Origin of the sequence: Lysobacter sp. CFH 32150 (genome assembly GCF_022758295.1) — a bacterium.
GTDB lineage: Bacteria > Pseudomonadota > Gammaproteobacteria > Xanthomonadales > Xanthomonadaceae > CFH-32150.
Genome location: NZ_JALDWJ010000001.1, coordinates 115344 through 172515, shown reverse-complemented (window position 1 = coordinate 172515; position 57172 = coordinate 115344). Strand labels below are relative to the sequence as shown.

At 64.0% G+C, this 57172-nt stretch carries 52 protein-coding genes, 1 tRNA gene and 1 pseudogene (1 of these 54 running past the window's edge); 28 read left to right on the top strand and 26 right to left on the bottom strand.

Annotated elements, in window-relative coordinates; all coding sequences use genetic code 11:
- The first annotated feature begins 322 nt into the window (after positions 1–322).
- Complete coding sequence (locus tag MO486_RS00725) at positions 323–2362, top strand: SDR family oxidoreductase (protein ID WP_242903717.1); 2040 nt, start codon at positions 323–325, stop codon at positions 2360–2362.
- Positions 2363–2409: 47 nt separating this feature from the next.
- On the opposite strand, the gene MO486_RS00720 is transcribed toward MO486_RS00725, so the two are convergent.
- From MO486_RS00720 to MO486_RS00710, 3 genes are all read right to left on the bottom strand, one after another.
- Positions 2410–3384 carry a restriction endonuclease gene (locus MO486_RS00720; RefSeq protein WP_242903714.1) on the bottom strand — a complete coding sequence of 325 codons (975 nt, stop codon included), beginning with the start codon at positions 3382–3384 and terminating at the stop codon, positions 2410–2412.
- A gap of 189 nt (positions 3385–3573) precedes the next feature.
- The gene (locus MO486_RS00715; protein WP_242903712.1) at positions 3574–4095 is read right to left on the bottom strand and encodes a phasin family protein; all 522 of its coding nucleotides are present in this window, start codon (positions 4093–4095) and stop codon (positions 3574–3576) included.
- 111 nt (positions 4096–4206) lie between these two features.
- The gene (locus tag MO486_RS00710; protein ID WP_242903710.1) at positions 4207–5451 is read right to left on the bottom strand and encodes a patatin-like phospholipase family protein; all 1245 of its coding nucleotides are present in this window, start codon (positions 5449–5451) and stop codon (positions 4207–4209) included.
- A 150-nt stretch (positions 5452–5601) separates the two neighbouring features.
- Between MO486_RS00710 and MO486_RS00705 the strand changes: the two genes are divergently transcribed.
- Positions 5602–6342: a hypothetical protein gene (locus MO486_RS00705; RefSeq protein WP_242903708.1), complete on the top strand. Its 741-nt coding sequence runs from the start codon at positions 5602–5604 to the stop codon at positions 6340–6342.
- Here the strand turns inward: MO486_RS00705 and MO486_RS00700 are convergent.
- Positions 6318–6593, bottom strand: a complete 276-nt coding sequence (locus MO486_RS00700) for a polyhydroxyalkanoic acid system family protein (RefSeq protein WP_242903706.1) — start codon at positions 6591–6593, stop codon at positions 6318–6320. The two genes, MO486_RS00705 and MO486_RS00700, sit on opposite strands and share 25 nt — an antisense overlap.
- A gap of 86 nt (positions 6594–6679) precedes the next feature.
- On the opposite strand from MO486_RS00700, the gene MO486_RS00695 reads away from it, so the two are divergent.
- Positions 6680–7495, top strand: a complete 816-nt coding sequence (locus MO486_RS00695) for an FHA domain-containing protein (RefSeq protein ID WP_242903704.1) — start codon at positions 6680–6682, stop codon at positions 7493–7495.
- Here MO486_RS00695 and msrQ read toward each other — a convergent pair.
- Positions 7461–8102 carry a protein-methionine-sulfoxide reductase heme-binding subunit MsrQ gene (msrQ, locus tag MO486_RS00690; protein WP_242903702.1) on the bottom strand — a complete coding sequence of 214 codons (642 nt, stop codon included), beginning with the start codon at positions 8100–8102 and terminating at the stop codon, positions 7461–7463. The two genes, MO486_RS00695 and msrQ, sit on opposite strands and share 35 nt — an antisense overlap.
- 191 nt (positions 8103–8293) lie before the next feature.
- On the bottom strand, positions 8294–9262 hold the full coding sequence (msrP, locus tag MO486_RS00685) for a protein-methionine-sulfoxide reductase catalytic subunit MsrP (protein WP_242903700.1): 969 nt from the start codon (positions 9260–9262) through the stop codon (positions 8294–8296).
- Between the two features lie 255 nt (positions 9263–9517).
- Between msrP and serC the strand changes: the two genes are divergently transcribed.
- From serC to aroA, 4 genes are read left to right on the top strand one after another with little or no spacing between them, the layout of a single operon-like run.
- Positions 9518–10603 carry a 3-phosphoserine/phosphohydroxythreonine transaminase gene (gene serC, locus MO486_RS00680; protein ID WP_242903698.1) on the top strand — a complete coding sequence of 362 codons (1086 nt, stop codon included), beginning with the start codon at positions 9518–9520 and terminating at the stop codon, positions 10601–10603.
- Between the two features lie 18 nt (positions 10604–10621).
- Positions 10622–11806, top strand: a complete 1185-nt coding sequence (gene pheA / locus MO486_RS00675; RefSeq protein ID WP_242903694.1) for a prephenate dehydratase — start codon at positions 10622–10624, stop codon at positions 11804–11806.
- Positions 11803–12972, top strand: a complete 1170-nt coding sequence (gene hisC / locus MO486_RS00670) for a histidinol-phosphate transaminase (protein WP_242903690.1) — start codon at positions 11803–11805, stop codon at positions 12970–12972. The genes pheA and hisC overlap by 4 nt, the downstream gene beginning before the upstream one ends.
- Positions 12973–12979: 7 nt before the next feature.
- Positions 12980–14287: a 3-phosphoshikimate 1-carboxyvinyltransferase gene (gene aroA / locus MO486_RS00665; RefSeq protein WP_242903687.1), complete on the top strand. Its 1308-nt coding sequence runs from the start codon at positions 12980–12982 to the stop codon at positions 14285–14287.
- Here the strand turns inward: aroA and MO486_RS00660 are convergent.
- Both MO486_RS00660 and MO486_RS00655 read right to left on the bottom strand, forming a co-directional pair.
- Positions 14284–14853 (bottom strand): energy transducer TonB, encoded by a 570-nt coding sequence (locus MO486_RS00660; RefSeq protein ID WP_242903684.1) that lies wholly within the window; start codon positions 14851–14853, stop codon positions 14284–14286. The two genes, aroA and MO486_RS00660, sit on opposite strands and share 4 nt — an antisense overlap.
- Positions 14854–14964: 111 nt before the next feature.
- Positions 14965–15591: an energy transducer TonB gene (locus MO486_RS00655; protein WP_242903681.1), complete on the bottom strand. Its 627-nt coding sequence runs from the start codon at positions 15589–15591 to the stop codon at positions 14965–14967.
- Between the two features lie 133 nt (positions 15592–15724).
- On the opposite strand from MO486_RS00655, the gene serS reads away from it, so the two are divergent.
- On the top strand, positions 15725–17014 hold the full coding sequence (gene serS, locus MO486_RS00650) for a serine--tRNA ligase (protein WP_242903679.1): 1290 nt from the start codon (positions 15725–15727) through the stop codon (positions 17012–17014).
- Positions 17015–17082: 68 nt separating this feature from the next.
- Here the strand turns inward: serS and MO486_RS00645 are convergent, their stop codons facing one another.
- A complete protein-coding gene (locus tag MO486_RS00645) occupies positions 17083–17661 on the bottom strand; it encodes an NAD(P)H-dependent oxidoreductase (RefSeq protein WP_242903677.1) in 579 nt (192 codons plus the stop codon).
- A gap of 126 nt (positions 17662–17787) precedes the next feature.
- Here MO486_RS00645 and MO486_RS00640 point away from each other — a divergent pair.
- Together MO486_RS00640 and MO486_RS00635 are read left to right on the top strand one after the other, a co-directional pair.
- Positions 17788–18699, top strand: a pseudogene (locus tag MO486_RS00640) (LysR family transcriptional regulator); the annotation flags it as partial.
- A gap of 100 nt (positions 18700–18799) precedes the next feature.
- A tRNA-Ser gene (locus MO486_RS00635) sits at positions 18800–18889 on the top strand.
- A gap of 34 nt (positions 18890–18923) precedes the next feature.
- On the opposite strand, the gene MO486_RS00630 is transcribed toward MO486_RS00635, so the two are convergent.
- A complete protein-coding gene (locus tag MO486_RS00630; RefSeq protein WP_242903675.1) occupies positions 18924–19829 on the bottom strand; it encodes a M28 family metallopeptidase in 906 nt (301 codons plus the stop codon).
- 133 nt (positions 19830–19962) lie between these two features.
- Here MO486_RS00630 and MO486_RS00625 point away from each other — a divergent pair, with 133 nt between their 5' ends.
- Positions 19963–20610: a response regulator gene (locus MO486_RS00625; protein WP_242903673.1), complete on the top strand. Its 648-nt coding sequence runs from the start codon at positions 19963–19965 to the stop codon at positions 20608–20610.
- 27 nt (positions 20611–20637) lie between these two features.
- Here the strand turns inward: MO486_RS00625 and MO486_RS00620 are convergent, their stop codons facing one another.
- On the bottom strand, positions 20638–23745 hold the full coding sequence (locus MO486_RS00620) for an Rne/Rng family ribonuclease (protein ID WP_242903670.1): 3108 nt from the start codon (positions 23743–23745) through the stop codon (positions 20638–20640).
- 399 nt (positions 23746–24144) lie between these two features.
- On the opposite strand from MO486_RS00620, the gene MO486_RS00615 reads away from it, so the two are divergent.
- The gene (locus MO486_RS00615; RefSeq protein WP_242903667.1) at positions 24145–25107 is read left to right on the top strand and encodes an RluA family pseudouridine synthase; all 963 of its coding nucleotides are present in this window, start codon (positions 24145–24147) and stop codon (positions 25105–25107) included.
- 90 nt (positions 25108–25197) lie between these two features.
- Here MO486_RS00615 and MO486_RS00610 read toward each other — a convergent pair whose 3' ends face one another.
- Positions 25198–25539, bottom strand: coding sequence for a 4a-hydroxytetrahydrobiopterin dehydratase (locus MO486_RS00610; RefSeq protein ID WP_242903665.1), 342 nt, complete (start codon positions 25537–25539; stop codon positions 25198–25200).
- A gap of 100 nt (positions 25540–25639) precedes the next feature.
- Between MO486_RS00610 and MO486_RS00605 the strand changes: the two genes are divergently transcribed.
- Positions 25640–26233 carry an NfuA family Fe-S biogenesis protein gene (locus MO486_RS00605; protein WP_242903663.1) on the top strand — a complete coding sequence of 198 codons (594 nt, stop codon included), beginning with the start codon at positions 25640–25642 and terminating at the stop codon, positions 26231–26233.
- Positions 26234–26264: 31 nt separating this feature from the next.
- A complete protein-coding gene (locus MO486_RS00600) occupies positions 26265–27938 on the top strand; it encodes a hypothetical protein (RefSeq protein WP_242903661.1) in 1674 nt (557 codons plus the stop codon).
- A 78-nt stretch (positions 27939–28016) separates the two neighbouring features.
- Here MO486_RS00600 and MO486_RS00595 read toward each other — a convergent pair whose 3' ends face one another.
- Both MO486_RS00595 and MO486_RS00590 read right to left on the bottom strand, forming a co-directional pair.
- Complete coding sequence (locus MO486_RS00595; protein ID WP_242903659.1) at positions 28017–28466, bottom strand: cytochrome c; 450 nt, start codon at positions 28464–28466, stop codon at positions 28017–28019.
- An 11-nt stretch (positions 28467–28477) separates the two neighbouring features.
- A complete protein-coding gene (locus MO486_RS00590; RefSeq protein ID WP_242903657.1) occupies positions 28478–28813 on the bottom strand; it encodes a cytochrome c in 336 nt (111 codons plus the stop codon).
- 395 nt (positions 28814–29208) lie between these two features.
- Here MO486_RS00590 and MO486_RS00585 point away from each other — a divergent pair, with 395 nt between their 5' ends.
- Genes MO486_RS00585 through MO486_RS00565 form a run of 5 tightly spaced genes read left to right on the top strand, consistent with a single transcriptional unit; the run spans position 29209 to position 38376 of the window.
- Positions 29209–30285, top strand: a complete 1077-nt coding sequence (locus tag MO486_RS00585) for an efflux RND transporter periplasmic adaptor subunit (RefSeq protein ID WP_242904580.1) — start codon at positions 29209–29211, stop codon at positions 30283–30285.
- Between the two features lie 18 nt (positions 30286–30303).
- Complete coding sequence (locus tag MO486_RS00580; RefSeq protein ID WP_242903655.1) at positions 30304–33771, top strand: efflux RND transporter permease subunit; 3468 nt, start codon at positions 30304–30306, stop codon at positions 33769–33771.
- Positions 33768–36869 carry an efflux RND transporter permease subunit gene (locus tag MO486_RS00575; RefSeq protein WP_242903653.1) on the top strand — a complete coding sequence of 1034 codons (3102 nt, stop codon included), beginning with the start codon at positions 33768–33770 and terminating at the stop codon, positions 36867–36869. The genes MO486_RS00580 and MO486_RS00575 overlap by 4 nt, the downstream gene beginning before the upstream one ends.
- Before the next feature lie 33 nt (positions 36870–36902).
- Positions 36903–37433: a hypothetical protein gene (locus MO486_RS00570; RefSeq protein ID WP_242903651.1), complete on the top strand. Its 531-nt coding sequence runs from the start codon at positions 36903–36905 to the stop codon at positions 37431–37433.
- Between the two features lie 49 nt (positions 37434–37482).
- Complete coding sequence (locus MO486_RS00565) at positions 37483–38376, top strand: DUF2306 domain-containing protein (RefSeq protein ID WP_242903648.1); 894 nt, start codon at positions 37483–37485, stop codon at positions 38374–38376.
- A 27-nt stretch (positions 38377–38403) separates the two neighbouring features.
- Here the strand turns inward: MO486_RS00565 and MO486_RS00560 are convergent, their stop codons facing one another.
- From MO486_RS00560 to ykgO, 8 genes are all read right to left on the bottom strand, one after another.
- The gene (locus MO486_RS00560) at positions 38404–39633 is read right to left on the bottom strand and encodes a TraB/GumN family protein (RefSeq protein WP_242903646.1); all 1230 of its coding nucleotides are present in this window, start codon (positions 39631–39633) and stop codon (positions 38404–38406) included.
- Between the two features lie 90 nt (positions 39634–39723).
- Entirely contained in the window at positions 39724–40608 is an 885-nt protein-coding gene (locus MO486_RS00555) for an alpha/beta hydrolase (RefSeq protein WP_242903644.1), read from the bottom strand.
- A 61-nt stretch (positions 40609–40669) separates the two neighbouring features.
- Positions 40670–41281, bottom strand: coding sequence for a TetR/AcrR family transcriptional regulator (locus tag MO486_RS00550; RefSeq protein WP_242903642.1), 612 nt, complete (start codon positions 41279–41281; stop codon positions 40670–40672).
- A 78-nt stretch (positions 41282–41359) separates the two neighbouring features.
- Entirely contained in the window at positions 41360–41881 is a 522-nt protein-coding gene (locus tag MO486_RS00545; protein WP_242903640.1) for a GNAT family N-acetyltransferase, read from the bottom strand.
- Between the two features lie 4 nt (positions 41882–41885).
- Positions 41886–42788: a carbon-nitrogen hydrolase gene (locus MO486_RS00540; RefSeq protein ID WP_242903638.1), complete on the bottom strand. Its 903-nt coding sequence runs from the start codon at positions 42786–42788 to the stop codon at positions 41886–41888.
- Positions 42789–42883: 95 nt separating this feature from the next.
- Positions 42884–43912 (bottom strand): agmatine deiminase family protein, encoded by a 1029-nt coding sequence (locus tag MO486_RS00535; protein ID WP_242903636.1) that lies wholly within the window; start codon positions 43910–43912, stop codon positions 42884–42886.
- Between the two features lie 2 nt (positions 43913–43914).
- The gene (locus tag MO486_RS00530) at positions 43915–44244 is read right to left on the bottom strand and encodes a hypothetical protein (RefSeq protein WP_242903634.1); all 330 of its coding nucleotides are present in this window, start codon (positions 44242–44244) and stop codon (positions 43915–43917) included.
- 154 nt (positions 44245–44398) lie between these two features.
- A complete protein-coding gene (gene ykgO, locus MO486_RS00525) occupies positions 44399–44524 on the bottom strand; it encodes a type B 50S ribosomal protein L36 (RefSeq protein WP_010342887.1) in 126 nt (41 codons plus the stop codon).
- A gap of 138 nt (positions 44525–44662) precedes the next feature.
- On the opposite strand from ykgO, the gene cmk reads away from it, so the two are divergent.
- From cmk to galU, 8 genes are all read left to right on the top strand, one after another.
- Positions 44663–45346 (top strand): (d)CMP kinase, encoded by a 684-nt coding sequence (gene cmk, locus MO486_RS00520; protein WP_242904578.1) that lies wholly within the window; start codon positions 44663–44665, stop codon positions 45344–45346.
- A 170-nt stretch (positions 45347–45516) separates the two neighbouring features.
- Positions 45517–47202, top strand: a complete 1686-nt coding sequence (gene rpsA / locus MO486_RS00515) for a 30S ribosomal protein S1 (protein ID WP_242904576.1) — start codon at positions 45517–45519, stop codon at positions 47200–47202.
- A 96-nt stretch (positions 47203–47298) separates the two neighbouring features.
- Positions 47299–47601 carry an integration host factor subunit beta gene (locus MO486_RS00510; protein WP_242903632.1) on the top strand — a complete coding sequence of 101 codons (303 nt, stop codon included), beginning with the start codon at positions 47299–47301 and terminating at the stop codon, positions 47599–47601.
- 66 nt (positions 47602–47667) lie between these two features.
- A complete protein-coding gene (locus MO486_RS00505) occupies positions 47668–47913 on the top strand; it encodes a LapA family protein (RefSeq protein ID WP_242903630.1) in 246 nt (81 codons plus the stop codon).
- Positions 47914–47916: 3 nt separating this feature from the next.
- Positions 47917–49095 carry a lipopolysaccharide assembly protein LapB gene (gene lapB / locus MO486_RS00500; RefSeq protein ID WP_242903628.1) on the top strand — a complete coding sequence of 393 codons (1179 nt, stop codon included), beginning with the start codon at positions 47917–47919 and terminating at the stop codon, positions 49093–49095.
- 3 nt (positions 49096–49098) lie between these two features.
- Positions 49099–50082 (top strand): glycosyltransferase family 4 protein, encoded by a 984-nt coding sequence (locus tag MO486_RS00495; protein WP_242903626.1) that lies wholly within the window; start codon positions 49099–49101, stop codon positions 50080–50082.
- Positions 50079–51986 (top strand): nucleoside-diphosphate sugar epimerase/dehydratase, encoded by a 1908-nt coding sequence (locus tag MO486_RS00490; protein WP_242903624.1) that lies wholly within the window; start codon positions 50079–50081, stop codon positions 51984–51986. The genes MO486_RS00495 and MO486_RS00490 overlap by 4 nt, the downstream gene beginning before the upstream one ends.
- Positions 51983–52882: a UTP--glucose-1-phosphate uridylyltransferase GalU gene (galU, locus tag MO486_RS00485; protein ID WP_242903622.1), complete on the top strand. Its 900-nt coding sequence runs from the start codon at positions 51983–51985 to the stop codon at positions 52880–52882. Before MO486_RS00490 ends, galU begins: the two co-directional genes overlap by 4 nt.
- Positions 52883–52935: 53 nt before the next feature.
- Here the strand turns inward: galU and MO486_RS00480 are convergent, their stop codons facing one another.
- On the bottom strand, positions 52936–53364 hold the full coding sequence (locus tag MO486_RS00480) for a hypothetical protein (RefSeq protein WP_242903620.1): 429 nt from the start codon (positions 53362–53364) through the stop codon (positions 52936–52938).
- A gap of 46 nt (positions 53365–53410) precedes the next feature.
- Between MO486_RS00480 and MO486_RS00475 the strand changes: the two genes are divergently transcribed.
- Complete coding sequence (locus tag MO486_RS00475) at positions 53411–54709, top strand: FAD-binding oxidoreductase (RefSeq protein ID WP_242903618.1); 1299 nt, start codon at positions 53411–53413, stop codon at positions 54707–54709.
- A gap of 87 nt (positions 54710–54796) precedes the next feature.
- On the opposite strand, the gene MO486_RS00470 is transcribed toward MO486_RS00475, so the two are convergent.
- The 3 genes from MO486_RS00470 to MO486_RS00460 form a co-directional block, all read right to left on the bottom strand.
- Complete coding sequence (locus tag MO486_RS00470) at positions 54797–55459, bottom strand: hypothetical protein (RefSeq protein WP_242903616.1); 663 nt, start codon at positions 55457–55459, stop codon at positions 54797–54799.
- Positions 55460–55544: 85 nt separating this feature from the next.
- A complete protein-coding gene (locus MO486_RS00465) occupies positions 55545–56090 on the bottom strand; it encodes a hypothetical protein (protein WP_242903614.1) in 546 nt (181 codons plus the stop codon).
- A 190-nt stretch (positions 56091–56280) separates the two neighbouring features.
- Positions 56281–57172, bottom strand: partial view of an acetyl-CoA C-acyltransferase gene (locus MO486_RS00460; protein ID WP_242903612.1) — the 3' portion only. It continues 314 nt past the right edge of the window; only the last 892 of its 1206 coding nucleotides appear in the window; its start codon lies off the right edge, out of view; it ends in the stop codon at positions 56281–56283.

Here is a 57172-nt window from a genome sequence, read left to right as displayed (position 1 = left end):
GAGAGCGGTCAATAAGGGTCTGCTGGCGTATGCGGAGCAGGTCGCGTTGCTCCTCAGTGGCCGTCAGGTGGTGTTGCGCGACACAGCGCCTTGCTGCTTGCAAGGTCAAGGCGCGCGGCGCCGCATGGCGGCCACAGAGGAGCAACCCGAAGGGCCGGGCTTGAGGGCGCACGATGCCGCGTCATCGCTCAGTTGCGTATCGACATACGCGCCCTCGCTCTTCCTTGCCTCGCACGCCCTCAAACCCGGCGCGACCTGCTCCGCATACGCCAACAGACCCACGGGAATTGTGGTGTCACGCCGGCTCTGGCAACGTAGGCGCGTGACCGGCGTCACCACCGCCTCGCCGACCGACCAGGGAATGCAGCGCATGAGCTATTTCGTCACCGGAGCCACCGGTTTCATCGGTCGCCACCTCGTCAGCAACCTTCTCAAGCGCAAGGGCACGATCCATGTGCTGGTGCGAAAGGACTCGCTGAAGAAGCTCGACGCCATCGGCAAGAAGATGGGTTGGGACATGAAGCGGCTCGTGGTCGTCAACGGTGACATGACATCGCCCAAGTGCGGCGTCAGCGCCGCACAGGTCAAGGCACTGAACGGCAAGGTCAAGCACTTCTTCCACCTTGCTGCGATCTACGACCTCACTGCCAGTGCCGATGCACAGCAGGATTCCAATATCGGCGGCACCAAGCATGCGCTGGACCTGGCCGCCGCGATCGGCGCCGGTTGCTTCCATCACGCAAGCTCGATCGCGGCAGCCGGGCTGTATCCGGGAGTGTTCCGCGAAGACATGTTCGAGGAAGCCGAAGGCCTCGATGATCCCTACCTGGCGACGAAGCACGAGTCCGAAGGCCTGGTGCGCAAAGAGCAACGCATTCCTTGGCGCATCTACCGCCCCGGCATGGTCGTGGGTCATTCGCAGACCGGCGAGATCGACAAGATCGACGGCCCGTACTACTTCTTCACCTTCATCAAGAAGCTGCGCGAGATGTTGCCCCCGTGGATGCCGACGCTGGGCATCGAGGGTGGCCGCATCAACGTCGTGCCGGTGGACTACGTCGTCGATGCGATGGACCACATCGCGCACAAGCCCAGGCTCGACGGACATTGCTTCCACCTGACCGACCCGGAACCCATGCGCGTGGGCGAAGTGCTCAACACCTTCGCCCGCGCCGGCCATGCACCGGAGATGACGATGCGCATCGACGCGCGCATGTTCGCCTTCGTGCCTGAAGGCGTGCGCGGGATGGTCGGCAACCTGCCGCCGGTGCGTCGCTTCATCGGGATGTTGCTGCGTGATTTCCGAATTCCCAAGGAAGTGATGAAGTTCATCACTTATCCGACCCGTTTCGACAATCGCGAGAGCGAGCGCGCGTTGAAGGGCAGCGGAATCACATTACCCCCGCTGGAATCGTACGCCTGGCGATTGTGGGATTACTGGGAGCGGCACCTCGATCCGGATCTGTTCATCGACCGCACGCTCAAGGGTACCGTGCGCAACAAAGTGGTGGTCATCACCGGCGGCTCTTCGGGTATCGGCCTGTCCACCGCGCAACGCGTGGCTGAAGCAGGCGCGATCACTGTCATCGTCGCGCGTGGCGAGAAGGAGTTGTTCGCGGCGCGCGATGAGATGAAGGCGAAGGGCGGCAAGGTGTTCGCTTATACCGCCGACCTGGCCGACATGGCCGATTGCGACCGGTTGGTGAAAGAAGTGATCGCCGCGCATGGTCACGTCGACGTCCTCATCAACAATGCCGGGCGCTCGATCCGGCGTTCGATCGAGGCCAGTTATGATCGCTTCCACGATTTCGAGCGGACCATGCAACTGAATTATTTTGGCAGCATCCGCTTGATCATGGGCTTCATGCCGACGATGACGCATCGACGGAAAGGCCACGTCATCAACATCAGTTCAATCGGCGTGCTGGCGAACTCGCCGCGGTTCTCCGCCTACGTCGCTTCGAAGGCCGCGCTGGATGCCTTCAGCCGTTGTGCGCAGGGCGAGTTGTCGGGCAAAGGCATCAGCTTCACGACGATCAACATGCCGTTGGTGAAGACACCGATGATCGCGCCGACCAAGATGTACGACAGCGTGCCGACGCTGACGCCGGAAGAAGCGGCCGACCTTGTGGTGAAAGGCATCATCGAAAGACCGAGCCGCATCGCGACGCGACTCGGCATTTTTGCGTCGGTGCTAAATGCGCTGGCGCCCAAGGCCTACGAGGTAGTGATGAATACCGCGTTCGAGCTGTTCCCGGACTCGGCCGCTGCCAGGGGCGACAAGAAGGCGCTTAGAGGCGACGTGCGGCCAAGCAATGAGCAGATCGCGTTTGCAACGTTGATGAGGGGCGTGCACTGGTAGGTGTGGTTTTATCGACCACCAATACCGCTACGTGATCAACCACTTGTTCAATTGGTTCGGCACTGCCGGAACCGCACAGCCTGCGTACTCCCCGGCGGCGGCTGCAACTGTACGCGGGACGTGCGCAGGTTGTCGTAGCGCTCCAGCACCGCACAGACCTCGGTAAGCATGTCGGATGTGCCATCGTCCAGGTTCACCAACAATGTGGACTTGGTCGACCACATGGCGCGGTCAATACCGGGTAGGGACGACAGCTTGCGGACGACGGCGACACGCTGCTGCTCTTCCTCTTCCGGTGAGTTGGCCGGAATGCCAGTCATCGGTACAGCGACGGGAGCTTCGGCGACAGGAGCTGCAGCGACGGGCAGAGCCGTCGGTGCGGGTGTGGCAGCGGCAGGTTTAGGACCAGGCTCGGGTTGCGAATCGCTGCTGCCACCAGTCAGTAGCGCGAGCGCAAAACCGACCACGATGGCTCCGGCCCAGGTCAGCCCGATTTGGCGTTTCGCACGTGCGTCGGCAGCGTGGCGTGATGCATCGCGGAGCGAGTGCGGAAGCAAGGGCGCGATCTCCGGCCAAAGCGTCTCGCCGTCGATCAGTGTGATCTTCGCTTCAGCCGCGGGCGCCCGCGCCTCGGGCTCAATCTGCCCCGGCGTGACCAGCAGACCGCCACTGACGCCCTGGAAGCGGATGTTGGCAGCAAGCTCGGCGACAGCTGGTGCGGCGAGTCGATACGCGGCACCGTGCTTGCAGCTCAGGAGGAAGCGCTGGCCGTTCTTTGACAGCATGAACTCGGTCTGTTGGCCGCGCTCCGCCTCGTCATCAGTAGTCAGCAAGTCGTAACCGCGATGACGCATGGCGTCGAGCACGAAGTGCGAGAACTCGCGCCAGCGCATTGCTGCGAGCGCGCGCGTGCCGGCGGTCGCCTCATCCTGGCGGCGACGCAGGTTCCAGAAGTAGAAAGTGCCGCCAGCGCCCAGCGCCAGCGCGACGATCAAGGCCAGTAGGAGGGAACTCACGGACATGCGTCAGGCGATTCCACAGCAGGGGACCTGCGGAATATACGCCAGCCGATGCGTAGTCGATGCTATCGAGAGCCCGAGCGGGGCCATAGAAAAGCCCGCCAATCCGGAACCGTAAGGGGAGGGGAGCTACGGTGTGTACGGACTGGCGGGCAGAAGCGGGTGGCGCGCATAACGCGCCACGTTGTCAGATCAGGCGGACTTCTTGGCGGCCTTCTTCACTGCTTTCTTGGCGGGTGCTTTGCGCGCGGCCGGCTTCGTCGGTGCGACGCCGAATTTGCGCAGCTCGGCATTCAGCGCATCGACGCGATCGACCAGGGCACCAAGATCGTCGCGGCTCGGCACACCGAGCTTGATCAGCGCGCGCTGCACGCGATCTTCGAACACCTTCTCGAGACGGTCCCAGGTGTCGGCGGCGCGTTCGCGTGCCGAGCCAACGCGGCTTTCGACCGCGTCACGGACCACCTCGGCCTGGCCACCGGCGAATTTGCGCGCCGTCTGCTCCAGGTTCAGGCCTTCCTTGACCAGCGCCTCGAACAATTTGGCACCTTCGGCTTGAGCACGACCGAACGCACCGACGCCAGCCAACCAAATCTGCTGCGCGGATTCGCTCAGGCCTCTGTGCAGGCGCTCCGCGTGGGCCTGGGCATTGGCATTGCCGGCAGCCCCGCCTTTGCCAGGCGATTTCTTAGCGCTCTTCTTCAGCTTGGCCATGCAGCCCTCCATGGGCGGTGAGTGATTGCGTAAGCAGGATCGCGCCCGCGTCTAGAGCAATCACACCACCCAACAGCCGCACCACCTGCGAAACGGGCCAGCTGAGTTTGATCAGCCTCGCTTGCGGCGCGTGGCGACCAGGTGGTCGACTTCGTCCAGCGCACGGCGCAGACGTGCGGTGGTTTCGGTGCTGCGCGGAGGCGGCGCCAAGCCATCGAGGATCGAACGATGCTCGTCATTGATCACGTCATCGCGTAGCGCGATGCCGTGGGCGGCCAGTACTGGCCGCAACGTGTCGGCATGCTTCCGCAGGTCGGCAAGGGTGTTGCGATAGGCCATCTCGCACACGCGGCGGCGCGCGGCGAAGCTGAAAACGTTGGTGAAGAACAACTCACCATCATCGCTGTTCGGCTCGAAGATCAGCTGGTCGATGTCCGGATACTGCTGCCGGTACTTCGCCAGCCCCACCTGCATGCGCGATTGCAACAAGGTGCGGAAGGTCTGCGACAACACCACCGGCAGGCCGCCTTCCGACAGGCGATGGTCGATGCCGTCGGGATTGCGCTTGGCGCGACTGGAATCGAAAGGCACCAGCGGGTTGATGCCGATCAGCAGGTCGATGCCCTGTTCCAGCACCACGGAGGCATGCATGGTGCGGCGCAGGGCGCCGTCCACGAAGTGGCGACCACGGATATCGACTGGCGCGTACAGACCGGGCAGGGCAGCACTGGCCTGCACCGCTTTGGAGATCGGTACGTCATCCCAGCCCGGACCACCGAAGCGAACGGCTTCGCCGCTGTCGAGGTCCACGCCGACCACGTACAGCGGTGCCGGGAGCTCGCGGAAATCGTTGCTGCGGCCACGGCGGGTGAACACGTCGCGGAGGAAGCGTTCGACTTCGCTGCTGTCGAACAGGCCGGTCGGGACCAACCCACCGAAGCGCGTGATCAGGTCCGACCAACGCGAATCGCTGGAGGCGAACAGCAGGTCGCGTGACCAGGCCATCGCCAGCCGCGGCAGGCTGGCAGCGCGGCGCAGATATTCGAAAAACGCAGGGCGCAGGAAGGCTTCCGGACGGAACTGCACGTCGTCGCTGGTGCCGGTGATGAAGATCCGGCACATCTCGGCCGTGCTCATGCGGTTGGCGAGACCGGCGGCGAGGAACGCGCCGGAGCTGACGCCGACATAGCAATCGAGGCGGGTCAGGTCGAGGCCATCGAGCGCCTCGTCCATCGCGCGCAGCGCGCCGAGCTCGTACATGCCGCCGATTGGTCCGCCACCGGCGACCGCCAGGCCGATCTTCGGCGGGGCATCGCTGGGCTTGGCCCGGTGGAGGGCCGGATGGAGTGACAGCATGGGCAGGGACTGCGAGGGGAGTCGAGCGAGTGTAGCGGGTTGCCGAGTCGGGTTCTGGGCTGTCGGTTCTAGGTTCTGGGCTGGTTCTGGGGCTGTACAACGGAGATGCCCACCCTTGCGACCCCCACCCGCGCAACAGATGATTCCCGCATGTCGCGCAGTCTCGACCTGTCCCGCCGCCTGCAGCGTCGCCTGGCCTGCCATCAGGCCCTGCACGACCCGCAACGCGAACCGCGCAACAAGCTGCGTTGGCTTGGCGAACTGCGCCGTTGGCAGGCGCAACGACTGGAGCGCAGTTTCCGGCGTCTGCTAGAGGATTCGCGGCAAGGCCCGGCGATCCGCTTTTTTCTGGCCGATGTCTACGGCGACCATGACTTCAGCCGTCGCGATGCCGACATCGCCCGCGTGATCCCGATGATGCAACGGCTGTTGCCAGCGTCTTTGCTGGAAACGGTGGCCTTCGGCATCGAACTCGGCGCGCTCGCCCAGGCCTTCGACCTGCGCATGGCTGCGGCATTGCAGCAGTTGGCGCCCGCACGCAAGCGTCTGGACGAAGCGCTGTACGCCGAGGCTTACCGCGCAGTCGGGCTGCCACACTTGCGCTCGCGTCAGATCGATCTGATTCGTGATGTCGGCAATGGCCTCGCCAGCGCGCTGCGACTGCCCGGCGTGGGGATACTGCTCAGGCTGTCCCGTGGCCCGGCCGAGGCTGCGGGGCTGGGCGAGTTGCAAGGCTTCCTCGAACGCGGCGTCGGTGCTTTCACCCGGCTCGGCGATGTGAGCGCCTTCCTCGACGAGATCGAACGCAGCGAACGTACCGTTTCACGCCGCCTGTTCGCCGGCGACCCGGATCCTTTCGCCGTTGCTCAGGAAAAGCGTTCGTCGAGATAACGCTTGATCTCCTGTTCGATCGGCCCCTTCAGCGCCGAGAGGAAGAAACCGAGCTTGGCGGTCACTTGCAGATGCTTCGGTCCGAGCGCGATGTGGCCATCGACTCCGGAACGATTGAAATTGAGGATGTCGCCGTCCCAGGCGTAGTCCATATCGAAACGGTCGGCCAGTTTCTTCGCAACCTCCTCGACTGCCTTGCGCGCCTGTTTGATCGGCAGCGAGTGATCGTGGCGAATGTCGATATGGGACATGCAAAGGGCTCCGGCGCGTGGACGGCGCCATTGTGCCGCCACGTGGCGCTGCGTGAAAGCGTGGGTGCGTGATAGATTTCCGCGCTGTGAACTCTCTGCGCCTGCGATTTGCGAACCATCCCCATCCCGACCTCGCGCTTGGTCCGGGCGTGCATGGCATTGGCCGCACGCCCGACGGCACGCTCGGCCTGGTGGGAGAACACGGCAACGCGCTGGTGCAGTTCTGCGTCGATCGTCGCGGCGTGTGGATGAAGCTCGACCCGAAGGCACGCGGCGTGCACATCAACGGCCGCCCGGTGCGATCGATGGCGATGCTGCGCGTCGGCGACGCGGTCTACGTCGATGGCATCGAGTTGTTGTTGCTGGCCGCACACACCCCGGCCATCGCCAAGTTGCCGCCGAATAACATTGCGGGGGCAGTGGAAGGAGACCAGCGCATCGTGCTGCGTGGCGTCGGCGGTCAATACCACGGTCGTAGCTTCACTCTCGACCGCTCGCGGCTGGTCGGTAGCGGCTCCGAATGCGACATCCGCATCGATGATCCGGCTTTTGCCGAACGCCATGCCCGTATCGAGCCGCACGGTGACCTGGTGTTGCTACGCGACCTCGGTGGTGGCGAGGGCAGCGTCGTCAACGGCGAACCTGTGCGGGATGCCGTGCTGCATGTCGGCGACCAGGTCGTGTTCGACGCGCACCAGCGTTTCACCATCGAGTCCCCCGGGCGCCCGGCCAGCGCCCGCGATGCATTGCCGCCGGCGGTCGAAGAAGGACCGGCAGCGGTCGTGCACCCGCGGCCTGCAACGTTGCCGCAGACGGCGCGCAGGTTGCCGTGGTTGTTGTTGGCGGCGTTGCTGATTGCAGCGGGGCTCAGCGCGTTGCTGCTCTTTGGCTCGTCGATCTAGTCCGTACCGCCCATTTCCACGCTCGCCAGCCGAGCAGCAGCGCCAGGATGGTTGCGTACAACGCCGGTTCGCGGATATCGGATTTCACCAGCCACCAGAAATGCAGGACGGCGAGGACGCCGGCGGCATAGACCAGCTTGTGCAGGCGTGTCCAGTTGCGTCCGAGACGACGGATCCAGCCGGTGGTCGAGGTGATGGCCAGCGGCAGCAGCAACAACCAGGCGCTGAAACCGACGGTGATGTAAGGGCGCTTGGCGATTTCCTCGAAGATCTGCGTCCAGTAGCCGCGTAAATCGAGCACCAGGTAGGCCGAGAAGTGGACGCAGGCGTAGAAGAACGCGTACAGGCCGAGCATGCGCCGGAAGCGGATGAGCACTGGCTGGCCAGTCAGCTGTCGCAGCGGTGTGATCGCCAGCGTTGCCATCAGCAGACGCAGCGCCCACAGGCCAAGACGGTGTTCGATCTCCGCCACCGGATCGGCGCCGAGGGCGTCGTTGCCAGTGCGATAGACCTCCCAGACCTGCGTCGCGAGGATCGCCATCGGGGTCAGTGCCGCGGCGTGGAGCAGGGTTTTCGCGACGATGATGCGTGTGGATGTGCGAGGCATGGAACATCCGAGTCGTCATTCCCGCGTAGGCGGGAATCCAGTGTCTTCAAGCTGTGAAAGCAACGGCAAGATCAGAAATCCCGGCTTTCGGCGGGATGACGGCAAGTGCAACGGCGAAGGCGGGATTCTGGCTTTCGCCGGAATGACGAACAAAAGCAAAGTCGCTGGATTCCCGCCTACGCGGGAATGACTCAGAACCACTTCTTCAGATCCATGCCCGCGTAGAGCGATGCCACCTGCTCGGCGTAGCCGTTGAACAGCTTCGTCGGGATGCGTTCGGCGAACAGCTTGCTCGCGCTGCCGGCGATGCGGCGCTCTGACTTCTGGCTCCAACGCGGGTGATCGACGGTCGGATTGACGTTGGAGAAGAAGCCATATTCGCTCGGCTGCGATTGGTGCCAGGCGGTTTCCGGCATCTTCTCGACGAAATCGATGGCGACGATCGATTTGATGCCCTTGAAGCCGTATTTCCATGGCACCAGCAGGCGCAGTGGGGCGCCATTCTGCTGCGGCAGAGCTTTGCCGTACAGGCCGGTGGCAAGGAAGGCGAGCGGATGCATGGCCTCGTCGATGCGCAGGCCTTCGCGATACGGCCAGTCCAGCACCGGGTAACGGATGCCCGGCATCTGTTGCGGATCGCCGAGGGTAGTGAAGGCGACGTATTTCGCCTTTGAAGTCGGCTGGAAACGTTTGAGCACGTCGCCGAGTGGCACGCCGAGCCATGGGATCACCATCGACCAGCCTTCGACGCAGCGCAGCCGATAGATGCGTTCTTCCGGTTTGAAGCCCTTGAGCAGATCCTCGAGCGCGATCCGACCAGGCTTGGCACACTCGCCGCCTACTGCGACGGACCAGGGGCTGGTCCGCAACGTCTTAGCCGCGCGTGAGGGATCGACCTTGCCGGTGCCGAATTCGTAGAAATTGTTGTAGCTGGTGACGTCCTGGTAGCGGGTGAGCTCTTCGGCAGTGCGGAAGCCGGATTTCGCCTGTGCGGGCGTGATCGTGACCTTGGCCGCAGGCGGTGGCTCGGCGTCGGCGCAGCCGGCCAAGGTCAGTGCGGGTGTCGCCGCGAAGGCAGCGAGCAGGCGGCGGCGGTCATGGTAGACAGCTTCGTCGGTGATGGCGGCGGAAGGAATCCGCAGGGCGTCTCGCAGGGACATCGGTTCGCTCCGGGAATAGTTGGTTTCCTCGGGAAGCTACGTCTTTTCCGACCCGTCGGATGCGGGAAAGTTGCGAGGGCAACAATCGCGCCATCGTGTATTGCGCTGCGGCATACTAGCTCTGCTGCACAACCCCCGCCTGGCCTGCCGTCCCTCGCCTTGCCGACCCAAGTTTGCGCCGTTTCCGGCTTTCTGCCGGACCTCCGCGCAAGCGTGTGCCGCAAGCCACTTTTCGTCGAGTCGAGGACCTCATTCATGTCACGAGCACACAATTTCAGCGCCGGCCCCGCCGCCCTTCCCGAAACCGTCCTGCAGCAAGCCCAGGCGGAAATGCTGGAGTGGCATGGCGCGGGCGCGTCGATCGTCGAGTTGAGCCATCGCGGGCCGGAATTCATCCAGGTCGCCGCTGAAGCCGAAGCCGACCTGCGCAAGCTGTTGTCGATCCCCGACAGCTACGCCGTGCTGTTCCTCGGCGGCGGCGCGACCACCGTGCAGGCCCTCCTGCCGCTGAACTTCGCCGCGCCGGGCCAGGCCGCCGACTATGTCGTCACCGGCCACTGGGGCAAGACCGCGCTGAAGCAGGTCAAGCCCTACGTCGCCGCGAATGTCGCCGCCAGCAGCGAGGCCGAAGGTTTCCGCGACATCCCCGCGCGTGACACCTGGGGGCTGTCGAAGGACGCGGCCTACGTCCACTACACCGCCAATGAAACCATCCATGGCGTCGAATTCCGCGACATTCCAGATGTGGGCGACATCCCGTTGTTTGGTGACTTCAGCTCGAGCATCGCTTCCGAACCGTTGGACGTGTCGAAGTTCGGCGTGATCTACGCCGGCGCGCAGAAGAACCTGGGTCCGGTCGGCATCACCGTCGTCATCATCCGCCGTGATCTGTTGGAGCGCGCAGGCCAGCCGCGCGCAGAGATCCTCGACTACCGTGCGCATGCGAAGGGCGAATCCATGCTCAACACGCCGCCGAGCTGGAACTGGTACCTGCTCGGCCTGACCGTGAAGTGGATGCTGGCCGAAGGTGGCGTCGAGGAATTCGCCCGTCGCAGCGCGCGCAAATCGACGCTGCTGTACGACGTGATCGACAACTCCGGCGGCTTCTATCGCAACGAAGTCGCCAAGGCGGCGCGTTCGCGCATGAACGTGCCGTTCTTCCTGCACGACGAGGCACTGGACAAGCCCTTCCTCAAGGAAGCAGGCGCGGCCGGGCTGATCTCGCTCAAGGGTCACCGTGCGCTCGGCGGCATGCGCGCCTCGATCTACAACGCGATGCCGGAGGCGGGCGTGCAGGCGCTGGCCGACTTCATGCGCGACTTCCAACAGCGGAATGGTTGAAAAACGGCACGGATGACGATGGCCAACAAGCCAAAAACCCCGAAGAGCGCATCTTCGAAGAGCGGGTCTGCAAAGAACACGCCTGCGAAGAAGGCGGCGAAACGACAGGCCGAAGCGCCTGTCGTTTCGCCCGATCTTGCCGCGCTGCGCGAACGCATCGACGGCATCGACCGCAGCATCCAGGACCTGATCGTCGAACGCGCGCAGTTCGCCGGACAGGTCGGCCGTGCCAAGGGCAAGCTCGCGGCGGCGGTGGATTACTACCGGCCGGAGCGCGAGGCGCAGGTGCTGCGTCGCGTCGTCGACCGCAACCACGGCCCGCTCGCCGATGAAATGCTGGTGCGGCTGTTCCGCGAAATCATGTCCGCCTGCCTGGCGCAGCAGGAGCCGCTGAAGATCGGATTCCTCGGTCCCGAGGGCACGCATTCGCAGCAGGCGGTCTACAAGCATTTCGGCCACTCCATCCACGGCCTGCCGCTGGCGAGCATCGAGGAAGTGTTCCAGGAAGTCGAAGCCGGCCATGCCGACTTCGGTGTGGTACCGGTCGAGAATTCCACGCAGGGCACGATCCAGTCGACGCTGGACATGTTCCTCACCTCGAAGGTGAAGATCTGCGGCGAAGTCGAACTGCGCATCCACCAGCACCTGCTGTCGCGCAGCGGCCGCATCGAGGACATCGAGCGCGTCTATTCGCATCCGCAGTCGTTCGCGCAATGCAAGGCCTGGCTGCGCCAGTACTTGCCGAAGGCGGAAACGATCCCGGTGTCGAGCAATGCCGAAGCTGCACGTCGCGCGCGCAACGCCGACGATGCCGCGGCGATCGCGGGTGTCAGTGCGGGCACCGTGTATGGCTTGAAGAACGTCGCCGGGCCGATCGAGGATCGGCCCGACAACACCACGCGCTTCCTCGTGCTCGGCCGTGAGTTGTTCACGCCGTCGGGAAATGACCGCACTTCGCTGCTGGTCTTCATCAAGGACCAACCCGGCGCGCTGTACCACGTGCTGGCACCGTTCGCGAAGCACGGCCTGAGCATGAACCGCATCGAATCGCGCCCAGGCCACACCGGACTGTGGCAATACGCGTTCTTCATCGACATCGAAGGTCACGCCCGCGAGGACGCCATGCATCGTGCGCTGGACGAATTGGCCGAGTACGCGCAGGAAGTGAAGGTGCTCGGTTCCTATCCCGTGGCGATCGCGTGAACACAGTGGCGGATGCAGTGACAACGGATGCTGTGACCACGGCACCACGCGACGAAGCCTTCTTTGCCGCCTTAGCGCAGCCGGGCGTGCAGCGGCTGCGCGCCTACGATCCAGGCCACGACCTGGTTGCATGGCGGCGACGTTTCCAGGATCGGATGCTGGTGGAGCTCGGCTCCAACGAAAACCCGTATGGCGCCTCTCCGGCGGCGCGTGCGGCCATGCTCGATGTCATGCACGAGCTGCATCGCTATCCCGATCCGCTTGGCGGCGATCTCAAACGAGCCTTGGCGACGAAGCATGGTGTCGATACCACGCAACTCCTGCTTGGCAATGGTTCGCACGAACTGCTGATGCAGTTCGCGCAGGTGTTCGCCGGGCCCGGCAGCGATGTCGTCGCATCGCAATACGGCTTCGCCGTCTATGCGCTTGCCGCGCAATGTGCTGGTGCGGCTCTGCGCCTTGCGCCCGCGCTCCCGCGTACGCACGCCATGGCGCGCGGCCATGACATCGATGCACTCGCCGCGGCGATCACGCCGGCGACTCGGCTGCTGTACGTAGCCAACCCCAATAACCCGACCGGTACATGGTTCGACGCCGATGCATTCGCGGCGTTCATGCAGCGGGTGCCCGGGGACGTCCTGGTCGTGGTCGACGAGGCTTACGCTGAGTTCGCCGATGCGCCGGATTACGCTTCGGCGCTGGCGCTGCTGGGGGCACACCCGAACCTGATCGTCACCCGCACGTTCAGCAAGGCTTACGCGCTCGCCGGACTGCGTGTCGGTTATGCGGTCGCGCACCCCGGCTTGATCGCCGTGATGGAGCGCGTGCGCGAGAGCTTCAACGTGAATATGGTCGGGTTGGCGGCTGCAGAGGCCGCACTCGACGATGACGCGCACCTGCAATGGTCGCTGGCCCGCAATGCCGAACAGCGAGCGGTTTTGGCGGAGGCGTTCCGCGCTCGCGGCTGGTTCGTGCATCCGGCGCAGACCAATTTTCTGCTGGTCGAATTTGGCCCGGACACGCCGCAGATCGAAGCTTCGTTGCTGCAGCAGGGCGTAGTCGTGCGGCCGATGGGAGGTTACGGTTTGCCGGAATGCCTGCGCATCACTGTCGGCGACGAAGGCGAGAACCGCCGGCTGCTGCAAGCGCTCGACGCGACCAGGTAAGCACGCTATGGGCCTTGATTGGATCGCGTCGCCCAGCACGTCTTTGCGCGGCACGCTTGATGTTCCCGGCGACAAGTCCGTATCGCATCGCGCGATCATGTTCGCGGCGCTTGCCGACGGTGTGTCGCGTATCGAGGGGTTCCTCGAAGGCGAGGACACCCGCGCCACCGCCGCAATCTTTCGCCAGCTAGGGGTGCGTATCGAAACGGCCAGCGACGGCGTGAGGATCGTGCACGGCGTCGGCATCGACGGGCTGCAGGCGTCCAACGCACCACTGGACTGCGGCAACGCCGGCACCGGCATGCGTTTGTTGACCGGCGTGCTGGCGGGACAGCGGTTCGATTGCGTGCTGATCGGTGACGAGTCGTTGTCGCGGCGTCCGATGCGTCGCGTGATCGATCCGCTAAGCCGCATGGGTGCCAGGATCGAGGCGAATGAAGGCGGCCTGCCTCCCTTGCGTGTTCATGGCAACCATGTATTGCAAGGAATTGATTACACAACTGAGGTTGCCAGCGCTCAGGTCAAGTCCGCGATCCTGCTTGCGGGGTTGTACGCGCATGGCGACACCACGGTGCGCGAACCCCATCCAACCCGCGACTACACCGAGCGCATGCTCGCCGCATTCGGCTGGCCGATTGAATTCGCGCCAGGTTTTGCCCGCCTGTCCGGCGGCCATCGTTTGCGCGCGACCGACGTGCACGTACCCGCGGACTTTTCCTCGGCGGCATTCTTCATCGTCGCCGCGACGTTGGTACCGGGTTCCGAGCTGCGCCTGCAACGCGTCGGCATGAATCCTCGCCGCACCGGGTTGTTGCATGTCTTGCGCGCGATGGGCGCGGATATCGTCGAACAGAACCCGAGCGAGCAGGGCGGCGAACCTGTCGCCGACCTCGTCATCCGGCATGCGGCGCTGCACGGGATCGAAGTGCCGGTCGAGCATGTGCCCGACATGATCGATGAATTCCCGGCGCTGTTCGTCGCCGCGACTTGTGCGCAAGGCGCGACCATCGTGCGAGGCGCGGCGGAATTGCGGGTCAAGGAATCCGACCGCATCGCGACGATGGCGACGGGGTTGCGTGCACTAGGCATCAGCGTCGACGAAACTCCGGATGGCGCGACCATCCATGGTGGTCGCGTGCACGGAGGCCGCATCGACAGCCACGGCGATCATCGCATCGCCATGGCATTCGCGATCGCAGCGCAACTCGCCGATGGCGAAGTGCGCATCGGCGATGTCTCCAACGTCGCAACTTCATTCCCGGGCTTCGACGCGCTCGCACGCGCGGCGGGGATGAACGTCAAGCCGTTCGACTAGAGCGAAGCCAACGTGGACGGCCGGAACTCGATCGGCACTTCAACCGTCGACGCCACCGGCTGGCCATTGCGCGTGGCCGGATTGAACTGCCACTTGCGCACGGCAGTGATGGCGGCGCGATCGAGCTCGCGTGAACCGCTGCGTTGTGCCACGTCGATATCGGTCGGCGTGCCATCGCTGCCAACGATGACGCGCAGCAACACCGTCCCGCCTTCGTTCCTGCGAAGGGCGGCAGCCGGATATTTCGGCACCGGATTGCTGGCGAACGGCCGTGCCGTCGTCGTAGACGGTATGCGCGGCTTCGGTTTGGTGGTTGCCTTCGGTGCCGTCGCTACAGCGCTGGGCTTGCTGGCCGGTGCAGGAACGATTTCATCCGGCCCAATCGTGACCGTCGGCGGATTGACCTCGCCACCGCTCGGCACTAATGGCTCGCGCAAATCGAACCACCACCAGGCGAATAACAATGCGGCGAGCAACACCAGTAGCAACGCCCGCAGGTTCGTTTGACGTTGGTTGCTCGGCTCCACCGCTGCTGCGGAGTTATCGACCGTCGTATTGCTCGCCATGACCGTTCTCCCGTCGCAATGGGACGAACGAGTTATGCACGCGAAGTTGTCGTCGCATCGTGAGCGCGGCATGAAAGCAGCGTTCACATCGCTGACCGGCGGAGCAATGAATCAGCGGTCGAGATTGAACTCGATCGGCACCACGACGCTGCCAACGGCCGGTTGACCATCGACCATCGCTGGGCGAAAACGCCAGCGCTTCACTGCATCCAACGCTGCCTTGTCGAGCGCACGCGACTGGCTGCTTTCCACGATGCTGGTCGCTGTCGGCACGCCGTCGGGACCCACTTCGATCCGCACCATGACTTTGCCGCTTTCGCGCCGCCGCAATGCGTCTTGTGGGTAGCGCGGCGAAGGCGAGGAAACCGGGACAGGATTGGCGCTGGCCACCGGCCGCGTCGTGGTGGGTGCAGGTGCTGGTGGCGGCGACGGTGCTTGCTCGATGAGTTGCGGGCGCTCGGCGAGCGCGTCTTCATCAGGTTCCTCGAGGCCACTGGCGCCGGCCGGCTGTCCGGTTGCCGGTAACGGGACCGGCAGCGGCGCGAACACCGGAGCGTCGCTGGTCGGTGCCACCGGGGCACGATAAAAATCCTGGTTGCTGCGCTGGGTCATCCATAGCACCAGGAACAGCAGCAGGCCGAGCACGAATGCGCCGCCGGCGATCAGCAGCGTGGTGCGCGAAGGGCGCCACAATGGCGGGCGGGGTGACCCGCCGATGTGCGAGGGGGAGGCGGACATCGGCACTTCCGGTTGTATGGGGGATTCAAGGGAGGCCAGGGCTTGGATTCTGGCACAGGCCAAGTAGCGGGTTCGGCGGCATTCGGTCTCGCAACACGCGATAATTCAGCTTCCGTTCGCTGTCGACTAACCCATGCTCGATCCTGCCCTGTTGCGCTCCCAGCCCGCCGAACTCGCCGCACGCCTAGCCGTACGCGGTTTCAAGCTCGACACCGCCGCCATCGAAACGCTGGAGGGCGAGCGCAAGCAAATCCAGATCCGCACCCAGGAACTGCAGAACCTGCGCAATACGCGCTCCAAGGCAATTGGCCAGGCCAAGGCCAAGGGCGAGGACGTAAGCGCGCTGATGACGGAGGTCGCCGGTTTCGGCGACGAGCTCAAGGCCAGCGAGACGCGGCTTGAGGAAATCCGCGCGGACATCGAGAAGATCGCGCTGCTGATCCCGAACATGCCGCACGAAAGCGTGCCGCAGGGCGACGACGAGAGTGGCAATGTCGAACAGCACCGCTGGGGCACGCCACGTACGTTCGATTTCGCGGTGAAGGACCACGTCGAACTTGGCGCCCGCAACGGATGGCTGGATGGCGACACCGCGGCGAAGTTGTCCGGTGCCCGTTTCACCGTGCTGCGCGGGCAATTGGCGCGCCTGCACCGGGCGTTGGCGCAGTTCATGCTCGACCTGCATACCAACGAGCACGGTTACGAAGAAACCAACGTGCCGTTGCTGGTCAATGCCGACTCGATGCGCGGTACCGGGCAGTTGCCAAAGTTCGAGGAGGATTTGTTCTTGACTGCGGTGGGCGAGGGCGACGCGACGCACAAGCGCTACCTGATTCCGACGTCAGAAGTTCCGCTGACCAATATCGTTCGCGACGAAATCGTCGAAGACGCTGCACTGCCGCTGCGCATGACTGCGCATTCGATGTGCTTCCGCGCCGAAGCCGGCAGCCACGGCCGCGACACGCGCGGGATGATCCGCCAGCATCAGTTCGAGAAGGTCGAACTGGTGTCGATCACTCGCCCGGACGAATCCTACGAGGAGCACGAACGCATGACCCGCTGCGCCGAGGTCGTGCTGGAGAAACTTGGCCTGCCGTACCGCCGCGTGATGCTGTGCACCGGCGACATGGGCTTCGCTGCGACCAAGACCTACGACCTGGAAGTCTGGCTCCCGTCGCAGGACACCTATCGTGAGATCTCGTCCTGTTCGAATTGCGAGGCGTTCCAGGCGCGCCGAATGCAGGCGCGTTGGCGCAATCCGGCCACCGGCAAGCCCGAACTCGCGCACACCTTAAACGGCTCCGGCGTCGCCGTTGGTCGCGCATTGATCGCGGTGATGGAGAATTACCAGAACGCCGATGGTTCGATCACCGTGCCGGAGGCACTACGCCCGTACATGGGCGGCGTCGATCACATCGCGTAGTACGCAGTGTCGTCCATCAAAACGGGCCCGCAATGCGGGCCCGTTGCGTTTCCGGCGTAGGCGAGGACTCACGCCGCTTCGCGTATAGGCGCCGGGATCGATGCATGCGCCGCCGCCAGCGCGTCGATGCGATGCTGCGGCGAATAGCCCACGCCCTCGGCACGGACGAATTCGACCTGCGTGATGCCGAGGAAGCCGAACAAGTGGCGCAGGTAGTTCTCCTGGAAATCGGCCGGTCCATTGCCATGGATGCCACCACGCCCACTTGCGATGACTACGCGCTTGCCGCCGGCCAGGCCCTGGGGTCCCGATTCGGTATAGCGGAACGTCGTACCAGCGATCGCGATGCGGTCGATCCAGGCCTTCAGCGTCGATGGCACGCCAAAGTTGTACATGGGCGCACCGATCACGATCACGTCGGCGCCGAGGAATTGCTGCATCACGTGCGCGGCGTCAGCGGTTTCGGCCGGATCGGCCTTGGCCAGCGAGCGGCCGGTCAGGTGTGGCACTGGATTGGCGTCGAGGTCGCGGTACTCGACGCTCAGGCCGGGCAGGGCGTCCTGCCAACGCGCGACAATGGCTGCGGACAGCTCGCGAGTGACGGAATTGGCGCCGAGGGCGCTGGAATCCAGATGCAGCAGTTTCATGGTTTGCTCCCGATGGGACGGCGGTCCGCCGTTGGGAAGCAAGTTAGGCTGTTGCTAATTTGGAATAAAGGCGGTCTAATACCACTAATCGTTCTGCCAGTAGAACGAACGGACCGGGAGCCAGCCATGAACGACCTGAACGATCTCTATTACTTTGCTGCCGTGGTCGACCACGGTGGTTTCGCCGCGGCCGAACGTGCGCTCGGTATTCCGAAGTCGCGGCTGAGCCGGCGCATCAGCCACCTCGAGGAAGAACTCGGCGTGCGCCTGTTGCAGCGTTCGACACGCCGCTTTGCCGTCACCGACGTCGGGACCAGCGTGCACCGGCACGCGCAATCGATGCTGGCCGAAGCACAGGCAGCGCGCGAAGTCGTCGACCGGCTCAGCGCCGAGCCGCGTGGGGTGGTGCGGGTCAGCGTGCCGGTCGGGATCGCGCAGCAGTCAATGCCCAAGCTTTTGCCGGAATTCCTCGCCAAGTACCCGGAAGTGCGCGTGCAGATGCATGTCAGCAATCGCCGCGTCGATGTGATCAACGAAGGTTTCGACGTTGCGCTGCGCGTGCGCAACAAGCTCGACGACGACGGCAGCCTGGTGATGCGCAGCTTCGGCCAGATCCAGGAGTTGCTGGTGGCAAGCCCGAAATACCTCGACCGCGCCGGCCGCCCGCGCGACCCTGACGAATTGAACGACCACGTCACCCTGAGCATGAACGAGGACGAGGTGCGCCAGCGCTGGGAGCTGCAAGGCGCGGATGGCGAAACTCGGCGGATCGACCTGAAGCCGCGCGTATCCGGTTTCGATTTCCCGATGCTGATGGCGCTGGCGAAACAGGGACTCGGAATCACCATGCTGCCGGAGACCCTGTGCGCCGATGCGGTGCGCAGCGGCGAACTCGAAGTGGTGCTGCCCGAATGGCGCCTGCCGCAAGGCATCGCGCATATCGTGTTCGCCTCGCGCCGTGGCCTGTTGCCGGCGGTACGGGTGTTCATCGACTTCCTCGCCGAGAAACTGCCGCCGTTGCTGGAATCGGCGCGGCTGCAATGCAGCGAAATCAAAGGCAAGCCGTGCCCGGAGCCGGTCGCGCGCCGCGGTGCGCACTAGGCGAAAACGCACGACGGCATGCGAGAATGCGCGCCTCGGAGAGATGGCCGAGCGGTTTAAGGCAGCGGTCTTGAAAACCGCCGTGGTAGCGATACCACCGTGGGTTCGAATCCCACTCTCTCCGCCAACTTATGGAAAGGGCCCAGCGGGCCCTTTCTTTTTTATTGCGTAGCCGCCGCCGCTGTCGTACCGGCATCCCATTGCCGCAGCGCCGCCTCGACTGCGTCGATGCCACTGGTGACGGCGGCGACGTCGATTTGTTCGATCGTATCGGCGTCGCTATGGATCACCTGCATCACCTTGGGGCCTTGGGCAGGCTTCTTGCCGGCAAACACTTCGAGGATGCGTGGAATCTCATCCGCGCCGACGAGTGAATAGGACACCGCTGGCCACTTCGCCTTGAGGAAGGCGAGATGATCGGTGGGCGGGTACTGGGGGCCAGCGCTGAGACCAATACCGGCCGAACGTGTCGCGCTTTGGCTGGCGGCGATGAGCGGGTGTGTCGCATCCGGGCTCATCATCCATAGCGTATCGCCCCAACCGAAGACGTCGAAATTGACGTACAAGGCCGGCTTCGTGCCGCCATTGGCGATATAGGCCTTGGAGCCGAGCAGGCCGCGTTCCTCCAGGTCCCAGAACGAGATCGCGACCCGATGATTCGCCAATGGACGTGCCTTCAGGCGTTGAGCGAGAGCAAGCACGGTGGCGCTGCCGGAAGCGTTGTCGGTGGCGCCGCGACCGACGCCGACCCGATCGAAATGCGCACCGAGCATCAGCAACGGGGCGGAATCAGGCCCATCGAGCTTGGCCAGCAGATTGGTGCCGTGCTGGCGTTCTATCGTGAACGATACGGTGCGCCAGGCGATGCCGAGCTCATCGAGGCGACGCTGGATGGCTTCGCGGCGCCGTGTGTTATCGCTGGCTTCCGTCATCGCCGTGACGTCGGCAAGCCAGGGTGAAGCTGGGTTGCCAGACGTTGGCGCAACCGCCTGCGATGAGGGTTGAGCCGACGCGCAGCCGGCGAGCAGGACCAACGATGCGATGGTGAACAGGCGTTGCAGTGACATGGAAGGCCCCTGTATTTGGATCGCGACAGTGTGCATCGGCAGGCGACGGCCCAAAAGGGCCGCAAGCCACTTGTTGCAGCCGCACCCGACGGCAGGTAGCCTCGATCTCCAAGGGAGACTCACGGGGAAAAGGATGACCATCCGCGTTTTTATCGTGGACGACCATGCGTTGGTGCGAACCGGCATGCGCATGATCCTGTCGGCAGAAACCGACATCGAAGTGCTCGGCGAAGCCGAGAGTGGCGAGGAAGCGCTACCGCAGATCCGCAAATTGAAACCGGATATCGTGCTGTGCGATCTGCATTTGCCCGGCGTGAGCGGACTCGAAATCACGGAACGTATCGTCAGGGGCGATTACGGCACGCGCGTGATCATTGTCTCGGTGCTCGAGGATGGGCCGCTGCCGAAGCGTTTGATTGCAGCAGGTGCATCCGGCTATGTGGGCAAGGGTGGCGATGCCGCCGAATTGCTGTGTGCGGTGCGTGACGTCGCCCGTGGCAAGCGCTACCTCGCCAGTGCCATTGCGCAGAACCTGGCCTTGTCGGGGATCGGCGGTGGCGATTCGCCATTCGATGCGCTGTCGCCGCGTGAAATGGAAATCGCGCTGTTGCTGACGCAAGGCTTGCGCCAGGAAGACATCGCCAAGCGCCTGAGTTTGAGCGCGAAGACGGTTAATACGCACAAGACGAGGTTGTTCGAGAAGTTGTCGATCAACGACAACATCGCCTTGGCACGGGTAGCCAGCCAATACGGTTTGACCGATCCCGCATACGCGCTGTAGAGCGCGTATGCGGTCGGACGGGCAGCGTTATGCGCTGCGTTTGGTGTCGTCCTGGCTGTCGTCGTTTGATTTCTTGACGACGTTCTTGGCGGCGACTTCGGCCGGAGAGGTTTCAGTCGCCGGCAGCGCGTCGAATAAGCCCGGCGTGGCGGTGTCGTCGTCGCTTACGTCGATCGGCATCACCGCCTCGGATTGAGGCTCCGGCGTTTTCACTGCCGGCTCGGCCGAAGTGGTGGCGATTGCCCAAGCGATGCTGTCGGCAAGCGAAGTCACTACCGGCCGTTCGTAATAAGCGGGCGGTGCCGGGACGGGTTCGGGCGCGGCTGCAATCGGGGCAGGTGCTTCGACAGCTTTGCGTTCGGGCGCGCTCGCGGCGACCTCAGGCGCCCCAGCGGCGGGTTCAGCGGCAGGTGCTTCGGCTGCAACCGTCGCTGCGACATCCGCCGGAGTTGCCGCAACAGGTTCGGCAGGCACTTCGACGGCAGCAGACGCGGCGATATCAGCCGGGGTCGTCGCGACCGGTACAGCAGGCACGTTCGGCGCAGGCGCACCTTCGAAGTGTGCCGACTCGGCGCGGACGGGTTCAGGGCCGACCGGCGCCATGACTTCCGCACTGGTCGGTGCAACGGTCGGGGCAGGCGCGGCTTCGAAGTGTGCCGACTCGGAGCGGGCAGGTTCTTGGCGAACCGGCGCTACGACTTCCACGCTTGCCGGCGCAACAGTCGACGCGTTGGTAACGATCGGCTCCTCGTCGTCGAAGTCGAATTCCGGCTGCGAGCGATGGGCGGCGCTGACGTCACCATCTTCGATAACGTCGTCGTGATCCTGTGCGACGCCTTCTGCAGCAGCGCCAGCTTCACCACCACCACGACGGCGACGGCGACCACCGCGACGGCCACGGCGACGACGGCCGCCTTCGCCAGCGGCTTCAGCCGCAGCTTCGGTCGTTGGGGTGCCGGCGCCATCGGGCTGGATCGCCTCAATGCTGGCATCGGCGACAGTCAGCGTCGGCACTGCAGCTGCAGCTTCGACTGCCGGGCTGATCAGCTTGATCGCTTCGGCGACGGCAGCCTGCGGCTTGGCTTCCTGCACCACCTGCTCACGCGGCGGGCGCGGTGCCTGCTGCTGACGTCCGGCGTCCTGCTGCGGCTTCTGCTTCTGCTTAGCCTGCTGTTCCTGCTTCGGCTGTTGCTGCTGTTGCGGCTGTTGCTGCTTCTGGGGCTGCTCGGCGCGTTGTTTCTGTTGCTGCGGCTGCTGTTGCTGCGGTTGGTTGCGGCGCTGCTCGTCGCGGCGTTGATCACGCCCTTGCTGCGGGCGGCCGCTACGGTTGTCACGGGCGTCGCGGCGACGCTCATCGCGACGCCCACGCTCATCCTGAGCGCGCGAGGCCGGCACGCTGGCAACAACAACCGGCTGGTCGCCACGCAGGAACTGCGCGATGCGTCCGAACAGACCGAGCTTCGGCGCGGGGGCGAGTGCGACTGGCGCAGGAGCTGCCATCGGCATTTCCTCGCGCACCTCGCGGATCGGCGCTGGCTGCGCCGGCTTGACGTTGGTCACCGCCGGCAGCGTCGGGATGTTGAGGTGGGCCTTGGTCAGCGCATGCGTGACCAGCTTGCGCGGGGTGCCGCGCTGGTAGCTGGGCTTGCTGGTTTCTTCGCCAAGTTCGTTCTCGCGGATGCGCGTCACTTCGTAATGCGGCGTTTCCAGCTGGTCGTCGGCGACGATCACGATCGGCGCGTCGTGGCGCTGTTCGATCTCGCCCAGTGCGCGGCGCTTCTCGTTCAACAGGTAGTTGGCGATCTCGGTCGGCGCCTGCACCAATACCTGTCCGGTGTTCTCCTTCATCGCATGCTCTTCGGCGACGCGCAGGATCGACAACGACAGTGACTCGACGCTGCGCATGCGGCCGTGGCCGTCGCAACGCGGGCAGACCAGCTGGCTGGCTTCGCCCAGCGACGGGCGTAGACGCTGGCGCGACATCTCGAGCAGGCCGAAGCGCGAGATGCGTCCGATCTGCACGCGCGCGCGGTCGTACTTCAACGCGTTCTGCAGCTTGTTCTCGACATCGCGCTGATGCTTGTTCGAGCCCATGTCGATGAAGTCGATCACCACCAGGCCGCCGAGGTCGCGCAGGCGCAGCTGGCGTGCGACTTCCTCGGCTGCTTCCATGTTGGTGTGGAACGCGGTTTCCTCGATGTCGCCGCCCTTGGTGGCACGCGCCGAGTTGACGTCGATCGCGGTCAGCGCCTCGGTCTGGTCGATCACCAGCGCGCCGCCGGAGGGCAGGCGCACGGTGCGCTCGTACGCACCTTCGATCTGCGACTCGATCTGGAAGCGATTGAACAGCGGCGTGTCGTCGGTGTAGTGCTTGAGCTTGCGCAGGTTGTGCGGCATCACCTGTTGCACGAACTCGCGGGCTTCCTCGTACATCTCCGGCGTGTCGACGAGGATCTCGCCGATGTCACCACGCATGTAATCACGCAGGGCACGGATGATCAGGCGCGACTCCTGGTAGATCAGGAACGGCGCCGGCTTGGTCAGTGCGGCTTCGGCGATCGCCTTCCACACCTGCAGGAGGTAGTCGAGGTCCCACTGCAGTTCTTCGGCATCGCGGCCGACGCCGGCAGTGCGGATGATCACCCCCATGTCGTCGGGGATGGCCAGCTTGTCCATCGCTTCCTTCAGCGCGGCGCGGTCGTCGCCCTCGATCCGGCGCGAGACGCCGCCGGCGGTGGGCGAGTTTGGCATCAGCACCATGTAGCGGCCGGCCAATGAGATGAACGTGGTCAGGGCGGCGCCCTTGTTGCCGCGTTCTTCCTTGTCGACCTGGACGACGATTTCCTGGCCTTCACGCAGCAGTTCGCGCAGCGACGCCTTGTTATGGTCGACGCCGGCCTGGAAGTAGTCGCGGGAGATTTCCTTCAGCGGCAGGAAGCCGTGGCGCTCGCCGCCGTATTCGACGAAGGCCGCTTCGAGGGAAGGCTCGAGCCGGGTGATGCGGCCCTTGTAGATGTTGGACTTCTTTTGTTCTTTGGACGGTTGTTCGATGTCGATGTCGTACAGGGTCTGGCCGTCTACGGTGGCGACGCGCAGCTCCTCTGCCTGCGTCGCGTTGATCAGCATGCGTTTCATTGTGCGTTCCTCGCGCGCTCTCGCACGCGGAACGCCGTGGGCGTTTCGCCTCTGGATACACCAAGCCGTACGGCGCGTGGACCGCGCCTGTGCAGCTCCAAGTTTCCAGCGCTACGACACCACGGCAGGCCGCGGGAGCGCTTCAATCATTTGTTACCTTGTTGCGGGGCCGGCGTCGCACTTGTTGGCGCGACGCTCGGGTCGTGTTCAGCGTCGATGTCTGACACATCGAGCGAAGTTCGGGAGTGCCAACAAGCCGCTAACATGGCCGCCCCGGGGGCGGTGGTCGCGCACTACGTCCGGAATCGCGGGGGAGGCGGGCTTTCGGCCCTTCTATCCAACTCCCTGCGAAATCAAACCCTTACCTCGCATCGCGAGTGTAGCAGAACAGGCCCCGGAATGACCCATTCAGACTCGTCAGAGCGTCCACCTACCGCCGCGCGCACCGTGCGGGTGGCAGAGGACCGCGATGGACAGCGCATCGACAACTTCCTGCTGGGATACCTGAAAGGGGCACCGCGCAGCCTGGTCTACAAGCTGTTGCGATCCGGGCAGGTCCGGGTCAACGGTGGCCGAGTGAAGGCCGAGCGCAGGCTCGAAGCCGGCGATGAGGTGCGGATTCCGCCGATCCGTCTCCCCGAAGCCAGCGACAAGGGCACGCCGCCCCAGGGCTTCATGGACGCGCTGGACGCCGCCATCGTGTACGAGGATGCGCGCCTGTTGGCGCTGAACAAGCCGTCCGGCGTCGCCAGCCACGGCGGCAGCGGCATCTCGTTCGGTGCAATCGAGACCTTGCGTGCACTCCGCCCGAAGGAATCGCTGGAACTGGTCCACCGCCTCGACCGCGATACGTCCGGATTGCTGATCGTGGCCAAGAAGCGCTCGGCGCTGACCGAGTTGCAGGCGCTGATGCGCGAAGACGGCGGTATCGCCAAGCGTTATCTCGCATTGCTGGTTGGACGCATGCCAGACGGCGTGATGAGCGTCGACGCGCCGCTGCACATCGGCCTGCGCCAGGGCGGCGAGCGCCATGTGCAGGTCAATGCTGCGGGCAAGGAGTCATTGAGTCACTTCAAGGTGCTGGAACGCCGCGGCGGGCATTCGTATTGCGAAGTACGGATCGAAACCGGGCGTACGCACCAGATTCGCGTGCATGCGCAGCACATCGGCCATTCGATCGCAGGCGACGACAAATACGGTGACTCCGAGGTCAATAAGCGGTTGCGGGAGCAGGTCGGATTGAAGCGGCTGTTCCTGCATGCCTCGACACTCGAATTCGCACTCGACGGGGGCAAGGCGCCATATCTGTTGAATGCGCCGCTGGCGAGTGAGTTGATCGACGTGCTCGATCGATTGGCGTGACCATTGGTTGTGGGAGCGACGTAAGTCGCGACAGTGATTGTCGAATTGCGACCTGCGTCGCTCCCACAAACGCTCCCACAAAGAAGGCCGTCATCCAGCCAACGCTTCCGCCTTCGCCGCGCAAATAAAGTCGTTCTCGCTCAATCCGCCGACATCGTGGGTCGAGTAACGGACCACGCAGCGGTTGTAATGCACGCCGAGGTCGGGGTGATGGTCTTCGCGATGGGCCATGTAAGCGAGTGCGTTCACGAAGGCCATGGTGCGGTAGTAGTTCTTGAACTCGAAGGTCCTGGTCAGGGCGTGGCCGTTCTCGGCCAGCTCCCAGCCCGGCACTTGGGGCAGTAATTCCCGGATGCGGGCTTCGGTGAGCTTGTGTTCACTGCCACGGCACGGGATGCAGTGCGTGTCGGCGAGGGGGATCAGGTCGGCCATGGCAGTCTCCGGGCGGCGCGGGTGCGCTGCGTGAACGAATCACATCGGGCGTGGTCGGAACGTCGAGGCGCAGTATTCCAACGCCCGTTAGAATAGCCGCATGATCAACATTTCCGAATCCGCACAGGCACATTTCCGCAAGCTGATCGAGCGCGAGGACTTGCCAGGCATGGGTGTCCGGCTGGCCGCGGTGCACGCCGGGCTGCCGAACGCCGACGTGCGCCTGGAGTTCGCCGAGCCGCGAGACCTGCACGGCGATGAATGGGCGATCGATTGCGAGGGTTTCACCCTGTGGGTGGACGCCGCCAGCGTGCAGTTCCTCGATAGCGCCGAGATCGACTACGAAATCAAGGCGACCGGCGGGCAGCTGCAGATACGCGCCCCGAAGATCAAGGGCGAGGCGCCGGCGGAAACGGCGTCGCTGGTCGAACGCGTACGCTGGGTGGTCGAGCACGAAATCAATCCACAGCTCGCCCAACACAAGGGCCTGGTGTCGGTGCAGGAAGTGACGGCGGACGGCGTAGTGGTGTTGCGCTTCGGCGGTGGCTGCCACGGTTGCGGCATGGCCGACGTGACCCTGAAGCAGGGCATCGAAAAAACCCTGCTGACGCGGGTGCCGGGTGTCACCGCGGTACGCGATGCCACCGACCACGCTACCGGCGACGCGCCTTACCTGCCGCGCGACGCTGCGTAAACAGGCTGCGGCGCGAGCGGGCTCCTAACGGATGTTCACTTCCGCCGATCTGATCGAAGTCCTGCGCCAGCGGCGCAGGCTGAAATCCATCCGTCCAGACACTCCTGGGCTGCTTCCGCCTGGCTGGCAGCAGTGGCTGGAAGCGATGCCAGCCCGTGTCGGCGCGGTGATCGGCGCATTGCCGCAGGCATTCATCGACGTCTTCCTGCAGCGGCCGCTTAGTGCGCCGCCGCGCCGCGTGGATCAACTCAACCGCTGGCAGGCATTTGCCACGCTGTGGCGGCAGCAGTGGCATCCACCGGTGCGCGAGGATCGCGGGCAACGCTGGTTCGCGATTTTTTTCAGCGCGTTGCTGCATTTTTTGTTCGTGGTGATGCTGCTGTGGCTGGCCTACATCCGGATCATCGCGATGCCGCCGCAGGCGCAGGGCGACAACGTCGTGCAAGTTGAATTCATCGGCGAGGGTACGCCGGACGAGGAGGGCGGAGGCGCGCCGGCGGGCGAAGAACCGCAGCCAGAACAGGCCCCGGCCGCCGCGGCAGCCGCCGCGCCACCGCAACCGGAGCCGGCGACTGTCCCCGAAACCGCGGCCGCCGAACCGCAGCCCGAGCCAGCCCCATCGGCGCCCGCTGAACGGCCCGAACTACAGCCACCCACGCCGACTCCGCCGGCATCGCAGCCATTGCAGGTGACTGAAGTCCAGGCGCCGGACACCGATTTCGTCCTGCCACCGCCGACACCACGCGTACCCAGACTGCAGCAGCGGGAGATCACCGTCCCCGAGGTGCGCGAGCGGCCGGAACTGACCGAGGTCGAGGCACCGCAGCTTGTCGTCACACCGACAGAGCAGCCAACGCGGGAAATCGTAAAACCGCGCCCCCCGCAAGCAGCGCCGGAAGAGCCTGAGGTTGCCGTGCGCTTGCCCCAGGCGCGCGCGCGCGAAGTGCGCACCGCCGCCGCGCCCGAGATCAAAGTGCCGACTGCGAACGCCGAGTTGCGTGAGATCCCGATGCCTTCGACGGGTACTGCCGCGGCATCGGCGGCGAGCGCGAGCACTGCCGCCAGGCCCGCGAGTAGTGCAGCAAGCGCCCCGAACGCGACGGCACCAGTGGCTGGAGGCAAACCGGCCGCCAGCAGCGGCACACAGCCAAGCGCCACTGCATCGGGCACAGGACCTGCACCAAGTACGAAACCCGGCGCATGGCCGACGCCTGCCAAGGCCGACGATTGGGGTGCTTCGACCCGGAACCGTCCCGGCGGGGCGCCGGGTGGCAAGAGCGGCGAAAAACCTGGCCTGTTCAATGCCGACGGGACACCGCGACTTGCGGACGTTCCGGGCTCTGCTTCCCCCGGACAACCGCCGGGCACGGTCACGCAGGAGATCAAGGACCTTGATCGCGCCGGCACCTGGCTGAAGCGTCCGCCTTACGACTACAGGCCGACGATGTTCGACCGCTTCTGGGTGCCGCGCGAAACGCTGTTGCAGGAATGGGTGCGCAAGGGGATCAAGAAGTTGTCGATCCCGATTCCAGGCACATCCAAGCGCCTGGAATGCGTGGTTTCGATCCTGCAGGTCGGCGGCGGCTGCGGGATCAGCGACTCGGACATGAACGAGCAGCCGGCCCGGGCTAGGCCACCACCGGATATTCCGTTCAAACCGCATTTGCAGGAAGACAATGGCAGTGTGAAACCGCCGGCGCAGTGATTCGTCTCCTGCAGCCCTTATGAACAAAAAACGGCCCGCATTGCGGGCCGTTTCGTTAACGCTGTGGTTGTCGGCGAATCAGTCGTGCGAACCGTGCAAGTCGCGCAACTCGCTCGGTGCTGCACTGAAATAGGCGCCAAGGTCTGCGATCTGCTGGTCGGTCAGCGTCTTCGCCTGGCCAGCCATCAGCGCATTCTCGCGGTCGCCCTTGCGGTAGGCCTGCAGCGCATGCTCAAGGTAGGAAGCGTACTGGCCGCCGAGCTTCGGATAGGTCGGATCGATCGGCTTGTTGCCGTCGGCGCCGTGGCAGTCGACGCAGGCCTGGCCGGTTTCGGCGTTCTTGGTCGATGCCAGCTTCTTTCCGGCCTCGAGGTCCCCACTCGGGAGGCCGGCTGAGGAGGACGCGGTGGCTTCGTGCGCTTCGGCTTCGCCGGCATGGCCTTCCTCGGACTTGCCGCAGGCGGCGAGGACGAGTGCGCAGGCAAGCGCCAAGAGAGCAGGGGCGATGGCGATGGAGTGCTTCGTCATGGTCGGTCTGCTCACTTCGGGTTCGACAGGAAGGCGGCGATGTCGGCGATGTCCTGGTCCGAGAAACTCTCGGCCTGCGCCTGCATGGTGGGGTGCTTGCGCTTGCCCTGCTTGTATTCGGTCAACGCATTCACCAGGTATTGAGGTGACTGCCCGGCGATACGTGGCACGTGGTAGTTCGGGTATGCGTTCTTGTAACCGGGGATGCCGTGGCAGCCCTGGCAGGTGAAGGTGAGTTGCTTGCCCTTGGTGGCGTTGCCGGCGGTCGCGGCCGGTTGTTGTGCAGCCGCAAGAAGCGGCAGGAACGCCAGCACCAGGCTGGCAGCGATCGGCAGCGGTCGCGTCATGTAGGTATCCGCAATCTGGAAGGCTGAAAGGTCGTGAAGAGGCATCGCAACGGTGGCGACGCACAAGCCCGGCAGTATAGCCGCAGCGGTGCGGGCCTGTTAACGCATGCGACGCGAAGTCGCACGACCCGGCGGTTGTCACGCATACGTCGTGCAACGCAAGCGCCTGTTCCGGTATCCCAGAAGGGGTACTCCAAAAAGACACCATGACCTTCGGCGCATGGCCGGCGTGAAGGCTGGTGATATACATAGCTACAACACCGGCATACACCTCCATCCAGCCGCCCCCCATCACAGTCTGCCCATCAGGGACCGATCGCATGCTTCATCACGCCCCCCGCCGCGCCACCCCGCACTGGACCAGCCTGGTCCTGACCTGCCTGCTGCTGCCTGGCATGCTCGCGCTGACCGCCTGCAAGGGCGGTAACGGCGAGGCCGCAGCCAAGACCAAAGACGAAAAGAAAGGCCCGGAGGCGGTGCCGGTCGAGGTCGCCAAAGCCTCGCGGCGCCCGATCGCGGCCAGCTACACGGGCACCGCGCCGCTGGAGGCGCGTGGCGAATCGCAGGTGGTCGCCAAGACCTCCGGCGTCGCGTTGAGCGTGCTGGTTGAGGAAGGCCAGCTGGTTCGCGCCGGCCAGGTGCTGGTGCGCCTCGACTCCTCGCGCGCTGCGCTGCAGGCAGCACAGACCAATGCGCAGATGCGCAAGCTCGAAAACGAATTCGCCCGTTCGCGCCAACTCGCCGAGCAGAAGCTGATCAGCGCCAGCGACAACGACCGCATCCGTTACGACCTGGAAAACGCGCGCGCCGCCAATCGCCTCGCGAACCTCGAGCTGTCGTACGCAAACGTGGTCGCACCGATTTCCGGCGTGGTCGCCTCGCGTTCGATCAAGACAGGCAATTTCGTGCAGATCAATTCACCGATCATCCGCATCGTCGACGTCTCGCGCCTTGAAGCCGTGCTCAATGTTCCGGAGCGCGAACTCGCCACGCTGAGGGCTGGGCAGCCGGTGCAACTCAGCGTGGATGCGCTGCCGGGCAAACCCTTCACCGGCACCGTCGATCGCATCGCGCCGGTGGTGGATTCGGGTAGCGGCACCTTCCGCGTGATCTGCTCGTTCGAAGGCGGTGGCGTGTTGCAGCCGGGCATGTTCGGCCGCATCCGCATCGATTACGACCAGCGCGCCGATGCACTGGTGATCCCGCGTGTCGCACTACTGGAAGACGAAGGCGACCCCGCGGTGTTCGTCGTGCGTGGCGACAAGACCACGCGCGTGCCGGTCAAGCTCGGTTATCTCGATGGCGAATGGGCGGAAGTCCGCAGTGGCGTGAAAGAAGGCGAGCAGGTCGTGATCGCTGGCAAGACGGCGTTGCGCGACGGCAGCGTGGTGCAGGTGCTCGGCAAGGCAGGCGCGAAGCCGGTCGCTGCCGCGGTGCCCGCATCCAACAAGCCTGCTGCAAGCAAGCGCTGACGCGCGGAGAGTCGCCAAGTGACCCATTCCACGGAACACGCCGCTTCCGGCGTCGTCGAGTTCGCCACCCGCCGCCGCGTGACGGTGGCGATGGTGACGATCACCTTCGTCCTGTTCGGCCTGATCGCGCTGAACAGCCTGAAGGTCAACCTGCTGCCCGACCTGAGCTATCCGACGCTCACCGTGCGCACCGAATATACCGGTGCCGCGCCCGCGGAAATCGAAACGCTGATCAGCGAACCCGTCGAAGAAGCCGTCGGTGTGGTGAAGGGCCTGCGCAAGCTGAAGTCGGTGTCGCGCACCGGGCAAAGCGACGTGGTGCTGGAGTTCGCCTGGGGCACCGACATGGATCAGGCCGGCCTCGAAGTGCGCGACAAGATGGAAATCGTGGAGCTGCCGCTTGAGGCGAAGAAGCCGGTGCTGCTGCGCTTTAATCCATCAACCGAGCCGATCCTGCGTCTTTCGCTGTCGGCGAAGAGCGACGTCGACTCTGTACGCCAACTCACGGCGTTGCGTCGTTACGCCAACGATGACCTGAAGAAGAAACTCGAGCCGATCGACGGCGTCGCCGCGGTGAAGGTCGGCGGCGGTTTGGAGGACGAAGTCCAGGTCGATATCGACCAACAGAAACTCGCGCAGTTGAACCTACCGATCGACACCGTGATCTCGCGGTTGCAGCAGGAGAACGTCAACGTTTCCGGTGGACGCCTCGAGGAAGGTTCGCAACGCTATCTCGTGCGCACCGTCAACCAGTTCGCGACTGTCGATGAAATCCGCGAAATGCTGGTCACCACGCAAAGCGGCGGCGGTGGCGCGGCGGCGAGCGCGGCCGAGGAGATGGCGCGCGTGGCCGCAGCCAGCGGTGACGCAAGCGCGATGTCCGCAGCCGCGTCTGTGCAGAACGCGCAATCTTCATCGCAATCCTCCCCGGGTGGCGGCATGCCGATCCGGCTGAAGGACATCGCCGAAGTCAGACAGGGCTATAAGGAACGCGAGGCGATCATCCGCCTGGCCGGCAAGGAAGCGGTCGAACTGGCGGTCTACAAGGAAGGCGACGCCAATACCGTCGCCACGGCCGATGCGATCGCCGCACGGCTGAAGGAGATCAAGGACCAGATTCCGGCCGACTTCGAACTCACGGTCACCGATGACCAGTCGCAGTTCATCCGCCATGCGATCAGCGACGTGAAGCTGGATGCCGTGATCGGCGGCCTGCTGGCGATCCTCATCATCTTCCTGTTCCTGCGCGACGGCTGGAGCACGTTCGTCATCGGCCTGTCCCTGCCAGTGTCGATCATCGCGACGTTCTTCTTCATGGGCCAGTTCGGGCTCAGCCTCAATGTGATGTCGCTCGGCGGCCTCGCATTGGCAACGGGCCTGGTCGTCGACGACTCGATCGTCGTGCTGGAATCGATCGCCAAGGCTCGCGAACGCGGGCTCGGCATCCTCGACGCGGCTATTACCGGCACGCGCGAAGTCAGCATGGCGGTGATGGCTTCGACGCTGACCACAATCGCGGTATTCCTGCCACTGGTGTTCGTGCAGGGCATCGCCGGCCAATTGTTCCGCGACCAGGCGTTGACCGTGGCGATCGCGATCGCGATCTCGCTGGTGGTCGCCATGACGCTGATCCCGATGTTGAGCGCGCTCAAGGGGCGGCCGCCGATGGCGTTCCCGGAGGAAGCGCCACATCCGAAGTGGCAGCCGGCATCGCGCGTGCTGAAGCCGGTTGCCGCCGTCGAACACGGTATCGGTGCAGGCGCGCGCGGCGGCTTCTTCGGGATCGCCTGGGTCATCGTCCGCATCTGGCGCGGCATCGCCGCGGTGGTCGGCCCGGTGATGCGCAAGTTCAGCGACATCGCGATGGCGCCATATCACCGTGCCGAACGCGCTTACATGAAGTTGCTGCCGGCGGCGATGGGCAAGCCATGGCTGGTGCTCGGTTCCGCCGCGATCGCATTCGCGGCGACGCTGGCCATCGTGCCGTTGCTCGGTGCCGACCTGATTCCGCAACTGGCGCAGGACCGCTTCGAGATGACGGTGAAGCTGCCGCCCGGTACGCCGCTGCGCGATACCGATGCGCTGGTGCGCGAACTGCAGCAGAAGCATGCCAAGGACCCGGACATCGCCACGATCTTCGGCGTCAGTGGCACCGGTACCCGACTGGATGCGAACCCGACCGAAAGCGGCGAGAACATCGGCAAGTTGTCGATTGTGATGGCCGATGGCGGCAGCAAGCGCATCGAAGCGGAAGAAACCGAGCGTCTGCGCGCAACCATGGCCGCCCATCCGGGCGTCCAGGTGGACTTCAGCCGACCGGAGCTCTTCAGCTTCTCCACGCCGCTGGAAATCGAACTCAGCGGCACGGACCTGGAGACCATCGAGCGCGCTGGCCAGCAACTGGCGGCGATGCTGCGCAAGAACGAGCACTACGCCGACGTGAAGTCGACGGTGGAGCAGGGCTTCCCGGAGATTCAGATCCGTTTCGACCAGGAACGCGCCGGTGCGCTCGGCCTGACCACGCGCCAGATCGCGGATGTGGTGGTGAAGAAAGTGCGCGGTGAAGTGGCCACGCGTTACAGCTTCCGCGATCGCAAGATCGACGTGCTGGTGCGCGCGCAGGAATCCGATCGCGCCTCGCTCGAAAGCATCCGAAGCCTGATCGTCAACCCGGGCAGTTCGCGTCCGGTGACGCTGGAATCCGTCGCCGACGTCGTGTCCACGACCGGACCCAGCGAGATCCATCGCGCCGACCAAGTGCGCGTCGCCATCGTCTCGGCCAACCTGCGCGACATCGATCTCGGCACCGCGGTGCAGGAAGTACGCGACATGGTGACCGAGCAGCCGCTCGGTGCCGACATCGGCATGCAGATCGGCGGGCAGGGCGCGGAACTCGACGAGTCCGTGAAGTCGTTGCTGTTCGCGTTCGGACTTGCGATCTTCCTGGTGTACCTGGTGATGGCCTCGCAGTTCGAATCGCTGCTGCATCCGTTCGTCATCCTGTTCACTATCCCGCTCGCGCTCGTGGGCGCCGTGCTGGCGCTGCTGCTGACGCGATCGCCGGTGTCGGTGGTGGTGTTCATCGGCTTGATCCTGCTGGTCGGGCTGGTGGTGAAGAACGCGATCATCCTGATCGACAAGGTCAACCAGTTGCGCGAGGACGGTGTACCCAAGCGCGAAGCGCTGGTCGAAGGCGCGCGTTCGCGCCTGCGTCCGATCATCATGACCACGATGTGCACGCTGTTCGGCTTCCTGCCGTTGGCGTTGGCCTTCGGCGAAGGCGCTGAGGTGCGCTCGCCGATGGCGATCACCGTGATCGGCGGCCTGCTGGTGTCGACGCTGCTGACGCTGGTCGTGATCCCGGTGGTGTACGACCTGCTCGACCGGCGCGCGGACGAGTACTACCGCGAGCGCGGCCTGCGCACGCGCCGTGAGCGGGCCGAAACCGCTGCGGCCATCGAAGGCGACGTCGGAGCTGCCGGATGAGCGTCGCCGAACTCAGCATCAAACGGCCGGTCACGGCGGTGATGTTCTTCGTCTCGCTGTTCGTGATCGGCCTGATCGCCGCGGTGCGGTTGCCGTTGGAAGCATTTCCTTCGGTGACCTTCCCGGGCATCTTCATCCAGATCCCGTTCAACGGCTCCACGCCAGAAGAAGTCGAGCGCACCTTGCTGCGCCCGGTGGAAGAAGCGCTGTCGACGATGAGCGGCATCAAGCGCATGGATGCGAGCGCGCGCGCCGACGGCGCGCAGGCGTTCATCATGTTCACGGACTGGGAACGCAATGTCGCCATCGCAGCATCGGAGGCGCGGGAGCGCATCGACGCAATCCGCAAGGAGTTGCCTGACGAGTTGCAGCGTTACGGCGTGTACAAATTCGACACCAGCGACCAGCCGGTGCTCGCCGTGCGCCTGGCCAGCCAGACCCAGAATCTGACCAACGCCTACGATCTCATCGACCGCCAGTTCAAGCGCCGGCTCGAACGCATCCCGGGCGTCGCACGCGTGGACGTGTCGGGTGCACCGCGCAACGAGGTGGAAATCGCGATCAGTGCCGACCGACTGACCGCGCACGATCTCAGCCTCAACGACCTGACCCAGCGCCTGCAGGCCGTCAACTTCTCGGTATCGGCGGGGCAGATCGACGACAACGGTCGCCGCCTGCGCGTGCAGCCAGTGGGCGAGATGACCGACCTTCAACAGCTGCGCGACCTGGTGATCGGCGCCAACGGCTTGCGCCTGGGCGACATCGCCGAAGTGCGACTCAAGCCGGAGCGCATGCCGTATGCGCGCCGCCTCGACGGACATCCCGCCGTCGGCCTGGACATCTTCAAGGAACGCAACGCGAATCTGGTCGAGGTGTCGAGCAATGCATTGAAGGAAGTCGAAGCGATCCGCCAGGAACCCGCCCTGCGCGACGTCCAGGTCAAGGTCATCGACAACCAGGGCGAAAACGTCACGTCCTCACTGATCGACCTGGCCGAGGCCGGGGGTGTCGGTCTATTGCTGTCGATCGCGGTCCTGTTCTTCTTCCTGCGCCATTGGCCATCGACGTTGATGGTGACGCTGGCGATCCCGATCTGTTTCGTGATGACGCTCGGCTTCATGTACTTCGCCGGCGTGACGCTCAACATCCTGTCGATGATGGGACTGCTGCTCGCGGTCGGCATGCTGGTCGACAACGCGGTCGTCGTGGTCGAGAGCATCTACCAGGAGCGCGAGAAGAATCCCGGCAACCCACGGCTGGCGTCGATCATCGGCACCCGCCACGTCGCGATCGCCCTGTCGGCTGGCACGCTGTGCCACTGCATCGTGTTCGTGCCAAACCTGTTCGGCGAGCGCAACTTCCTCGCTATCTACCTCTCGCAGATCGCGATCACCATCTCGGTGTCGCTGCTGGCGTCGTGGTTGGTGGCGGTGAGTTTGATCCCGATGATCTCGGCGCGTTTGAAGACGCCGCCCGCCGTGCGCAGCGACAAAGGGCTGATTCCGCGACTGCAGCGTAATTACGGCAAGTTCCTGCGCTGGACGCTGGAACATCGCGGCAAGGCGGTCCTCGGCATCTTGCTGATCATCGTCGCCAGCTTCTATCCGGTGATGAACACCAAGACCAACATGTTCGGCGACGACGGCGGCAACGAGGTCGACGTCCGCTTCCAGTGGAACGGCAGTTACACCAAGGAGCAGATGTCGGATGAAGTGCTGCGCGTCGAGGACTACCTCGACGCCAACCGCGAACGTTTCCACATCGTCCAGGTCTTCTCCCGCTTCAGCGAGCAGGGTTGGGGTGCCACCAAGATCACCTTCGACGAGAACAAGGCCAAGGACACGCGGCCATTGATCGAGCAGATCCGCAAGGAACTGCCGAAGTCCGCACGCGCGTCACTGACCATCGGCGACGACGGCGGCCCTGGCGGTGGTGGCCCGGGCCAAGCGGTGCAGGTGATGCTGGTCGGCGATTCCAGCGAGACCTTGAACGCGTTGGGCAAGGACATCGTCCCGATCCTGGCGCGCCGAAAGGAATTGCGCGACGTGCGCATCGACGCCGGCGACCAGAACAGCGAACTGCGCGTCAGCGTGGATCGCGAGCGGGCGGCATCGTTCGGTTTCAGCGCGCAGCAGGTATCGAGCTTCGTCGGCCTGGCGTTGCGAGGGGCGCCGCTGCGCGAATTCCGTCGCGGCGAGAACGAAGTGCCGGTCTGGGTCCGTTTTGCCGGCGCCGAGGATTACGGCATCAAGGATCTTGCCAGCTTCACTGTCCGCGCACCGGATGGTCGCAGCGTGCCGCTACTGAGCATGATCAACGTGGATGTGCGTCCGGCGGCGACCGAAATCCAGCGCATCAATCGCCAGACCGCACTGACCATCAAGGCCGATCTCGCCGACAAGACCGTAATGCCGGACGCGCGCAAGGCGATGGAGGAAACGCTCAGGGCCGTCTCGTTCCCGCCAGGCTACAGCTACACGTTCGAGGGCAGCGGCTTCGAGGAAGATGCCGAGGCAATGAGCCAGATGTTGTTCAACCTGGTGATCGCGCTGGTGATGATCTACATCGTGATGGCGGCGGTGTTCGAGTCGCTGTTGTTCCCGGCGGCGATCATGAGCGGCGTGCTGTTCTCGGTGTTCGGCGTGTTCTGGCTGTTCTGGCTCACTGGTACCGAGTTCAACATCATGGCCTTCATCGGCATCCTGGTGCTGATGGGCGTGGTGGTGAACAACGGCATCGTCATGATCGAGCACATCAACAACCTGCGTCGCCGCGGGATGTCGCGTACCGACGCGCTGGTCGAAGGCAGTCGCGAACGCCTGCGTCCAATCCTGATGACGATGGGCACCGCGATCCTGGCGATGGTGCCGATCGCGATCGGCAGCACCCAGATGGCCGGCGACGGCCCGCCGTACTTCCCGATGGCGCGCGCCATCGCCGGCGGCCTCGCGTTCTCGACCATCGTCAGCCTGCTGTTCCTGCCGACGATCTACGCGATGCTCGACGATCTGCGCCACGGCACCACGCGCCTGCTGAAGCGGGCGCGTGGAGATCGCGGCGTGGCGACGGCCACGGTGACGGCGATCCAGGCGGAATAACCACCACGAATCGTTGATCGACGGCAGGGACGCATGCAACGCAATCGGGTGGATGCTCGCTTCTACTTCATGTTGGTGATCGCAGCCGTGGTCACTTTCGCGGTGCATGAAGTAGCGCACTGGATCGCCGGCGTTGCCCTCGGCCACGACATGGTCATCAGACTCAATGGCGTGGCCGGGGCGCCTGGCGTGGTGTTGCCGGCGCGCGATGCCTTCATCGTCACGGCTGCCGGTCCGGTGGTCACGGTGTTGCAGGCACTGGTGGCCTTCGCGCTGGTGCGCAACCGCGGTGCGCTGCTGGCTTATCCGTTCTTGTTCGCTGCCTGGTTCATGCGGTTCGCCGCGGCTTTCGTCAGCCTGTTCCATCCGAACGACGAAGCCCGCATGAGCCTGCAATTGGGTTGGGGACAGTGGCTGCTGCCCATCGTCACGGTGCTGTTGCTGTTGTTGCTCACCTGGTCCGGCGCCCGGCGACTGCGATTGGGCTGGACCACCAATACGGCGAGCTACGTGCTGTGCAGCCTGCTGTTCGCAGCGATCGTGTTCGGCGATGCGGCGTTGTAACGAACATCAGGCAACCAAATAAGCGCGAGTACTTCACGGAGACGTTCAGATGGAATCCAGCACTGCTGACGTGGCACAAGCTAATCCGGCAAGCATTCCAGGCTTCCTCCAGCCGCAAAGCAGCGCCATAACGCATAAGCGACGCTCACTGCGGGATGTTGCAAACGCGGCATTGAAATCAGCGGCCGGGTTCTGGTTTCTGGTGGCGGTCATCGGCCAATGGGTGTTCGGGTTCTACATCTTGTCGTTTTATGGCGGTTCGGCTGCGCAGGGGAACTTGGCAGCGTGGAATAAGGTCCTTCCGCACGGATACATTCCCGGCGATGGCGTGGGCAACACGGTTGTCGCCATGCATCTCTTATTGGCTGCGATCATCACCATCGGCGGACCGCTTCAGCTTGTCCCGCAAATCCGGGTCCGCGCGCCGACCTTTCATCGCTGGAATGGGCGCATCTTCCTGCTCACCGCTTTCGTGGCCGCGATGACTGGCCTTTACATGATCTGGATTCGCGGCGGAGCTGCCGGCGACGTTGTGCAGCACCTTGGTATCAGTCTCAACGCTGTCCTGATCGTGCTCTGCGGTGTCGTGGCGCTGCGCTATGCGCTTGCCCGGCAGTTTTCCGTTCATCGCCGCTGGGCGCTTCGCTTGTTCTTGTTGGTGAGCGGAGTCTGGTTCTTCCGGGTAGGGCTGTTTCTCTGGCTGATCGTCAATCAAGGCCCCGCTGGATTCGATCCGAAGACTTTCCAGGGCCCGTTCCTGAGTTTCTTGTCTTTCGCGCAATACCTTGTGCCGCTTGCTGCTCTCGAAATCTATCTGCGCACACAGGATCGCGCCGGCACATCAGGCCGGTTCGCGATGGCGACCGGCCTTTTTGTGCTGACCGTCGCGATGGGCGTCGGCATTTTTGGAGCCACCATGGGGCTGTGGTTGCCTCGCATCTAGCCTTGATGCTGGAGGCGGCAACGAATGCTAGCCGAGCAGCTTGCCCAGCATCTTGGCGCCGCCCATCCACACGCCGATGGCGGTGCCCATGCTGGTGAGGAAGAAGTTCAGCAACACGCGCGCGACGCGGTTGCGATACCAGCCGCGCAGGCTTTGCACGTCGTCGCGCAAGGCCATGAAATCGGCGTAGGTCGGCTTGCGTACCCAAGCTTCGGCTAGCGCGCTGAGCGTGCCGGAGGCGAGTGCAGGATGCAGCGGCGTGATCGGCGAGGCGAGGAACGCGACGACGATGCTCAGCGGATGTCCGCCGGCAAGTGCGCAACCGATCGCACCGAGGCTGCCGGTCAGCAAGATCCAGTACAGCATCAGGTCGGCGCCGACCTCGAAGCCACCGCGCCAGAAACCCCAGGCGAAACCTCCGAGCACGAACGCGGCCAGCACGATCGTGAACCACGGGATCGAGGATTTGGGTTTGACCGACTCAAGTTCGGCGCGGACCGCACCAGGCTCGGCAGTATCTTCGCGCAGATACTGGGCCATGCCTTGCAGATGTCCCGCGCCGACAACAGCCAATACTTCGCGCGCACCGCTGTCGGCGGTGGCGGACTCACGCAAACGCGCGGCCATGTAGCGGTCCCGTTCGGCGATCACGGTGTCGTACAGCGCCGGACTGTCGGCGGCGAATTCGCCGAAGCTCGCTTCCAGCATGTCGCCTTGCTTGAGTTTCTCGATTTCGTGCTCTTCGACCTGTTCGTCGGCAAACAGCGAGGCGAGGATGCCGCCGCCGAGCTTGGCGCGGTCCCACCAACCAAGGCGCGACGAAGCGCGCTTGAAGGTGAGGCCGACTTCGCGATCGATCAGGTGCAGCGGCAGGCCACGTTCGCGCGCCAGCTGCGCGGTGGCTTTCAGTTCGGCGCCTGGCTCGATTCCGAACTGTTCGGCGAGACGGCGTTGATAGGCAGCGAGGCCGAGGTTGGCGGCGAACATCGCGACCTTGCCTTCGCGCAACACCTTGACCAGGTCGAGTTTGGCCAGCGCGTCCGGATCGGTCAGCGATGCCAGCCGCGGCGCATCGAGTTCAACCGCGATGGTGTCGTAGGCGCCGCTGCCGATCGCAGCGTGCACCGCGTCGACGCTGGCCTTCGACACATGCGCAGTGCCGAGCAGCGTGTAGCGCACCCCGTTGCGTTCGACGATGGCATGCGGCTGGTCGGCGAGGGGGGTGTGCGAAGCAGGCGCGGTGGTTTCGGCGGTCATCAAGGCGATCTGAGTCTGCGGACCGCCGCGGATTGTCGCGACGGTCGCGCAGCATAGTCGCTCGCCGGCATCAGCAGCAAAACAGGGCGTTCAGGCAAAGCCGTAGGGCAGGTTGGGCGAGGACACCACGCGTTCGCCTACTGTCTCACCGCGCAGGAAGCACAAGGCCGCGGCGATCACGCTCTGGTCGTCGGCAACACGGTTGTGGCCCAGCCCGCGGGTGCTGATCAGGCGGGAATCCGCCCAGTAGCGCGCATAACGCTCTCCTTCCGACCACGGCACTTCACGGTCTTCGACGTCATGGACTATCAGTGCCGGATGACCGATCCGCGGTGCGTTCGTGTGCGCCTGCATTTCCTCGGCTTGCACCCTGGTGCGCTTCTCGAAGATGGCGAACATTCGCCGGTTCAGCCAGCCGGCCATCCATACGAAACGCCCAAAGCGATCAACCGCCGCCAGCGGATCTGCCGCGGGCGCAAGCAGGATCGCGCGTTCGGCAACCAGGCCGCGCGCCATCGCAATCGCTGCTGCGGCACCGCCCAACGAATGCCCGATCACTGCCGCTGCTGGCCCGTAGTGATGGCCGACGGCGAGCAGGTAGCAGGCGAAGTCAGGCAGCGTCACCTGCGTTCCGCTGCTCCTGCCGTGCGCCGCCTGATCGAAGGCGACCACTGCATAGCCAGCGGCCTGCAGCGGTGCCACCCATGGTGCGATTCGCGTGCCATGGCTGGACCAGCCATGCGCGAACAGGACGTAAGGCTGGGTAAGTGGGTCGCCCCAGATGTAGGTTTCGATCGCGACGCCATCCACGTCCAGCGTGCGCTCGCGTGCGCCGAGCGTGGGCGCGGCGAGCGCACGGCTGCGCGTGGACTTGAATGGCGTGGTGAAGAGCCGCGCGGCCCGATGGACGGTGGCCTCGGGCGCCAGCCAGCTGCCGAGCAGATAGCTCAATCGCAGCGCATATAGCGGAACCATATTACGAACGATCGTGCTAATTTTGGAGATGATTGCAAGCATGGCAAGCCTCCGAGGGATGTCAGGTGGTGGGGGGGAAGTAGGAGCTGAGCAAGCGCTCGAACATGCGCTGCCCACGTCTAATAGCGGACTCGGAGCCGAGCAACCCAGCGTCGTATTGCACACCCAGGGCGATGCTGGTGATCTCGAAGGCGAGCTGCACAGGGTCTGTATCCGCCTGTAACTCACCACTATCGACCGCCATCTGGATGGCGCGGGCGAGATCGTTGCGCCAACGCTGTTCGTGTTGCACCACGCGGTCGCGCAGTGGGCCGGGTCGGTCGTCATATTCGCTGACCGCCGACAACAACAGGCAGCCGCTATCGTTGAGGCGAATCCAGTCGAACCAGCCGGCGATGATGGCCCGCAGCCGTGGCAGGCCACGTTTCGCCTTCAACGCTGGCAACAGGGTGTGGTCGAAGAAGCGTCGGGCGGCGGAATCCAGCACTGCCAGCTGTAGATCCTCGCGCGAGCCGAAATGTGCGAAGACGCCGCTCTTGGACATCCCGACCGCGTCGGCCAGCGGACCGATCGACAGTCCCTCGAGCCCCGCCGAAGACGCGATGGTGTACGCGCGATCGATGATGGTCTCACGGGTGACGGCACCTTTGTTGGTGGCGGGCTGAGCGGACATGCAGCGACAATAGCACGTCCGTTCGTTTTATAATGACCGTTCGTCGGACAAGCCTTGGGAGTGCGTTTGCCCCGTGCCCTACGGCGCAGTTGCGGCACCTGGTCCCAGTGGCCGTTGCATCTGCACGGTATCCAGCCAGCGCCCGTGCTTGCGGCCCAAGCCGTTGAACACGCCGACGGTTTGGAATCCGAGATGCGCATGCAGGGCGATCGAGGCCGTATTGGTACTGTCCCCAATGACCGCGACCATTTGGCGAAAGCCCAGGGCTTCGCAGTCGGCAATTAGCTGTCGCAACAACGCCCGGCCTATACCGCGTCCCTGGAAATCCGGCTGCACGTAAACAGTGTCCTCGACAGTCCAGCGATAGCCATCCCGCGAGCGGTAACTGCTGGCGTAGGCGTAGCCAGCGAAGTCGCCATCGATTTCGGCGACGAGATAGGGATAGCCCTGGCTGACGATTGCCTGCCAGCGGCGTGTCATCTCGACTTCGTCGGGCGCTTCGTATTCGTAAGTCGCCACGCCGTCGCGGACTTCCAATGCATACAGCGCCGTGATCGCCGGCAAGTCGCTGGCCACGGCCGCGCGCAGGTGCAGTCCCACGACGTCAGTCGCGATAACGCTTGAGCAGATCGCCGTAAGCATCGATGCGCCGATCCCGCAGGAACGGCCAGATCCGCCGCACATGCTCGCTGCGACCCAGGTCGACTTCGGCCATCAAAATTTCAGGCTCGTCCCTGGCTTCGGCGAGGAACTCGCCTTGCGGTCCGAGCACATGGCTGGAGCCCCAGAAGTCGATGCCGGCGGCGTCTGCGTATCTGTCAGAAGCGGGCGACTGCTCATGGCCGACCCGGTTGCACGACAGCACCGGCAGCCCGTTGGCGACGGCGTGGCCGCGATGACTCAGGATCCAGGCGTTGCGCTGGCGGTCCTTCTCGCCTTGGTCGTCGTTCGGGTCCCAGCCGATCGCAGTCGGGTAGAGCAGCAGCTCGGCGCCAGCCAGCGCCATCAGGCGCGCGCCTTCCGGATACCACTGGTCCCAGCACACGCATACGCCAAGCCGGCCGACGCTGGTGTCGATCGGATTGAAGCCGAGGTCGCCGGGCGTGAAGTAGAACTTCTCGTAGAAGCCCGGATCGTCGGGGATATGCATCTTGCGGTACTTGCCGGCGGTGGAGCCGTCGGCGTCGAACACGACCGCGGTGTTGTGATACAGCCCGGCGGCGCGGCGTTCGAACAATGAGCTGACCAGTACTACGCCATGCTGTTTCGCGAGCTTGGCCAGGCGTTCGGTGCTGGGACCGGGGATCGGCTCGGCGCGGTCGAACTCGCCCACCGATTCGTGCTGGCAGAAGTAAGGGCCGTTGTGGAGTTCCTGCAACAACACCAGCTTGGCGCCGCGCTTGGTGGCCTCGCCGACACGCTGTTCGATGACGCTGAGGTTGGCCTCCGCATCACCGTGGTTGCGCTCCTGGATCAGGGCGACGGGCAGGGTGGTTTTCTTCGCCATCACAAGGTCCTTGCGGCTATTCCATGCGCGATTGTAGGGCGGGTTTTAACCCGCCATTGATGCGCCGACGTTCATTGCGGCGGGTTAAAGCCCGCCTACACGACGCCTTGCGGGAGCTGCATGGTGATGCAATGCAGGCTGCCGTTCTGCCAGATCAATGGACGACACGGTACCGCGATGATCTCTCGATCAGGGAAGGCCTGTTCGAGCACCCCGGCGGCACCGGCATCCGCCGTGTCTCCGTAAACGGGCATCAGCACCGCACCGTTGATGATCAGGAAATTGGCGTAACTGGCAGCCAGGCGCCGGCCTTCGTCGACGATGGGCTTGGCCCAAGGCAGCGGGAACAGGCGGTAAGGTTTGCCGTCCACGGTGCGCAGCGCCGCGAGTTCTGCTGCCATCGCCTGCAGCTCCCCGTAGTGCGAATCGGCCGGGTCGTCGCAGGCCTGGAACACGATCGCGTCCGCAGCAGCGAAGCGGGCGAGGGTGTCGATGTGGGCGTCGGTGTCGTCGCCTTCGAGGTAGCCATGGTCGAGCCACAGCACGCGCTGCTGCTGCAGCCACTCGCTGAGCTTGCTGGTCAGCAGTTCGCGACTGACGTCGGGGTGACGCTCGTGCAGGCATTGCCACGTGGATAACAGGGTGCCCGCACCATCGGTGTCGATGGCGCCACCTTCCAAAGCAAAATCAATGTGTTGCCGAACACTCTTGCGGAATGTTCCAGCGTCGCTGAGGTTGATGACCAGCTCGTCGTCGCGGCTGGCTTCGAACTTGCCGCCCCAACCGGTGAAGCGGAAATCGAGCAGGCGAAAGCCATCGCCGTCACGCAGGGTGATCGGCCCGGAATCGCGTAGCCAGGTATCGTCGTATTCGACTTCGATGAAGCGCACGCGGCCGAGGTCGATCCGCGCCGAGCGCAACCGCGCTTCGGCATAGGTCTGCAGATCGACGTCGGCGACACAAATCACCACGTCCTGATGGCGCGTGATGGCGGCGACCAGAGCGATGTAGGTTTCCTCGACTTCGCCCAGGCGTTCGGCCCAGTCGGTGTCGGCATGCGGCCACGCGATGAGGACCGCGGACTGGGGTTCCCACTCCGCGGGAAAACGAACGGCTGCGGTCATCGTCAGCGAACGGGAGGCTTTGGCCCGACTTCGGTTTCGTCGGCCTTGTTGGCGACCGCGTCGATCACCTTGCTCTTCTCGAAGTACACGGTGAAGGCGGGGTAAACCCAGCGGTTGATGGTCGGCCACTGGCGCTTCTGGCCGCCGCGCGGGTCGAGGCGGTCGCTGGGTGCGCCGTATTTCGCCTCGACCTGGGCCATGGTCATACCACGTGCGGGAAGGGCGGCCTTGTTCTCTTCCTGCACCCGCTCGATCAGCAGCTTTTCGGCCGAAGCGGTGCCGGCGAGGGCGAGGAGGGCGAATAGCGGAAGTGCACGGAAACGAATGTTCATGGCGCGACCCCGAGAGATGGATGTAAGTACAGGCGGCGTTGTAGCAGATCGGCAGGGCGACACGCTACGCGGCGGCGTGTTTCTGGGATGTCGAGAGCAGAAACGCAGAAGGCCGCCTCGCGGCGGCCTCCGGCAAGCGAAGCTCTACCGACGCTTAGCGCTGGCGCGCCTTGAAACGCGGATTCGACTTGCAGATCACGAAGACCTTGCCACGACGGCGGACCACCTTGCAGTCGCGGTGACGGGCCTTCGCCGACTTCAGGGAGGACAGGACCTTCATGACAGACCTCGGAGCGGTTAAAGGGTTAGGGGAAAACGCAGCCGCGCATTCTAGCGGGCTTTTCCCCGCCTATTCAAGTGCTTGCGTAATTTGATGCGCGGCCGCGGCTACAATCGTTCGATATCCACTGGGGGCGCCATGTCTGACAAGACCATTCCCGTGCTCACCATCGACGGGCCCTCAGGCTCCGGCAAGGGCACGATCAGCCGCCATGTCGCGCAGCGATTGGGCTGGCATTACCTGGATTCCGGCGCGCTGTACCGGGCCGTAGGCATCGCCGCGAGTTGGGCCGACATCGACCTTTCGGATGCCTCGGCCTTGGTCCGCTGCACCTTCGACACCGAAGTCGGCTTCCGCGATGAGTCCGCGGATGAGCCCCGGGTCATCGTAAACGGCGTCGATGCGACCGACGAACTGCGCACCGAGACCGCCGGGGCGGCGGCTTCGGCCATTGCCGCGATCCCCGAAGTCAGGGCGGCGCTCAAGGATCGGCAGCGTGCCTTCCGCCAGCCGCCGGGCCTGGTCGCCGACGGCCGGGACATGGGGACGGTCATTTTCCCCGATGCTCCCTTCAAGGTCTTCCTCACCGCCAGTGCCGACGAAAGGGCGGAAAGACGCTATAAGCAGTTGAAGGAAAAAGGAGTTTCCGTTACATTGGACGGTCTGCTACGGGAGATTTTAGCCCGCGACGCCCGCGACGCCAGCCGCGCGGTGGCTCCGCTGCGACCGGCCGATGACGCCGTCCGCATCGATACCACTGGCCAAAGCATCGATGCGGTGGTCGAACGCGTGCTGGCGCTATTGCCGGAACGCGCGGCGTAGTCCCACGTGACAGAAGCCCCCGTTCGCAATCCCGCGGGCGGGTCATCCACCAACCTGGCGCCAGCTTCCTCCTCGAAGCACAACGCCAACCCAAAGGGTGGGTCGGACGCATCGCCAACAAAGGCGCGCCCCGGCCTGTGTATCCACCAGAGAATTTTATGTCCGCTGTTATGACCGAATCTTTTGCCGAACTGTTTGAAGCAAGCCAGGCCGGACTGGCCAAGCTGAAGCCGGGTTCCATCGTCACCGGTACCGTCGTCGAAGTCCGCTCCGACGTCGTGGTGATCAACGCTGGTTTGAAGTCCGAAGGCATCGTGCCGATCGAGCAGTTCCGCAACGACGCCGGCGAAATCGACGTTGGCGTGGGCGACCTGGTCAAGGTCGCGCTCGACTCGCTCGAGAATGGTTTTGGCGAAACCGTGCTGTCGCGCGAGAAGGCCAAGCGCGCCATGGTGTGGGACGAACTGGAAGAGGCCCTGCAGGCCAACGCCACCATCACCGGTCGCATCAGCGGCAAGGTCAAGGGCGGTTTCACCGTCGACATCAAGGACGTCCGCGCATTCCTGCCGGGCTCGCTGGTCGACGTGCGTCCGGTCCGTGACCCGGTTTACCTCGAGGGTAAGGAACTCGAGTTCAAGCTCATCAAGCTCGATCGCAAGCGGAACAACGTGGTGGTTTCGCGCCGCGCGGTGGTCGAGAGCGAGCATTCGGAAGAACGCGAGCAGCTGCTCGAGAAGCTGGTCGAGGGCGCGGTGCTGAAGGGTGTGGTCAAGAACCTCACCGACTACGGCGCCTTCGTCGACCTCGGCGGCATCGACGGCCTGCTGCACATCACCGACATGGCCTGGAAGCGCGTGCGCCATCCGTCCGAAGTCGTGGAAGTCGGCCAGGAGCTGGACGTCCGCGTGCTCAAGTACGACCGCGAGCGCAACCGCGTCAGCCTCGGCCTGAAGCAGATGGGCGAGGATCCGTGGGACAACATCGCCCGCCGCTACCCGGCCAACACCCGCGTGTTCGGCAAGGTCAGCAACGTCACCGATTACGGCGCGTTCGTCGAGATCGAGCCGGGCGTCGAAGGCCTGGTCCACGTCTCCGAAATGGATTGGACCAACAAGAACGTCAACCCGTCCAAGGTCGTGCAGGTCGGCGACGAAGTGCAGGTCATGGTGCTGGACGTGGATGAAGAGCGTCGCCGCATCTCGCTCGGCATCAAGCAGGTCACCAGCAATCCGTGGGAAACCTTCGCTGCGATCCACAAGAAGGGCGACAAGGTGTCGGGCCAGATCAAGTCGATCACCGACTTCGGCATCTTTATCGGCCTCGACGGCGGTATCGACGGCCTGATCCACCTGTCCGACATCAGCTGGAACTCCACCGGCGAAGACGTGGCGCGCAACTACAAGAAGGGCGATACGCTCGAAGCCGTAGTGCTGGCCGTCGATCCGGAACGCGAGCGCATCAGCCTCGGCGTGAAGCAGATGGAGCAGGATCCGTTCGGCCAGTTCATGGCGAGCAACCAGAAGGGCACCAAGGTCACCGGCACGGTCAAGGAAGTGGACGCCAAGGGCGCGACCATCGACCTCGGCGACGGCGTCGAAGGCTATGTTGCCGCGCGCGACATTTCCTACGATCGCGTCGACGACGCCAGCCAGCACCTCAAGGTGGGCGACACCATCGAAGCCAAGTTCACCGGCATGGATCGCAAGGGCCGCACGCTGCAGCTCTCGATCAAGGCCAAGGACGAAGCCGAGACGCAGGAAGCCCTGGCTGAGTACAACAAGGCCTCGGACGCTTCCAGCGGCACCACCAAGCTCGGCGCGCTGCTGCGCGAACAGCTCGGCAACAAGTCCGAGTAAGCAGCAGTCGTTGCGATTTCCGCGGCGGTCCGGCTCCGGCCGGGCCGCCTCGGGTTCACCGGCCACGACTTGCTATCCCAGGGCAGCGACGCGTCCATGACCAAATCCGAACTGATCGAGATCCTGTCGGCCCGCCAGGCGCACCTGAAGGCGGACGACGTCGATCTTGCGGTGAAGTCGTTGCTGGAGATGATGGGTTCGGCGCTGTCCGGCGGCGAGCGCATCGAAATCCGCGGCTTCGGTAGTTTTTCCCTGCATTACCGCCCGCCGCGGCTGGGCCGGAATCCCAAGACCGGCGATTCGGTCGCGCTGCCGGGCAAGCATGTTCCCCACTTCAAGCCGGGCAAGGAACTGCGCGAACGCGTCAGTGGAGTTGCGCCCGTCGACTCGGAAGAATGATTCAGCAGCGCCTGCGTCGGCTAAGCTAACGACCCATCGCAAACGCTTAAGGATGGGCACCGCACGATGCGACTGATCCGCCTTTTGATCGCCTTGGCCTGTCTCGCAGCCGGCGTTGCCGTGGGCGCCATGAACCCACAAGTGGTGGCGCTCGACCTTGGCTTCGTCGCGGTGTCGACCACGCTGGGCGTGGCGGTCATCGTGGCGTTGCTATTTGGCGTGCTGGTCGGTGGCCTGGTACTGGCCGCGAGCGTGGTACTGCCATTGCAGCAGCGCTTACGGCGTGCTGAAAAATCCAGGAACGGACTCTGACGCATGGCCTTCATCAACGAATGGTTCTGGTTCTTCCTGCTGCTGCCGATCGCAGCTGCCACCGGTTGGTTGATCGGGCGTCGCGGCGGCGAGCGTCATAGCGATTCGCAAGTCAGCCGGCTGTCGACGACGTATTTCCGCGGCCTGAACTACCTGCTCAACGAACAACCTGACAAGGCGATCGAGGTGTTCCTGCGCATCGCCGAACTCGATCGCGACACGTTCGAGACCCAGGTCGCGCTCGGCCACCTGTTCCGTCGTCGCGGCGAAGTCGATCGCGCCATACGCCTGCACCAGGCGCTAGTGCAGCGCAACGACCTCAACGACCAACAGAAAGTGCAGGCATTGCTGGCGCTCGGCGAGGACTACATGCGCTCGGGCTTGCTCGATCGTGCCGAAACCGTGTTCAGCGACCTGGTGAGACTCGACATGCGCGCGCCACAGGCGCTCAAGCACCTGATCGGTATTTACCAGGCCGAACGCGATTGGGACAAGGCGATCGAGAACGCCACGCGCTTCGAGGAAATCACCGGCGAGCCGATGGGCAAGCTGGTCGCACAGTTCGAATGCGAGCTGGCAGATCGCCATCGTGCCGCCGGCGATGTCGAGGAGGCACATGCCGCGGTAGCGCGCGCCTATCAGGCTGATGCGAACTGCGTGCGTGCCGGCATTCTCGAGGGCCGCATCGAACTCGATGCCGGCAACGACAGCGCCGCGATCCGTGCCTTCGAGCGCGTCGCGCGCCACGATCCCGATTATTTGCCGGAAATCCTGCCAGCGCTGTTGTCCTGCTATGAACGCAGTAGCGACAGCCCGGGTGCGCGCAGCTTCCTCGCCGAAATGATCGAACACTACCGGGGCGTCGCCCCGGTGCTGGCACTGACCAAGATCGTCGAAGGCGAGGAAGGAGTGCCCGCGGCACGGGCGTATCTGGCGCAGCAACTGAAGGATCGGCCATCGGTGCGCGGTGAAGCGGCGCTGATCGACTTGACCTTGGCAGAAGGCGCCGATGCGGTAGCGACCTTGCACGACCTCAAGCACATCACCGATCAGTTGCTGGTGCGCAACCCGAGCTACCGCTGCAATCGCTGCGGCTTCGGGGCTCGCGCACATCACTGGCAATGCCCGAGTTGCAAGGAGTGGGGCTCGATCAAGCCGTTGCTGAATTACGCCGTGGTGTGACGCGTGACCCGTTGGCTGCTGCTCCACTTCGCGATCGGACTGGCAGGTACGTGGCTGGCGCGGCGTTATGCCTTGCATCGCAACCTGCTCGATCAACCAGGCGAGCGCCGCAGCCATGCCGTACCGACGCCCCGCGGCGGCGGTATCGCGATCGTCGTCGCCATATTGCTCGCCGGCACATGGTGGCTGTCGCGCGCAGGCGCAGAACTGTCGATGTTGGTGGCGTTCCTGGCGGGCCTGCTGCTGGTGGCGGTGGTCGGTCTGATCGACGATCACCGCCCCCTGTCGCCATGGCTGCGGCTGGCCGTGCACTTCGTCGCAGCGGGCCTGCTGGCCCTGGGGGCGTGGGTGGCCTACGGACAGGTGCTACTCGTGTTCGCTGCCTTCGTATTGGCCCTGGTGCTGACCAACGTCTGGAACTTCATGGACGGGATCGATGGACTCGCTGCAAGCCAAGCCGCGCTGGTCGCCGTGGCGGTGGCTTGGGCGACGGCCGGATTGTGGCAGTGGCTCGCCTTGGCATTGCTGGCGGCAACGATGGGTTTCCTGCCGTTCAATTTCCCCAAGGCTCGCATTTTTTTGGGCGATGTCGGCAGCGGCGCGCTGGGTTTCACATTGGCATCACTGCTGATGGGCACGATCGCGCAGGTGCCTCGCGCAGGGGGGGTATGGATGTTGCCGCTGTCTGCCTTCCTGCTCGATGCGAGCCTGACCTTGCTTGGGCGATTGCGGCGCGGTGAAGCGTGGTGGCGACCGCATACGCTGCACGCTTATCAGGGTTGGGCGCGGGTCGGAGGCAGCCATGTCCCGGTGACGCTGGGTTATGCCGCATGGACTGCCCTGGCAGTGTTGCTTTTGCTGGTGCTGCGCGGAACTGGTCCGCTACTGATGACCTTGTCTTGCGTGGCGTGGTATATGACAGGGGCAGGGGTGTGGTGGATGCTGCAACGGAAAGTGATTGCAGCAGGAATGGAGAACATGGAATGAGTTCATGGCGCACCCGGTGGGCCTCGCTGTTGCCGCGTTCCGCGGTAGTGCTGCACGATCTGGCGATGGTCTGGCTGTGCTGGCACGGCCTGCATCATTTCCGCTATGCAATGCTCGACCAGTCCACGCCCTTGCCGTGGTGGTCGGTCGAAGACGCCATCGTGCTGCTGTCCCAGGGATTCGTGCTGTGGCGCGTAGGCCTGTACCGGGGGCTGTGGCGCTTCGCCAGCGTCCCCGATTTGTGGAATCTAGTGAAAGCCGGCGCGCTGGGCTTGCTCACCATCGTGCTGGGGTTGTTCCTCTACAACCGCCTGGATTCAGTGCCGCGCACGGTATTGCTGCTCTATCCGTTTGCGCTGATCGGGCTGCTCGGCACGCCACGGCTGCTGTATCGCGCCTGGAAGGAGAGCCATAGCGCGCGTAACGACCATGCTGCCGTGCGCGTGTTGATCCTCGGTGCCGGGCAGGCTGGCGAGGCCTTGGTGCGTGATCTGCATCGGACTGGTGCCTACCAGCCAGTCGGATTCCTCGACGACGCTGCCCAGCTGCGCGGCAGCAAAGTCCAGGGCGTGCCGGTGCTCGGCCAGGTCCGGGATGTGGCTGAAATCGCACGCGAAACCGCAGCCAAGCTGTTGGTGATCGCCATGCCTTCGGCTGATGCCACAGCCTTGCAAAAGGTAGTCACCGCCTGCGAGCACACCGGCCTGCCGTTCCGGATGGTGCCGCGCCTGCATGACGTACTCGAAGGCCATTCGCTGCCGGGCGAATTGAAGGAAGTCGCCATCGAGGACTTGCTCGGTCGCAAACCGGTATTGCCGGACTGGAAGGCGATCCGCGGCTGGCTTGGTGGCCGTACTGTCCTGGTCACGGGAGCTGGCGGTTCGATCGGCGCTGAACTGTGCCGGCAATGCGCGAAGCATGGCGCGCGCCGGGTCGCGTTGGTCGAGATCGACGAACTGGCATTGACGACAACGGAAGCCGAGCTGCGCCGCGATTTCCCTGATCTGGAATGCATTTCCGTGCTTGGCGATTGCGGCGATCCGGCAGTGATCGCCCATGCACTGCGCCTCGCCGAGCCAGACGCACTGTTCCATGCGGCCGCCTACAAGCAGGTGCCTCTGCTGGAAGCGCAATTGCGTGAGGCGGTGCGCAACAACGTACTCACTACCGACACCGTGGCACGAGCCTGCCGCGATCACGATGTCGGTACGTTCGTGTTGATTTCCACCGACAAGGCGGTTGACCCGGTCAACGTGCTCGGGGCCACCAAGCGACTCGCGGAAATGGCCTGTCAATCGTTGGCCAATCGCCGCTCGACCCGTTTCGTCACGGTTCGCTTCGGCAATGTGCTTGATTCGGCCGGCAGCGTGGTGCCCCTGTTCCGCGAGCAGATCCGCAACGGCGGGCCGGTCACCGTGACCGATCCGGAAGTCACTCGTTACTTCATGACCATTCCCGAGGCTTGCCAGCTGATCCTTCAGGCGTCAGCGATCGGCTCTCACGAAGCCATCTACACCCTCGACATGGGGGAGCCGGTGCCGATCCGCCTGCTCGCCGAGCAGATGATTCGTCTCGCTGGCAAGCAACCCGGTCGCGACATCGCCATCGTGTTCTCAGGCTTGCGCGCCGGCGAAAAACTGCACGAAACGCTGTTCCATGCCGAAGAGCGTTATCGGCCGACGGCGCACCCGAAGATCCTGCAGGCCGAACCTCGTGCTGTATCGGCCGAGGGCATTGCCCTGGCAATAGAACGCATGCGCGAAGCGAGCAATCGTTACGATCGCGATGCGCTCTCGGTACTATTGCGTGAAGCCGTGCCAGAATTCGCCCCGGCGCCGAGCAACATCGAACCCGCTACCGCTATCGTGGTCGCATTCCCTGCCCGCAACGCACGCAAGATTTGATGAAACGCATTCGCAAGGCTGTTTTCCCGGTCGCCGGACTGGGCACCCGATTCCTGCCCGCCACCAAGACCGTCCCCAAGGAAATGCTGCCGATCATCGACCGGCCGCTGATCCAGTACGCGGTCGATGAGGCGATCGAAGCCGGTTGCGACACCCTGATCTTCGTCACCAACCGCTATAAGCACGCGGTCGCCGACTATTTCGACAAGGCCTACGAGCTGGAACAGAAGCTCGAACAAGCCGGCAAGACCGAGCAGCTCGAACTGATCCGCAACGTACTGCCACCTGGCGTGCGTGCAGTGTTCGTCACCCAAGCCGAGGCGCTCGGGCTCGGCCATGCCGTGCTGTGCGCCAAGCCGGTGGTGGGCGACGAACCCTTCGCCGTGCTGCTGCCGGACGACCTGATCTGGAACCGTGGCCCCGGTGCGCTCAAGCAAATGGCCGATGCGGCCGTCGTCGACGATGCCAGTGTCATCGCCGTGCAGGATGTACCACGCGACCAGACCAGCAATTACGGTATCGTCGCGACGGACGCCTTCGTGGAACGCGAGGGCCGTATCCGTGCCATCGTCGAGAAACCAACACCAGAGGCGGCGCCCAGCAACCTCGCTGTGGTCGGCCGTTACGTGCTGAGCCCGCGCATCTTCGATCTGCTCGAACTCGTCAAGCCCGGGGCTGGCGGTGAAATCCAGCTCACCGACGCCATTGCTGCTTTGCTCGAGGAGGAGCGCGTGCTGGCGTATCGCTTCCAAGGCACGCGTTTCGACTGCGGCACGCATCTTGGCCTGATCGAAGCGACGATCCGCTACGCACTCGACCACGAGAAACTCAGCGATTCAGCGCGCCGGTTGATGCAGAACGCGCTCGATGAACTCGGCGTGGTCGACCTGGATTGAATGCGGGTTAACGTCGAAGCTACTTGCTAGACAGGACTGCTTGCACGTTCCACTCATCCAAACCGCCACAACACCAGCGCGGCCCAGGTAACGAGTGCAACCGCCAGGACCAGGGCGAAGGTTCCCGCAAGTTCGACCCGACGCGCCCACAGCAGTGCCGGGGCATCGCGTAGCACGCGTACGTCGCGCCAGGTTTTCCATTCGCGCGGCGGGAAGCGGCCTTCGATACGCGAAGTCAGCCCCAATTTGCGCAAGCTCACGCCGAGCGCCGCCGCGGGTATGGCGAGGCCGATGCCAAGCGCGGACAACAGTATGCGTAGCCAGCGACGGACCGTGTCCGGATCGCTGACCATCAACTCGTTGGTCACGTGTCCCAGCCATAAGTTCAACTGCCACAGCAGGATCAGGCACAGCACCGCCGTGCCGGCAAGCAGCAACACGGCGCGATTACGATAGGCTTTGTCGGCGCGATGGATTTCCATGTGATCTCCGTGGCTTGCGCACCATCAAACCGTGTCAGGCATTGCCATGTCCATACCATCCGTCAGCTATTACCACGCAACTGTCCCGGAGCGAGCACTTTCAGCATCCCTGGAAGGACGGCGCGCGGCGAAAGTGTGCGTAATCGGCGGTGGTTTTGCGGGCCTCAACACGGCATTGGGATTGGCCGAACGAGGCGTGCGTGACGTAGTTCTCATCGAAGCCGATGTGATCGGGCATGGCGCTTCTGGCCGCAACGGCGGTTTCGTGTTCGGTGGCTATTCGCGCGGGGAGGGTGAACTGCTGCGCGAGCTAGGGGGCGAGCGCGCACGTGCGCTATATCGCGGCACTACCGACGCGGTTGCGTTGATCCGCAGTCGCATCGACAAGTACGCGATCGACTGCGACCATCGTGACGCAGGAGTCATCTGGGCGAACTGGTTCCGCGACCCCAGTTGCCTGCAATACCGGCAACGACTGCTGGCCGATCACTACGATGTCGACTGGCAATGGCTGCCGCAAGCCGAATTGCGTGAACGCGTCCGCAGCGAGCGCTACCACGATGGTCTGTTCGAGCCGCAGGCCTTTCATTTCCATCCACTGAAATATGCACTTGGCATCGCGGCGGCAACGAGCCGGCTCGGCGTCACCCTGTTTGAGCGCACTCCGGCACTCGCACTCGCGCGGAATGGTGTGCATTGGCGCGTACGCACACCCGCAGGCGAGATCGAGGCCGAACAGGTCGTGCTTGCCTGTGGCGGCTACCTCGCTCACTTGCGTCGCCGCGTCGACGCCGCGGTGCTACCGATCGCGACCTACGTCATGGTCACCGAACCGTTGGGCGAGCGCTTGCGCGAGCTGATGACGACGGATGCCGCGATCTACGACACCCGTTTCGCCTTCGACTACTACCGCCCACTGCCGGACACGCGATTGTTATGGGGCGGGCGCGTCTCGGTGCTGGATCGTTCGCCCGCGGCCGTGAAGCGGCTGCTATATCGCGATCTGTTGCAAGTGTTTCCACAGCTCGATGGCGTGCAGATCGATTACGCCTGGTCAGGGCTGATGAGTTACGCGCGTCACCAGATGCCGCAGATCGGCCGCATTGATGACTGTTTATGGCTCGCGCAGGCGTTTGGGGGGCATGGTGTTGCGCCGACGACGCTTGCGGGTGAAGTGTTGGCGTCGGCGATCGCGGAAGATGATTCGCGTTGGCAGCAGTTTGCCGACTATGGCTTGGTGTCGGCGTTCAAGCCTGCGGGCTTCGTCGGCGCGCAGCTCAGTTACTGGTGGGCGCAATCCAGGGACGCTTGGAAGGATTGGCGGGAACAAGCCGGACGTGGATAAGTTAGTGCGTGGGATTGTCCGAATGTCGACACCTTGAGCTTCCTGCAATGAAACAGGCGGCTGGATAGCCGCCTGTTTCGTGTAGCTTCAACGGCGTGCTCGTCCAGGCCCCGTATTGGCGTACGCAATTATTTGCACCGTGCCATCCGGGTTGCGCAGGCGGAAGAGTTTGGCCTTGGGCAGGCGTGTTGCGATATCACCGAGCATGAACTGCTGGCCGATATCGGCTTGGAAATCGTCCTGGTAAGACACTTCGATGCGACAGCTGGTGCTGTGACACTTCGCATCATGCGCCAAGGGTTTGGGAGCCTGATTCCACTCCAGGTTCTTGGCTGTGAATGCCGAGTCGATCAACTTCTCGGTCGGTGCTGCCCAAGCGGCAGACAGGGGCTCGGCAACGAACTTCGCCTCCTCCTGGGCTGCGAGAGCCCGCATTCTTTGTTCGCCCTGGGCTGCAGTAGCCGCGAGGTCATGCTCCTCATCGTGGCCGCGAGCCGATGCGCCTGTCCCTTGTGAAGCTGCGACGTAGCCCTTTCTCCCGGTCAGCAAGACCTCGAGGCGGTCCAGTCGACGGGCCTGGGTCTCCTGAGCTCGAAGCAACAGATCGATGCGTTCATCCAGCGATCCGCCTGAGCCAGTCTCGAGGCCGGCTACAGTTGGTGAGCGGTTGACTGCCCATGTCGTGCAGACCACGACGGCGAGTGCAATCAGTGTGGCAACCAACGCCTTCGACGAAACGAGATTCTTCATTGCAGAGCCTTTAGCAGAACCTTTAAGGGTATCCAGAAAACAAGTCGCTGACCGAAGTCAGCGACTCGCGGCAAGCGTGTGATGCTCAGTTTTCGGTGGCACCCTGCTCAGTGATCCGGTAGAACCGCAGGGTCGCCTTCGGGCCAAGCGTACACAGCATCATGACGGATGTATGCAGGTAGTCCGCAGTGCCAGTCCAGCCCGAGATGCCGAAGTTGACCTCGGTCCCGGCCGCCATCGCGCCCGTGTTGTGCGTACTGGTCTCGGTAACGCCCACATAGGTACCACCACTGCCGTTGTCGATGGTGTAGATGTTGCAGACGGTGGTCGAACCAACGTTACCGGCAGCGACGTGCATGTGCGAACTCGGGGCATTCAGCGGTACGCCGGCATCGCCGTCGTACGCGAGTTCGCTGTCATTGATGATCGGGCAGATGATGTTCTTCGGGTTGACGGTCAGGTTGATGATGCCGGCCGCGCCGAACTGCAGGTCCGTCCAGGCGGTGCTACCAAACACCTTGCAGCCGCTGCCCGCGTAGACCTTGCTATCGTTGGCGGCACTGGCATTGCTGGTCGGCGCCATGCTCAGGACGGCCGCGGTCAATGCGGTGGCGATGAATGTTGCCTTCATGGTCTCTTCCCTCTTGGTTGTGAGATGAACAGGAGGGTGTCTTTTCCCGCTCCCACACAACAAGAACGCAGCTTTGACTGGATTCCGGACAGGCGTCACGGATTCGAGGGCACACAAACTGGGATGAGCTCACCGCAAATCAACAACGGCGCCCTTGGGCGCCGTTGTTGATCACTTCATGACGCTGTGTTCACAGCGCTTCGAATACGCCCGCCGCTCCCATGCCGGTGCCGATGCACATCGTCACCATGCCGTACTTCTGCTGGCGCCGACGCAGGCCGTGGACAATGGTGGCTGTCCGGATCGCACCAGTGGCACCGAGTGGATGACCGAGCGCGATCGCGCCGCCGAGTGGATTGACCTTGGACGGATCGAGCCCGACATCGCGAATCACTGCCAACGCCTGCGCTGCGAAGGCCTCGTTGAGCTCGATCCAGTCGAGTTGATCCTTGGTCAAGCCAGCTTGCTTCAGCGCCTTTGGAATCGCGGCGATCGGGCCGATGCCCATCACTTCCGGGCGCACGCCTGCAACAGAAAAACTGACGAAGCGCGCGAGCGGGGTCAGGCCATAGTCCTTGATCGCCTGTTCGGACGCCAACAGCACCGCGCCTGCACCATCGCTCATTTGCGAGCTGTTGCCGGCAGTGACGCTGCCGCCGAACTGGCCATTGCGAAACACCGTCTTGAGCTTGGCGAGACCTTCCAGGGTCGAATCCGGACGCGGGCCTTCATCCGTGTCGATCAACGCTTTCTTCAGGCGCACTGTATTGCCAGCAACATCCGGTATGCGCGATGTCACTTCGTAGGGCGTGATCTCACCCCTGAATTCACCGGACTGGATCGCCGCGATCGCCTTCTGGTGCGAAGCAAGGGCGAAAGCATCCTGATCCTCACGCGAAACCTTCCACTCTTCAGCGACCTTCTCGGCCGTGATACCCATGCCATAGGCGATGGCAATGTTGTCGTTGTCGAGTATCGAAGGGCTGAATGCGACTTTGTTGCCCATCATCGGCACCATCGACATCGATTCGATGCCGCCGGCGAGCACCAGGTCGGCTTCGCCGAGGCGGATGCGGTCTGCT

Excerpts from the sequence above, each read along its gene's own strand:
- MO486_RS00720 (WP_242903714.1), bottom strand. The coding sequence starts at position 3,384 with ATGTCCGTGAGTTCCCTCCTACTGGCCTTGATCGTCGCGCTGGCGCTG.
- MO486_RS00715 (WP_242903712.1), bottom strand. The coding sequence starts at position 4,095 with ATGGCCAAGCTGAAGAAGAGCGCTAAGAAATCGCCTGGCAAAGGCGGG.
- MO486_RS00710 (WP_242903710.1), bottom strand. The coding sequence starts at position 5,451 with ATGCTGTCACTCCATCCGGCCCTCCACCGGGCCAAGCCCAGCGATGCC.
- MO486_RS00705 (WP_242903708.1), top strand. The coding sequence starts at position 5,602 with ATGTCGCGCAGTCTCGACCTGTCCCGCCGCCTGCAGCGTCGCCTGGCC.
- MO486_RS00700 (WP_242903706.1), bottom strand. The coding sequence starts at position 6,593 with ATGTCCCATATCGACATTCGCCACGATCACTCGCTGCCGATCAAACAG.
- msrQ (WP_242903702.1), bottom strand. The coding sequence starts at position 8,102 with ATGCCTCGCACATCCACACGCATCATCGTCGCGAAAACCCTGCTCCAC.
- msrP (WP_242903700.1), bottom strand. The coding sequence starts at position 9,262 with ATGTCCCTGCGAGACGCCCTGCGGATTCCTTCCGCCGCCATCACCGAC.
- serC (WP_242903698.1), top strand. The coding sequence starts at position 9,518 with ATGTCACGAGCACACAATTTCAGCGCCGGCCCCGCCGCCCTTCCCGAA.
- pheA (WP_242903694.1), top strand. The coding sequence starts at position 10,622 with ATGGCCAACAAGCCAAAAACCCCGAAGAGCGCATCTTCGAAGAGCGGG.
- aroA (WP_242903687.1), top strand. The coding sequence starts at position 12,980 with ATGGGCCTTGATTGGATCGCGTCGCCCAGCACGTCTTTGCGCGGCACG.
- MO486_RS00660 (WP_242903684.1), bottom strand. The coding sequence starts at position 14,853 with ATGGCGAGCAATACGACGGTCGATAACTCCGCAGCAGCGGTGGAGCCG.
- MO486_RS00655 (WP_242903681.1), bottom strand. The coding sequence starts at position 15,591 with ATGTCCGCCTCCCCCTCGCACATCGGCGGGTCACCCCGCCCGCCATTG.
- serS (WP_242903679.1), top strand. The coding sequence starts at position 15,725 with ATGCTCGATCCTGCCCTGTTGCGCTCCCAGCCCGCCGAACTCGCCGCA.
- MO486_RS00645 (WP_242903677.1), bottom strand. The coding sequence starts at position 17,661 with ATGAAACTGCTGCATCTGGATTCCAGCGCCCTCGGCGCCAATTCCGTC.
- MO486_RS00630 (WP_242903675.1), bottom strand. The coding sequence starts at position 19,829 with ATGTCACTGCAACGCCTGTTCACCATCGCATCGTTGGTCCTGCTCGCC.
- MO486_RS00625 (WP_242903673.1), top strand. The coding sequence starts at position 19,963 with ATGACCATCCGCGTTTTTATCGTGGACGACCATGCGTTGGTGCGAACC.
- MO486_RS00620 (WP_242903670.1), bottom strand. The coding sequence starts at position 23,745 with ATGAAACGCATGCTGATCAACGCGACGCAGGCAGAGGAGCTGCGCGTC.
- MO486_RS00615 (WP_242903667.1), top strand. The coding sequence starts at position 24,145 with ATGACCCATTCAGACTCGTCAGAGCGTCCACCTACCGCCGCGCGCACC.
- MO486_RS00610 (WP_242903665.1), bottom strand. The coding sequence starts at position 25,539 with ATGGCCGACCTGATCCCCCTCGCCGACACGCACTGCATCCCGTGCCGT.
- MO486_RS00605 (WP_242903663.1), top strand. The coding sequence starts at position 25,640 with ATGATCAACATTTCCGAATCCGCACAGGCACATTTCCGCAAGCTGATC.
- MO486_RS00600 (WP_242903661.1), top strand. The coding sequence starts at position 26,265 with ATGTTCACTTCCGCCGATCTGATCGAAGTCCTGCGCCAGCGGCGCAGG.
- MO486_RS00595 (WP_242903659.1), bottom strand. The coding sequence starts at position 28,466 with ATGACGAAGCACTCCATCGCCATCGCCCCTGCTCTCTTGGCGCTTGCC.
- MO486_RS00590 (WP_242903657.1), bottom strand. The coding sequence starts at position 28,813 with ATGACGCGACCGCTGCCGATCGCTGCCAGCCTGGTGCTGGCGTTCCTG.
- MO486_RS00585 (WP_242904580.1), top strand. The coding sequence starts at position 29,209 with ATGCTCGCGCTGACCGCCTGCAAGGGCGGTAACGGCGAGGCCGCAGCC.
- MO486_RS00575 (WP_242903653.1), top strand. The coding sequence starts at position 33,768 with ATGAGCGTCGCCGAACTCAGCATCAAACGGCCGGTCACGGCGGTGATG.
- MO486_RS00570 (WP_242903651.1), top strand. The coding sequence starts at position 36,903 with ATGCAACGCAATCGGGTGGATGCTCGCTTCTACTTCATGTTGGTGATC.
- MO486_RS00565 (WP_242903648.1), top strand. The coding sequence starts at position 37,483 with ATGGAATCCAGCACTGCTGACGTGGCACAAGCTAATCCGGCAAGCATT.
- MO486_RS00560 (WP_242903646.1), bottom strand. The coding sequence starts at position 39,633 with ATGACCGCCGAAACCACCGCGCCTGCTTCGCACACCCCCCTCGCCGAC.
- MO486_RS00555 (WP_242903644.1), bottom strand. The coding sequence starts at position 40,608 with ATGGTTCCGCTATATGCGCTGCGATTGAGCTATCTGCTCGGCAGCTGG.
- MO486_RS00550 (WP_242903642.1), bottom strand. The coding sequence starts at position 41,281 with ATGTCCGCTCAGCCCGCCACCAACAAAGGTGCCGTCACCCGTGAGACC.
- MO486_RS00540 (WP_242903638.1), bottom strand. The coding sequence starts at position 42,788 with ATGGCGAAGAAAACCACCCTGCCCGTCGCCCTGATCCAGGAGCGCAAC.
- MO486_RS00535 (WP_242903636.1), bottom strand. The coding sequence starts at position 43,912 with ATGACCGCAGCCGTTCGTTTTCCCGCGGAGTGGGAACCCCAGTCCGCG.
- MO486_RS00530 (WP_242903634.1), bottom strand. The coding sequence starts at position 44,244 with ATGAACATTCGTTTCCGTGCACTTCCGCTATTCGCCCTCCTCGCCCTC.
- ykgO (WP_010342887.1), bottom strand. The coding sequence starts at position 44,524 with ATGAAGGTCCTGTCCTCCCTGAAGTCGGCGAAGGCCCGTCACCGCGAC.
- cmk (WP_242904578.1), top strand. The coding sequence starts at position 44,663 with ATGTCTGACAAGACCATTCCCGTGCTCACCATCGACGGGCCCTCAGGC.
- rpsA (WP_242904576.1), top strand. The coding sequence starts at position 45,517 with ATGACCGAATCTTTTGCCGAACTGTTTGAAGCAAGCCAGGCCGGACTG.
- MO486_RS00510 (WP_242903632.1), top strand. The coding sequence starts at position 47,299 with ATGACCAAATCCGAACTGATCGAGATCCTGTCGGCCCGCCAGGCGCAC.
- MO486_RS00505 (WP_242903630.1), top strand. The coding sequence starts at position 47,668 with ATGCGACTGATCCGCCTTTTGATCGCCTTGGCCTGTCTCGCAGCCGGC.
- lapB (WP_242903628.1), top strand. The coding sequence starts at position 47,917 with ATGGCCTTCATCAACGAATGGTTCTGGTTCTTCCTGCTGCTGCCGATC.
- MO486_RS00490 (WP_242903624.1), top strand. The coding sequence starts at position 50,079 with ATGAGTTCATGGCGCACCCGGTGGGCCTCGCTGTTGCCGCGTTCCGCG.
- MO486_RS00480 (WP_242903620.1), bottom strand. The coding sequence starts at position 53,364 with ATGGAAATCCATCGCGCCGACAAAGCCTATCGTAATCGCGCCGTGTTG.
- MO486_RS00475 (WP_242903618.1), top strand. The coding sequence starts at position 53,411 with ATGTCCATACCATCCGTCAGCTATTACCACGCAACTGTCCCGGAGCGA.
- MO486_RS00470 (WP_242903616.1), bottom strand. The coding sequence starts at position 55,459 with ATGAAGAATCTCGTTTCGTCGAAGGCGTTGGTTGCCACACTGATTGCA.
- MO486_RS00465 (WP_242903614.1), bottom strand. The coding sequence starts at position 56,090 with ATGAAGGCAACATTCATCGCCACCGCATTGACCGCGGCCGTCCTGAGC.